The organism is Neorhizobium sp. PAMB6716 (genome assembly GCF_058242805.1).
Map to the genome: position 1 here is coordinate 791400 of NZ_CM177835.1, position 56143 is coordinate 847542.

Below are 56143 nucleotides of genomic sequence, written 5' to 3' on the forward strand. Positions count from 1 at the left end.
CGTTCAAATTAGAGGGTTTTGGGGAAATCGACGTAGTGTAGCGAAGTTATTTCCCATCCAGGGGCAAGCGAGGCAGGACTGGGGGAAGTCCTGCCTCTGACGCCTGGACATGCACCGCATCCGGGGGGCAGGATGGCGGTGCCAAAGGTGTGCGTTATGGGGGGAATACACACCTTTTCTGCGTAGATCTTCCTGTTGAGAGAGTGGGACGTCAGGAAGTCACGAGCACACTAAGAGCCTGTGCAGCGCCAAATTCAAATTACAAAAACGTAATTTTTGCAGTGCACGCGCTGCCTTAAATTTGACGCAAGCGGGCCTGCACTTGAGGGATTTTTTTAATGGTACTTGTGCGTACCCTGTGAATAGCGGGTGCAAGCTCAGGCAGCTGTGGCGTCAGCGCGCCGACATGCCTATATGAAGATTGGTTCTTGAGGGTCGCGATGCGCTTTTCCAATACATTTCTCGACGAGATACGTGATCGCGTGCCGATTTCGGCCGTGATCGGCCGTCGAGTGACATGGGATCGCAAGAAGACCAATGTGCCGCGCGGCGATTATTGGGCCTGCTGCCCGTTCCACGGCGAAAAAAGCCCGAGCTTCCACTGCGAGGATCGCAAGGGCCGTTACCATTGTTTCGGGTGCGGCGTATCGGGCGATCACTTTCGTTTCATGCAGGAAATCGAGGGCTTGAGCTTTCCCGAATCGGTCCAGCAGCTGGCCGACATGGCAGGCGTTGCCATGCCGCAGCCGGATGTGCAGGCGGAGCGGCGCGAGAAGGAACGTTCGACGCTTCTCGACGTGATGGAGCTGGCAACGGTTTTCTTTCAGGACCAGTTGCAGACGGCAGGCGGTGCCAAGGCGCGTGCTTACCTGCGGGATCGTGGCCTGACGGGCCGCACCATCGAGACCTTTCGCCTTGGTTACGCGCCGGAAAGCCGCAGTGCGCTGAAAGAATATCTGGCCGGCAAGGGCATCCCGAAGGACCAGATCGAGGCTTGCGGCCTTGTGGTGCATGGCGAGGGCATTGCCGTCTCCTATGACCGGTTCCGCGACCGCATCATGTTTCCGATCCTCTCATCGCGCGAAAAGGTGATTGCCTTCGGCGGACGCGCCATGGCGCCGGATGCGCCGGCGAAATATCTGAATTCCAACGAGACGGAACTCTTCCACAAGGGCAATGTGCTCTATAATTTCGTCCGTGCCCGAAAAGCCTCGCAGGCGCTTGCCAAGGGGCGCGATGACGAAAGCACGACGATCATTGCCGTTGAAGGGTATATGGACGTGATCGCGCTGCACCAGGCGGGCGTCGAAAATGCCGTGGCGCCGCTCGGCACGGCGCTCACTGAAAACCAGTTGGAACTGCTGTGGCGCATGACGCCGCAGCCGGTGCTCTGCTTCGATGGTGATGGTGCGGGCATGCGCGCGGCAAGCCGTGCTGCCGATCTGGCGCTGCCCCATATCAAGCCCGGCCGCACGGTGCGCTTTGCACTTCTGCCTGACGGCAAGGACCCCGATGATCTCGTGCGCCACGAAGGCCGTGCGCCGTTCGATGCCGTCATGCAGCAGGCCCGGCCGCTTGCCGAGATGATCTGGATGCGCGAGGCCGGCAACGGTCAGTTCGACACGCCGGAAAAACGCGCCGAGCTGGAGGCGCGGCTGAAGCAGATCGTGTCTGTCATTGCCGATGAAAACGTGCGCCGCCATTACCAGCAGGATATGCGCGACCGGTTGAACACCTTTTTTGCGCCGGTGAGAGCCGGGCGCGATAACCGCCAGGGTTATTCCGATCAGGGCGGCTTTTCCGGCCGTGGCAACCAGCAGGGCCGGGGGCAGGGCGGTGCCGGTGGCCGTGGCGGGCAGGGCCAGGGTTTTAGCGGCGCGGGCCGCAGCGTCGGCGTGTCCGACAGGCTGGCGCGTTCCGGCCTCGTGCGCGGTTATCAGGATCTGCCGGCGCTGCGCGAGGTGGTTCTTGCCATCACCATCGTCAATCACCCGCAGCTTCTGCTCGATGAATATGACGAGATCGCCGCGATCGATTTCGAAAACCGTGATCTGCAGCGCTTTTGGTCGGCCATGTTGCCGGCAGCCGCGACGGCGGGGGCGAACCTCTCGCGCGAATATCTGATGGAGCGTCTGTCGGCGCAAGGGTTTGAGCCGCTGGTGACAGCGCTTGACCTGCAGGTGCGCAATGCAAGACTCTGGATCGCCACCCAGCAGGCGGCACCTGAAGATGCGCGCGAAGGTTACCGTCAGGCGCTGTCGCTGCACAAGCGCACCAAGGCCCTGCGGTTCCAGAAGATGGAGCTTGAACGCGAGATTTCGGCTGCCACCGAAGCTGGCGACGAGGATAATATCGAGCCGCTGCTGCGCGCGCTATCGGAGGTACAACTTGAAATCGTGCGGATGGAAAATCAGGAGGCCATCATCGATGGCTTCGGCGTGATGTCCGGACGCGTGAAAGGTGCAGCCGTCGGCCACGGCAGCTGATCGCGCTTTGGTTGTATCGGCGAATGGGACCTGCTAATTAATGGAAGGGGCGGCTCTTGTCTTTGGCGTGCGCATCACTAGATATCTTGCAAACCGAGTGACAGGAGTGCGGGGAGCCCGCAACAATTCCTCTTTTTCCACTTTTAACTGCGCTTTGCCTGTGGAAAGGCTTGACGGGAAGTAAAATTGTGGGAATCACCGTTCCAGACGTAAAAGGACGAAACGAGGCGTGCGGGCCGCGAGAACAAGGATCGTTGGCATGAGTGCAAAACGATGCTTGAGGGGCGGAACACGATCCCGGTTAAGCGGGAATTAAATGTCCACCCGATACGTGATTGATTGCGATTCGCGTCGCTGCATTTAGCTGCGTTGCGGACGGCGATGTGTAAACGCCGCGAATGACGTCCAAGGAAAGACGAATACATGGCAACAAAAGTCAAAGAAAACGAAGAAGCTGAAAACGAACGCGACGGCGCCACCGACGGTCCGCTTCTCGATCTTTCCGACGACGCGGTCAAAAAGATGATCAAGCTCGCCAAGAAGCGTGGCTATGTCACGATGGACGAGCTGAATGCCGTGCTTCCCTCCGAAGAGGTGACGTCCGAGCAGATCGAAGATACCATGGCGATGCTCTCCGACATGGGCATTAATGTCGTGGAAGACGAGGAAGCCGAAGAACCGGCGGCCGCTGAAGACGACAACAATGACGAAGAGGCCGAAAGCGAAGGCGGAGAGCTTGCTCCCACCGGCAGCACGGCCGTCGCGACCGCGAAAAAGAAAGAACCGACCGACCGCACCGACGACCCCGTGCGCATGTACCTGCGCGAGATGGGTTCTGTCGAGCTTCTGTCGCGCGAAGGCGAAATCGCCATCGCCAAGCGCATCGAGGCTGGCCGCGAAACGATGATCGCCGGTCTCTGTGAGAGCCCGCTGACGTTTCAGGCGCTGATCATCTGGCGCGACGAGTTGAACGAAGGCACGACGCTGCTGCGCGAGATCATCGATCTCGAAACCACCTATTCCGGTCCCGAGGCCAAGGCTGCCCCGCAGTTCCAGAGCCCGGAAAAGATCGAGGCCGACCGCAAGGCTGCCGAGGAAAAGGAAAAGACCCGCCGCCCGCGGTCTTCAGAAGACGATATCACCAATGTCGGCGGAGACATGCCGCCCATGGAAGAGGAAGAGGAGGACGACGACGAGTCGAGCCTTTCGCTTGCCGCCATGGAAGCGGAACTGCGCCCGCAGGTGATGGAGACGCTCGACACGATCGCCGACACCTACAAGAAGCTGCGCAAGCTGCAGGATCAGCAGGTCGAGGCACGCCTGTCCTGCACCGGCACGCTGTCGACCGGCCAGGAACGTCGTTACAAGGAGCTGAAGGATCAGCTGATCACGGCGGTCAAGTCGCTGTCGCTCAACCAGAACCGCATCGACAGCCTTGTCGAGCAGCTTTACGACATCAACAAGCGCCTCGTGCAGAACGAGGGCCGCCTGCTGCGTCTCGCCGAATCCTACGGCGTCAAGCGCGACTCGTTCCTGGAACAGTATCAGGGTGCCGAGCTTGATCCGCACTGGATGAAGTCGATCTCCAACCTGTCCGCCCGCGGCTGGAAGGAATTTGCCCGCGCCGAAAACCAGACGATCCGCGACATCCGCCAGGAGATCCAGAATCTCGCCACGGAAACCGGCATTTCGGTCACCGAATTCCGCCGTATCGTACATATGGTGCAGAAGGGCGAGCGCGAAGCGCGCATCGCCAAGAAGGAAATGGTCGAGGCAAACCTGCGTCTCGTCATCTCCATCGCCAAGAAATACACGAACCGTGGCCTGCAGTTCCTCGATCTCATCCAGGAAGGCAATATCGGCCTGATGAAGGCGGTCGACAAGTTCGAGTATCGTCGCGGCTACAAGTTCTCGACCTACGCGACCTGGTGGATCCGTCAGGCAATCACCCGCTCGATTGCCGACCAGGCCCGCACGATCCGTATCCCGGTCCACATGATCGAGACGATCAACAAGATCGTGCGCACCTCGCGCCAGATGCTTCACGAGATCGGCCGCGAACCGACGCCGGAAGAACTGGCCGAAAAGCTCGCCATGCCGCTCGAAAAGGTCCGCAAGGTCCTGAAGATCGCCAAGGAACCGATCTCGCTCGAAACCCCCGTGGGTGACGAGGAAGATTCGCATCTGGGCGATTTCATCGAGGACAAGAACGCGCTTCTGCCGATCGACGCCGCCATCCAGGCGAACCTTCGCGAAACGACAACCCGGGTTTTGGCCTCGCTCACGCCGCGTGAAGAGCGCGTTCTGCGCATGCGCTTCGGCATCGGCATGAACACCGACCATACGCTCGAAGAAGTCGGCCAGCAATTCTCGGTGACCCGCGAACGTATCCGCCAGATCGAGGCGAAGGCCCTGCGCAAGCTGAAGCACCCGAGCCGCAGCCGCAAGCTGCGCTCGTTCCTGGATAGCTGAACGCGAAAGCAATCTGACCAAAAAACCGGCTGGAGCGATCCAGCCGGTTTTTTTATGCGCATTGTTTTGGGCTGTTTTTTACTGCGCCACCAGCAGGCGGACGATCCGCCGTGTCAAAGGCAGTGCGCAAAGCAGCGTGGGAAAGGCGATAATCCACGACAAGGCCCAGGCGCTCAGCCAATCGAAAAGGAAATCGTGCTGAAGGCCCAGATTGTTCAGTGTGGCGACAGCGGAGACCACCGATGTCATCAGGATCGACAGGATAAGTGGCATGAGGATGCCAGCGAAACGCGCGGGCAGGGGCGTAAGTGTCATTGTCCGTGTTCTTTCAAGAAGGGATTGCCCTTGAGCACAACATCCTAACTTCGTCGCATCAAGCGAGCAATCTATTGGATGCGTTGCTTGACGTCACACGCTTACGGCCTCTCTACGTCGACAGGCAAATGCTCTGTACTTTTTTTGACTGCTGTAGTCTATCCGAACGATGGTTTCAGCCGGCCTCTGCCCCAACATCCAGCAGTCAAAAAACTCACGCCGTCTCTCGCATCCGCCGCCGTTCGAAACTCAGCACCACGGCAATCGACAGCGCAAGCGGGATGAGGAGGTAGAGCAGCCGGAACACCAGCAGCGCGGCCAGCACGTCGGCATCGCGCATTTCCGAGAGGCCGTTCACGAAGAGCAGTTCCAGCACGCCGAGCCCTCCCGGTGCGCTGGACAGAAGCGCTGCGGAAAATGACAGGAGGAAAATGCCGAGCACGACGAAATAGCCGGGATTTCCAGCCTCCGGCAGGGCGAAATAGATGATGGCGGCAGCGCCCATGATTTCGAGCGGCCCGATGAGAAGCTGCAAGAAAACGGTTTTCAGCTGCGGATAATAAATCTTGACCGGCCCGATGGTGAGTGGGCGGAACTGCTTCCAGCTGCCATAGACATAGGCTGCCACCGCGACCAGCAGGACTATGCCCACCAGGCGCAACGTATCGGTGGCCGGCAGGTTGATGAAGCGTTCTCCGACCGAGGGCTCGAACGTCAGAACGAGGCCGGTGAGCAGGATGGTGCCGAGCGCAAAGGTGAACGAGCAGAACGCAATCAACTGGCCGATTTCGAGCCCCGACATGCCCTTGGAGGAATAGGCCCGGTAGCGAATGACCGATCCGGACAGCACCGATGCGCCAAGATTGTGCGACAGCGCATAGGTGGTGAACGAGGTGAGCGTGATGAAGAGGAAATTGACCCGATGCCTCAGGTAGCTAAGGGCCAGCGCATCATATCCCGCAAGTGCCAGATAGGCGAGGATGGCGCTGCCGGCACACATGAACCAGTGTGTATAGGGTATGGCGGAAAGACTTGCGCCAAGCTCATCGATGGAAAGCCCGCGTAACTCCTTGAACAGGAGCCAGATGGAAACGGCGACAGCGGCGATGCCGATGGTCGGCCATGCATATTTACCGATGATGGTTCCCCCCTTTCAAGACATTCATGGTCGACCGCACCTCTTGTCCACGCGGCAAATTCGGCCCGCCGGGCCTCTTTGTCCATGGCTTTGTCAGGGCACACTGCATCTGGGTAACGCAGATCCAGCCATCTCGTTCACGGTGTGGTCGATTTATGATCGCTTACCTTAGCATGCATGAGCCACGCCTGCCTTCCAAGGCATTTTTCGGCCCAAAAACAGAGATTTGAAGATTTGTGGCATTGGCCCGAAAGACCGTTTTTCGTCACGTTCGGGGAACCGGTGGCAGCACCACGGCCGTGACCCTGACGGCAAAAGTACAATTAAATCGGGTTTGCCGCACATCGGCCTCTCGATACGACGACCTTTCCGGCTTACATGGCACATGATGCAGGATGTTTCCGACATAGGCTCGCCGATCGCCGAGCCGGCGCGACGGGTGCGCAGCGGCTGGGGCCTGGCGGCGGCCTCGGCTCTGCTGCACCTGTCGCTGCTTGCCGTGTTTCTCATTCCGCTTCCGGCATTGGAACTGGAACAACCACCTGAAGAGACGGTCTCGGTAGAGATCGTTCCTCCGGCACCCGAGCCGGTGGAGAAAGAGGAAGCCAAGGCGCCGCCAGCTGCCGAGCCGCCACCTGCCGCCGACAAGCCGTCCGCCGCCGTCGAAGAACAGGCCCCGCCGCCGCCTGCAACGATGATTGCCGCACCGCCACCGCCGCCGGCCGATGCGCCTGAAAGGGCTGACCAATCCGGCGAGACGGCGCCGAAGGCGGATGAGGCCGCCCTGATGGAAGCTGCCCCCGTGGTGCCGGAGCAACCGACACAGGATAAGCCGGCCGCCCCTGACGTGGCCGAGACGCCCGGCGCTCCGCCGGCGGACCCTGCCGCGCAACAACCGGATGCGACGACCGCCCCACCACCGCCTGACAGCCCGGATGATGTGAACCAGAAGCCGCAAGAGCAGAAGCCGCAAGAGCCGCAGCCGGAAGGCGAAAAACCGGCTGAACCGGGCACGCCGCTTCCGGAGAACGTGACGCCGCCGGAGGCGGATCTGGCGCCAGGCCCCAGCCCGGGAGAACCTGCCGCTGCAGTGTCCTCCGCGCTTGCCGATGCGCTTCAGGTCGTGCCGGTGCCGACGCCGCGCCCGGTGCAGGCGGTGGCCGCATCCGAGCCATCGCAGAGGCCCGGCGGCGCCATGGAAAAGGCAGAAACGCTGCTTTCTGCAGCACGACTGGAAAACCCGGCGCTCAGATCGGCGCTGGGGCAACTGTCTCCTAACCGGCGCCTGACGCAGATCTGCAGCTTTGAAGTGGCAGAACAGGTGTCTCGCGCGCGCCCGGAGACGCCGGCGGATTTCGTCGTGCCCTATGGCCCCTCCGGCGGGTTCATTCGCAACGGCACGCTGGATGCCGATGGCGGCGCCTTTCGAAGCGGCGGGCGCTGGTTTGATGTCAGCTTTCGCTGCACCGTGGACATGAAGGCGATGCGCGTTACCTCCTTCAGCTACCGCCTGGGAAAAGAGGTGCCGCCGCAGGACTGGCCGCGCCGCCGGCTGCCCGGCGCCTGATGCCACGCAAAAACCTCAAGGAGAAGCACCATGCCACAGACCATCCTCCGGATCGAAACGCGCGGGCAGGGGCTTTTTGAATTCACCCGGCAGGTGGAGGCTTTTGTCCGCGATGCCGGAATGGAGGAGGGGCTTTTGACGCTGTTCGTGCGCCACACCTCCTGTTCGCTGCTGGTGCAGGAAAATGCCGACCCGGACGTACGCCAAGACCTGAACGGCTTCTTTGAGCGTCTTGTGCCGCCGAGCGACGATCCTTCCATGCGCTGGATGGTTCACACCACGGAAGGCCCGGATGACATGCCGGCGCATGTGAAATCTGCGCTGACGGCGGTGTCTCTCGGCATCCCGATCATGGGCGGCCGGCTGGCACTTGGCACCTGGCAGGGCATCTATCTGTTCGAGCATCGCGACCGGCCGCACCGGCGCGAGGTGGTGCTGCATCTCTCCCGTTAAGCGTTTCAGTTGCTGAATGCCGAATGAATGGCAGCTTCGGAAGCCGTTCAGGTCCACCGCACTAGATTTGCCTCCAACGCCTTCTGTGGCGCATCGCATGATTGGAGGACCACACCATGAAACAGCTTTTTGCCAAGGCCGGCCTTGCCGTCCTGATCGCCGTGTCCGGCTTTGCCGCACCGCTTGCAACGGCATCCGCTGCCGATAATGGCATGAGGGTTGATGTACAATGGCGCGGCGACGATCGCGGTGGTCCGCGCCACCACGGTCGCGGCCCCGATCGCCGTGCCGGCTGCGCCCCCTGGCACGCCGAGGACAAGGCCGCCCGCATGGGCCTTCGCCGTGCCCGCGTGGTCGACATGAACCGCCGCGTGGTGGTGGTGGCCGGTTTTGATCGCCGTGGCCGTGACCGCATCGTGTTTGCCAACCAACGCGGCTGCCCGGTCATCCGCCGCTAACCCCGGCCTTGCCCCATCCTGAAATCCGCTCCATTAGCCCAATGGACGGATGAGGCCGTCGCTCACGCCCCCTAGCATTTGAGCGGCGGCTTTCGTTGTCTTGCCTGAAGCCCTGTATCGCAAGTTGCCATGATGCGGCATCCGCTGGTCCGAAAGACCTCGTGGGCCGGTGACGTGTCTGAAGAGCACCAGGCGCCGCCAGCCATCCATGCGCAAGCCGGAGCGCAGGCCATGGGCATTCTTTTGGATGCTCTCGCCAATTTTGATGGCCACCCGGCATTTCCCAAAATCGCCGGTCCATGCGAAACTTGATGCCGTTCTGCGTCGGTCGTCAAAGGACGATCTCAGGCCGCAAAGCGCATTTTCTCAGCCCCTGAAAATTTATGCGCGCCGGGCGCGACAGCACCGGTGCCATCGGCTGACACTTCCAACGATTCTCCGCGGAAACTGGTTGCCCGGACGCCGTGGCGACGGCGCACAGAGGCTGCAGGCATCGCGTCCATGCCTGCAGGCTCTGTCAAACGTCAGCGCGCAATCTCGAAGCGCATCTCGACCATCACGGTATAGCTGTTTTCGCCGCCGGAGACGGGAACGGTATCGGCTTCCTTGGCCATGGCCATGCGCATCATCGGCACCGGTTCCGGCCGCATGCCGTTTTCGGCGATGGAGACGACGGGACCGAGTTTTGTGCCGGCAGCCTCAGCCAATGTCCTTGCCTTTTCCATGGCATCGGTGACAGCTTTGCGACGCGCCTCTTCCATGGCAGCCTTCGGATCGTCATTGGTAAAGCTGATCTGGCCCCCTTGGTTGACGCCGAGTTTCACCGAGCGATCGATCAGGCCGCCGAGCTTGCCAAGGTCACGCACGCGCACGGAAAGCCCGTTGCTGACCTGGTAACCGATGATCCGCGGCACCTCGTCCACATTGCCGCCGTCGCCATTCTGGCCGGAACGCTCCTGCTGGCTGTAACGGGGGAAAATCGAGAAGTCGCTGGTCTGGATATCGCGCTCGGCAACGCCATCCTGCTTCAGCGCAGCCATGACCTCGCGCATGGCGGCATTGTTGGCCGCAAGCGCTGCATCCGCTGTCTCGGCCGTGCGCGTCACGGTCAGAGACAACATCGCCATGTCGGGCGCAAGGGCAGCCCGGCCTTCGCCGGTAACGCTGATCATCGGCTGATGCGCAGGTGGCGGTGGTGGCGGTGTTTGCGCCTGCCCGACAGAGGCCACGGCAATCCCTGCCGTGACAATAAGAGTGGAAAGGCAAAGCCGTCTGGAACGCATCAACAAGCCCGGCATGAATATCCTCCGCAATGGGTTTTCGGTATTTCAAGCTGAGATTGCCACAACCTTTGCGACAATCCCTGCCTCAACCACCACAGGTGCCCGTAGAATGTGAAGCCAATACGGCAACGGCTTGTAGCTTTGCGCATTTTACGCTAGAGCCGAACTTCTAAGCGGCCCGCATGAACCATTGCACGCGGGCACACCTTCTGCCGAAGGTTTTGGGGCCTGTAGCTCAATGGTTAGAGCCGGCGGCTCATAACCGCTTGGTTGGGGGTTCGAGTCCCTCCGGGCCCACCAAATATTTTGAAAATCAATGTAGCCGGATGTAGCTTGACGCGGATTTCCGGAATTTTGACACCTAAATCCGGAATTTAGAAAAATCGGAAATCGGTCTAAAATCCCTGTCAAAGGGCTTTCAAAGGTAATTTGAATGCGCCTAGGCGGTTAAGGAAATGGAGCCTCCGAGGCGCGTTGGCTATTGATTGCAGCACTGCGGTCGCTACCCGCCTAACCTAGTGGCAGCTATCGCTCACTGTGAGTGTATTTTTTCCAGAAATTCTTCGGGCCGCAAAATTGCCCTTCTGATTGAACGATAATCGTCCTGTGGAACCTGAACGAAGTCCTCTCCCCCCTCTTCAAATTCACCAACAAAGAGACCTTCTGGGTTTCTAGCGGTATTGATGAGGTCGACATAGCATCCATAATCGATCTTATAGACGTCATACCGAACACCAGGCGCGTCGTGAGATGAAACATTCTTCTTTAATATGTGAAGGATCCGGGCGTCGAAAAGGCGTTCGATTTGGTCGATCCTGAGATTGCTTTGAACCAAGAATGCCCGTGCTCGCCTTTCGCCGATAACCTCCTCGATGATCATTGACAACAGTGAATCCAATTCAGAATCCTCGCGGATCACCGCGTGCTTGTCTTGCTGATACCAATCCCGAGCTCCTGCTCTCACATGCGTCATCGCAATCTGTTGGCCAAAGGCTTTAGTTGCAACTTTGGTAGCTAGGTTCAGGGCATCGCGAGGTACTCCCTCAACTGCTCGAACGAACTCGATGAAAACTGGTTGTTGGGTGAACGCGCTCTGGATCAGCTTGTCCGCAGTGTCGATGTTTGAATCGGCAAACTCTGAACTGCCGTAGTGTTTGAAAAGTAGTGTTTTAAAAAATTCGGTTGCTCGGCTTTCCTTGTTGTCGAAAACGAGAAAGTCATCGAGGTTGAGATCAGCCACAACATCAGCTCCGAGTTCTAACCCTACGTATTCTCCACGTTTCTCCTTTTTGAATATACAAAAGTTCGATCGATGGTCGATCGCAGCGATTTTCACGGTGATAGGGCGAATTGGAAAAACAGTTCTGCGCAGCAAGTCGGCGAGGTATGGCTGAAGATCAACGGGGATTTCGCTCCACTCGTCTATCAGCAACCAAATTCTCGATATTCCCAACACCGATACCAAGCCGTTCAGAGCAGCGCCTATTTTCCCAAAGTTCAAATGGATCATCTCTTTTCCGGTCCTAGACACGGATGTAGATCGCTTATCAGCCTGTGACCGTTCTGCTCCGGCTTCGAATGACGGCTCGCTGGAGAGATGCAGACGTGCTTCTAGTCGCTCAGTGTTTTGTATCTCGCTCTCTTCAGTCGCTGATATCTCCCCAGTGACCTTTACCCCACCCAAGCTTTCGGAGAAGTCATCCAATCGGATCGATATTTGGTGGGGGTCCGGTGCGGTTCCTAGGGCGCTTACTGCGATACCGTAAAGCTCGTTCTGGAGATGATTCAATACGTCGACGATTAGGGTGCCTGCGCGCTCTGCTAGCGTGCGAGAACTGTCGCCATATATGGAGCCATTCGATCCTACGTTTCGAAGATCGACGTAAATTGGGATGTCCCCCTTTTTCGAAATTTGCTGTTCAAGGTACTTCAGCAGATGTGTTTTGCCGGTCCCACGTCGACCGTAAACTACCTGATTGTTCGTGGTCGATATCAGGTCAAGAATTGGGCCTGTGTCTACGAAGGTTGTTTCCAGGATCTCGTTCGAAACCCTTTCAGCTCGCTTGTCAAAACCCATGAGCGCTCTTTGAATGTTCTGACTGGCGTTTACGTTTAACATTGCTTGCTCCTCCGAATGACGTAACTTCCATCGGAAGAATCGTCCACTGTCAACGTGGTGACGCTGATGCTTTAGGAGCAATGGGTAGGTAGCCGCGGAGGAATGCCTCCGTTTCCCGTTGTCGATCACGGCGCGATCGCGAATATCACCCTTGGCCTCCTTCGCGGCCGTTCAAAGGCTGCCGCTGTCGGATATAGACCGCATGTGGACGTTTTCACGCGCCTCGGCCGGAATGAACCCATAGCACGCCAAATGATCGGCCGCGTTGATCAGCAGTTCCAGCCCCATAGGCGCCAACGCCCGCCGCCAGAGATCTGCTGGCGTTTCCCCCTCCTGAATGAAACACCAATCCTGAAAGGCGATCGGCCCACCGTCCATCTCATCCGTCAGATGATAGACGGTGCCGCCGGTAACGCTTTCGCCGGCCGCGATCGCGTCGGCAACGGATGTCTTTCCCCGGTAGAGCGGCAATAGCGACGGATGAAACCCGATCGAATACCGCGCCTGTTGCCGGATCCAGTCCGGCACGAACACGAAGGCGTTGGCGCAAATGAGGAGATCGACCGGCAGCCCCGCCAGCGCATCGAGGCCCGCCGAACCGTAGATGATGGCGGGCACATCGGCCGCCATTGCGAGGGCATAGAGCCGGTCGCTGGGGCAGGGCACCGCGACGAAGGCCACCTCGTAGCGGTCGTTGAGCGCCTTGAACACCTCGGCCGCCAGCCACTTCTGGCCAATCAGACCGATCTTCATGCCCGCACCTCCACACCTTCGATGTAGCGAAAACCCTGCACCGCCCGAAAATGTCCGCCGTATTTGCCTTTCACCCCCTTGCTGCTCTGGCCGCCGTGAACGGACTGCGAGACCTGAGACCACAGCCGATCGCGCCGCAAGGCTGCGGCGAGGCCGGGATGGGATGTGTGGAACAGGGTCGGCATCGGTCGCCGATAGCGGTTCTCGCCTCTGCGCCACGCGCTGCAGACGGCATTGAGGAACCGCAAGCCGACGCCGGCGCCCTGCCATTGCCGAGCCCGAGCCGATGAGTGCTGCGGCCTCCCTCGTGGCGACATTGTAGATCCCGTCGCCATTGGCTGGCACGCCGACATTTGTGACGTAGGAATGCGTCATGTCCAGCATGGCGAGACTACCGGCCGTCAGCCCCTCATCGTCGCGCAGGATCGGCAGGCTGGTGTCTGTAAAGGAAACATCGGTCAAGCTGAGCTTCTGGCCCATATCAATAGTACCTCGTGTTTATGGTGGCGATGATTGCGTCGGACAGCGGGCCGGCGCCTATGGTGGAGAGATGCGTGGCGTCCCAGGTCCATTCGATCCAGGTGCCGTCATTGTTGATCAGCAGCGCCCCGGTCGTGCCGTTGGCGATGCGGATGTAATAGTCATTGGCCGCACCTCCGCTCGGCAGGCCGGCCGTCGACCACGTGCCCTGGTAGACAAGTGCCGAGGGGCTGACAGGCAGAGCAGCGCCGCCGAAGAAGGATCGCGGCACGATGCCGTAGGTCGCAGCGACCTGCGCCTCCGTCATTCCCGGAAAATGAGGGTCCGGGATGTTGCGGCCGGCATTGGCGCCGATCAGCGACTGTTCGACGCGCAGCCGTTCGATGTTTTCATCCTGGCTTCGGATGATGTTGATCGCGGCAATCTGTTCGGCAAGCTGGCCATAGGCGCGCGACTTCTGGCGGATCAGCTCCAGTTCCTGCTGGTCAACGTCCACGCCATTGCGTGCAGCCTCGGCGCGCAATTGGGCCGTCAGCTGGAATTCCATACGCAGCGCTTCGGCCTCAGAAACAGTGCGGCCAATCAAAGACGCTTCCAGCTGCTGTGAGCCGATGGTCTCCTCGAGCGACCGCTGCCTGTCGCGCCGCGCATCCGCCAGCTGCTTTTCGGCGCCGAGAAGGGCTTCCCGTCCGGCAAGCTCGATCCGAAGGCGGCTTTCTTCGGCGCTCTCATCAGGGATTGCGCGGGCAGCAGCGGTGGCGCGGGCAGCAGCGGCCAGTTCTTCAGGCGAGCGGGCAGACAGGCTTGCCTGGCGTGCGGCGGCTTCGGCCCGCATGCGATCGAGCGAAAGGCGCTGCTGGTCAAGATAGTCGTCCCGGTCGCGAGCGCCCTGCGATCCAATGATGAAGCCGCGTTGGCTGGCGCCGATCTGGCTGGTCACCTGGAGAAGGCCGCCGAGCGCCCTCTGGGCTTCGACACCTTCCTTGGCGGTGCTGCGCAATTCCTCTGCCATCTCACGGATGCGTTTGGGCACCGCCGGATGGTTCTCGATGGCTATGATACGCTCGACAAAGGCCTCGATGTCGGGCGTGCCGTCTGCCGCCGACTGCCTGAGGAGGGCCACGGCCGACTGCATCTGGCCCAGAATGTAGGTCCCGCCCTGGAAGTCGTCTACCGAGAGCGTTCCGGTGTCGGCAAGCAGCGCCTTTGAAGTGTCCTGCAGGATCTTCCGGTAGTTTTTGACGCTGTCGGCGGTATCTTGCGTCAGGATTTTTCGGCTTTCCGTGCCGTAGTCTCGGGCGCCCTTGGCGGCATCGCCATAGGCGTCGCGCAACCGGCGGATCAGTTCGCCATGCTTGTCGAGCGCGTCGTTTGCCTTCTTCGCCTCGCTGTCGGATTGCATGAAGTACTGGATGGCCGCCGCACTCGCCGCAACAAGTCCGATCGTCACCAAGGAAACCGGCGAGACAAGGGAACGGAAAGCAGTCACCAGCCCCAGGACCGGCTTGTCCATGGTCGACAGCACGCTGGAAAGCTGCGTGCCCTGTTGCAGGGCGATCTGGAGCGGCGACATGCCAAGCGCTGCCGTGACACCGATGTCCTGGAACTGTGCCGCAATATTGGCCGTCTGGAAGGCGCCGCTTGTGTTGGCATGAGCGGGCTGATCCGCAAGCGCCGCGTTGCGGCCCTTGATCACGTCGATTGAGGCGAGCGTTGCCTGCCGCTGGCGCTGGATCGCCGACGTCATTTCGTCGGTGGAGAGCACGCCTTGCGCATGCAGCGTCCGGATTTCCGTCAGCGTGGTCTTGTACTGGTTGATGACCGCAAAGAGCGGATTGTATTTCGCGCGCAACTCATCAAGCGAACGTCCCTGCATGGCAAGCGCGCCGGTCCATTCGCGCACATTCTGGTTGGCGGCCGGCGAGCCTAGCGAGTGTTGCGCATCGATCAGCTGCTGCAGCCGGATCGAACTGCGGCCAGCTTCTTCGCCGATCGTGGCAATCGCAGCCTTTGTCGTCTGGGCGCCAACCGGCACCTGGCTGGCATCGAGCGTCACAATGGCTGACAGTTTAAGCGGCGCGGCCATCAATCATCTCCACTGTTGAGGACCGCGAGCGCTGCATCCTCCATCACGCGCAGATCCTCAAAGAGGTGGTCTGCAAACCCGCTGCGGCGGAAAACGACGTCGCAGCCGGCGTAGTCGAACCCCACCCAGATCATGGCGCCGAAGCCGATGCCGACGCGCCATTGCGTAGCGCATGCGAGGAAGGCGAGGAGGCTGTCCCAGTTGCAGGCCGCGACCGGTTCGCCGGTCTCCTCATCAGCAAGAGCTGGGACGATCCTGACGCCCATCAGCTCCAGTTCGCGCCGGGTCTCGTCCATGATCGGGGTCGCCCGTTCGCGGTCTATGCGACCGGTTCGGATCATGGCCCAGGTGCGGGCAGCGGCCCGGAGTTTCCCAGGCGTGCCCCGTCTTCGAAAATGGCCGCGTCATAGGCGAGCTTCAGCGCGCGCCGGATACGGTCCTGATCGATCGCCATGTCGAGTGCGGCCGCGTTGAATGGAATGGGTTGGCCGTCGGCATCCACCACACCCCGCCAGTCGGTGATCAGCCGGTGGAACATCCGGGCGTCGTGGTCTTCCAGCGCCTTCTCTTGCGCACGGATCGTCTGGGAAACCGCCGTCTTGTCATCGGCCGTCGCCATGGCTTCGATCGTGTCGACAAGCTGGCGTGCCAAGGCGTCGCGCTCTTCGGCGTAACCCCGCATCTCAGCCTTGCCAACAATGAGGAAACGGGCTTCAAATCCGACTTCGGTGAAGGTCCCCGGCTGGTCGGGGTCAGGCTGTTGAACCTTGACGGGCCACCAGACGGCGAGGCGTGAAACGAGCGTGAACATGCTTTGAAGACCCTTCAAACCTACTTTACGGTGATCGTGAATTCGTCGTTGCCGGCGGTCGGCAGGAGCATCAGACCAAGCTGGTTGGCGATGATCTTCTGGTTTTCCTGATAGGACGGCCGACCGATCTGGACGCGGGAGGCGCCAAAGCCGACGATATTGCCGGCCGTGACGCCATGCTGTGCGGTGAGCGCCCCGGTGGTGTGCGTCTCGGCAATCGCAAACCAGTTGATCGTTTCCAGCGCCACGGCTTCCATCGTCGCCTGTCCCGTCATCAGGCGATCAACGATTTTCATGCTCTCGTCGTTGATCAGCAGCCGCTGCTGGACGTCGTTGGCGAGATCGATCGAAAAGCCCTCGCAGGCGCCGGCATGACCGTGCAGTCTGAAGGTGGTGTTTGCCTTGGACACAGGAACCGGCTTGATGAAGTCCGACAGATCGACGGCCGGCATGCCCTGGTCGCTGATCGTGCCGAGCAGGCCGGTCAAGGTGAAGCTGAAGCGTGGGATCTGCTGCGGTGTCATGGAAAGCGTGAAGGTGCCACGCGCGCCGAGCAGCACATGCCGGATGCCGTCCATGATATAGTAGATCGAGCAGGCTTCATGTCCGGAGGATACCGGATTGTAGACGACTTCGACGCCGGCCTCGACCGTTTCCGCCATGCCGCAGGCGCGCAGCAGAACGCCATAGGCCGGCACGGTCCCGGCTGCACCGGCGCCGGCGATTTCGACGTCGAAGGCCACGCGGCCATAATTGCCGGTCAGGATGACGCCCTGGTGGCCCATATAGGGCAGCAACAGATCACGGCTGACGTCCTGGCCAAGCATCGGCTCCGGCCGGAAATTGTTGACCTGCATGGCGTTGGCAGCGCCGGTCGGCATGGCGTCCGTGCCATAGAGCGTTTCCAGCTTGGCCAGAATGGCCTTGTTGCGGGCATATTTCGACATCAGATTTTCCTTGTCTTTACGGTCGCAGTGCGATCGGCCGCCTCATTCTGTTCAGCAGGTCCAGCCGGTTCATCCGTGGCCGGCGTGAGCCCGTCCTCATTGTCGCGGCGATAGGAGCCGCCGGTCTGAGGCAGCGGTTTCATGGGCGTTTCTCCAGGGTTCGCGTGGTCTTCCAGGTCTGGGCGTAGATGGTCGCCGCCTGGCCAAAGGGGCTGCTCTGGCCCGACACCAGCTCGAACGGCTCTTCGGCCGCATCCCATTGCCAACCGGCCAGCGCCTGCTCGATCTCGTCGCGGGTTCCTTCGAACTCGCCCGTCCGCTTTCCGCCCTTGGCGTCGTCGTAGCGGCGGATCAGGAAGGCGATGATGACATAGGCCTCGATCGACTGGCGAAAGGCGCCGGTTGCGAACTGATTGGTCTCCGCGATGTCACGGAATGGCAGGACGAACACGGTGCGGTTTTTCGGGGCGGTTCCCTTGGACAGGGTCTCCAGATCCTCGGCCGGCAGCACATCGGTCAGCGTCGTTTCCGCGCGCAGGCGGGTGATCACATGCGAGATCACAGGAAGCCTCCAAACCCGCCCCAGAGAGGCCGTTGCTTCACCAAGACGACGCGACCGGCGTCGTCGGACGGCGCCTCCGTTCCTTCGCTGACAGGCAGGTTGACGAGCGCCTTGGCGACGTCACGCAAGCCGTCCATGGCGCTTTTCCAGTCGCGCACGACGTGATCGGGCGCGCCGTCGCGGTGCAGGTGATAGCGCGCAATCGAGACGGCCCAGGTGGTCACCAGTTCAGGAACGGAGGTGAGGGGCAGCCGGTAGCGCGCGCCGATATAGCCATTGATCTCGCTTTCGGCCGTGGCGATCGCAGACGCGACCACGGTTGGATCAGGCGCGCCGTCTGCGTCGCGGTCGGCAAAGCTCGGGCGTTCCGGGCGCAAGTAATCGCTTTTGAGCGTTTCCCAGGCGTCAGGATGGCAGGTGGCCCACTTGCCTTCGGAGCCGTAGGAAGGGGCGAGGGCGGCAAGCCAGTCGGTCCGGTCATGTCCGGCCACCATCTTGCGCCATTCATAGAGAGCCGACTTGGTGATGCCGGCGCGAGCGCAGGCCATGGTGACGGCCGCGCGCGCCGTCATGCCGCCGCGTTCGAGATTTTCGGCACTTTGAAGCGCCTTCAAACGTTCTTCACAGACCATTTTAAGGTCGTTTGAAAGGGCCTCGAAGGCATGCCAGAGCTTGGCACGACGCTCTCTCTCAAGGTTACGGTCATCATTTGCCGGCGCCATATGGACCACGAGCAGGCGGGTCTGCGCGGTCTGCGGCAGGAGGGAATAGTGATACTCCCAGACAGGCTTGGTCTTGCCCGGCACGCGCCGGGCCAGACGCTCGTCACCACGCCAGCGGGCGCGAGCGATCTTGTCGATGCTGGACGCATCGCGCGGCAGGTCAGGCAGGTTGGCCTCGGCAAGGTCGGCCACCGTGAAGAACTCCTTCATGGCGGGCTTAGGTGCCGGGGTGGCGGGAGAACGCTTCGGTGCCATCACAGCCCCCGCCGTTTGATGTTGATCGGCGTGGAGCGCAGCGTCTTCAGGCGCTGCTGCAGTTCGCGCTGTTCCTGTTGCAGGCGGGCGATCTCGGCAAGCCGGGCCTCGTCACCTTCCAAAAGGGTCAGGCCATCTTCCGAGACGACGAAATCCCAGAGCCAGACCGCGCCGGTGGCGCGCACGAAGGCCTTGAAGCGTACGAGGCTAACATCATGCGAGGCCTTGCTTTCGGCCGTGTAGGCATCGAGCGTCATCTTCGAAAGGTTTGGCAGGCCGAGATAATGCGCCATGCGGGCCGCGATCACCTCGCGGGAATGCGGGCATTCGCGGATGGCGCGGGCCATTTCACGCTTGAGGCGCGAACGGAAACGATCAAGGTCGATCGAGGCGACGGGAGCGCGTACCGGAAACAGCGGCTCAAGGAAGAAATCGAGTTGGGCGGGATGTTTGCTCATCACGCGGCCTCGCTCTTCAGATCGGCCATCAGCTGCGAAAGCTCGCCGCTGCCTTCCATGCCGATATGTTCGAGGAACTGGCGCCGAGTGTCTTCGCTGGCATCTTCCCAGGCGGTGACGAGGCGCGACAGCAGCAACGCCTGTTCAACCTTCGCCTTTGGTAGGCGGGGGGCGGGGTCGACGATGGCGAGCGCCTTCTTGACGTCGGGCTCGGCCTTAAGCGCCACGGCCACCTGCCGCTGCTTCTGCGGCTCCAGCTTGGCCAGCGCCAGCAGCTGGGACTGGTTGTCGGCCGCTGGCAGGCTTTGTAGGGATGTGCGAAGATCCGGATGGAGGTTTTTGCAGATTGCATTCAGGTACTTCGCAGACCTGAGAGACAGCCCGAGTTGGTCTGCGACAGACTGCGAATATGCCTTCGTATCCTGCGATGGAATTAGTGCAAACTTTGCACCATTCGCTCTCCCTGGGTTGATCTTGCCGTACTTGTTCTCCCACAGGTCGCGATACGCCTGAACGAAATAGGCGCGATCGAGAACGGAAAGATCCCGCCGGTGCAGGTTTTCTGCCAGTTCCAGCAATTGTGCATCAGCGCCATTGGCCTTCACCACAATGGCGTCGAGCATCTCGATGCCGTGGATCTCGGCGCCGGTGCAGCGATGCCCGCCGATGACCAGCGTGTAAGGGTTTTGGGCGGCCGGTGTGGCGCGCACCACGATGGGCTGCAACTGGCCGTGTTCCTTCATGGAGGCGCCAATCACGGCGGCATAATCGCGGTCGATCGGGCGCTGACGCGGGCCGATCAGGATCTGCGAAAGCGAAAGCTGCTTGTAATCGGGCATCAGGCGACCCCTCTTTCTTCTTCCGTCTGCAGGAAGGCGAGGGCGTGGGCGCGGACCACGATGCTGCGGTAATGCGTGCTGAAACGCGGCGTTTCCAGTCGGCGATCAATGGTGCGAAGCGCCCGGTTGACGGCTTCCCGCGAACGGTCCTCCGCCTCGACGACCCGGCGCTTCGGCCATTTGAATTCGGTCACCATCAGATGGATGACCACCTGGCGCGCGAGCGCAGCATCGAACCACTGGTGCGGCGGCTCCACGATGTCGCGGATGGCAAGATGCGGAAAGCCTTCGCGCACGGCGGCATAACAGGCGTGCAGATGCGCCTCATAGAGCGCTTTGGAATTGTGAACGTTGATCATGCCAGCACCTGCGAGATGAAAGCAGCGAGCGCAGCGATGAGGCCAGCCGCCACAAGGGCGAAGATCATCAGCCAGTCCGCCACGCGGCAGATGACGGAACGGGAGGGAATGAAGGGGTTTTTCATGTCTAAGCCCTCGCGCCGATTTGGCGTTGCGCCATGGTGGAGGGGCGGACATAGTTGTCGCGGGGTTGAGGTGATTTCCGCAGACCGGAGGCGTGGTAGCGCGTCCGCCAGAGGAGTTCTGGCCTTGTGCCGAGAGCTGCAGCGATTGCCCGCTCCCCCTTCAGGTTTGGCTCCCGGAGCGTCGTTCCGGCAGTCCCGCGTGGAAGGTCATAGAGACGGTCGACTTGAAGAAGGGTAAGGCCCGCCTCAAAGAGCTTGCTCTTAATGGTGGTGATTTCCGAAATCTTCTTGTCGACGGTGGTTGTGGTCTGCTTGTCCGCCCGTTGGAGCCGGTGCATAGTGGATCCTCGTGGTGATGAGGGAGGCCCTGGCCGGCCTCCCTTTTCATGGGTGATTTGGTCCGTATTTATGGAGAGGTTATCGCAGAAATTTGCGATCGTCAAATGGTCGACGCAGAAATTTGCGATATGACGCATGGTCGTATCGTTTGACTACGAAAGCGTGGTTTCGCGTCTTCTTTCGCTGAAAGGTGAGGGTAGTGAGGGCGATTTTGCAGCACGCCTTGGCATTTCGCCGAACACTTGGACCGCCTACAAGAAGGGCCGCCAATCGTTTGGTTTGCACGAGATCACAAAAATATGTGACGAACTTGGCGTGGATCCTCAGTGGCTTCTTTTTGGAGATCACCAAGAAGCGCTGGTCTTGCCGGCTATCGCTGCCGGCGAACTGGTGCATATGCCCAGGTACGATGTCCGTGCGTCAGCGGGCAGGGGGCTGATAGCTATCAATCAGATGCCAGTGGGTGAGGTCGCCTTCGGCCGCGACTTCCTGCGAAACCTCGGCGCCAATCCCGAATATTGCTACATCCTGGAAGCCCGAGGCGACTCCATGTGGCCGACCATCCCAGACGGCGCACTCCTCATCGCCGACGCCTCTAAAACCCAGGTCGATGACGGCCGGATCTACCATTTCAACGTGATGGACAAAGTCCTGGTCAAACGCGCCAGGTGGTCCATGGACGGCAAGCTCTACCTCACCTCAGACAACCAAGCAGCAGGGTATCCGCCGGAGGTCTTCGCGGCGGATCGCGTGCATGAGTTGAATGTGGGGGGGCGGATTATGTTTACCGGGCACGCGCCGCTGCCGGTGCGGTGAAGCAACGTTGCAATAGAGGATATGGACGAAATGATGCCCGTAAACGAGATGCGTGTAGGCGAAGTGACCTTCGCGCGTGGCTTTCTTCGAAACCTCGGTGCTAATCCCGACTATCGATATATCTGGGAACCACGCGGCGACTCGATGTGGCCGACAATTCCCGATAGGGCACTATTGATCACCTATTCCTTTAAAACAGAGGTTGATGACGGCAAAATCTGCCATTTCGACCTCATGAACGGCGCTTTGGTGAAGCGCTCGCTTTGGTCAATGGACGGAAGACTATATTTTACGTCGAACAACGTCTCCGCAGGCTATCCTGCAGAGGAGTTTACTGAGGATCGCATCGGCGAGTTTCGTGTTGCGGGCCGTGTCGTGTTCACCGGCCATGCGCCGATGCAGTTAAGATAGGCAGCAGCGTGAAGAAAGTAATCACCGTTTTAAGGCATCCTACGGTTGCTTCCGTGTTTACTGCCTTGATGCTTTCGGCGGCGTTCATGTACGGCAACCTGATGGCCTTGGGCAGAAGCCTCACACCACTCATTGGACGAGATGAACTCTTAAATTCTTACTTATTGCGCTCAGTCTTCTTCGCAGTTGTCTTGAGATTTCTGTGGTTGATGGTCATGTATGATCGGCAGTCAGAGATGAGCTTTTCCAATTATTTGTTGATAATTGTAAATACTAAAAGCAAATTTGGTGGGGTGGCTGCGGAAATTTTAATTACCACTATTTCTGTTGCATTTCTTTTTTTTGCATTGTTATCGGGTGCGGGTATTTATGGGCTGATATGTGTGACAGTTACTATCGCGTTGCTATCATTTAGATCTTTTCTTAAGGGTCGGATTGGAGAGATGATAGTGATCCTCAACATGGTCGCGATTTCAGCAGCTTTGATAATGGGATACGGGTGGATTATGTTCGCGAAAGTCGGCCCCGCATTGACCCTCACTTCCAATGCTGCTGGAACAAGTTACAAGTGTTGGATCGTTATGAAGACCTCAGATGGTGTAATCGCATTCGTTGATGGCGATCCAAAAGCTTCATTCATCCCATGGTCAGAAATCCGCTCAATCAGACCAACTCAGTGATTTACTCGTGGTCTTGTGCTTACGCTGTCGCCATTATCTGACGTATAGCAGCACGCGCTTCGCCAGACTGAAGCTAGAACAGGTTAACTTGCGTTTCCCGAACAACGTCGGTTGTTTGGATGTCATGTAACTAAGCGACGCATGGCTATAAAATAGCAAAGCAAATCGTCAAAAAAACTAAAGAATTTATCCTGCCAAACTTTTTGTCGCATGGCTTTGCGAAATTCAGAAATGTGTCCACCATCTGCTTGGACTTGGCTTACGATTTTCTCCCCATATCCGGGTATTATGATTTCCTTTTCTAAGCCGGCCAGTTCAAAGCATGCTTTTATCCAATCGATGTCTTCTTGGCTCATCTTGCAGCCAATAAGCGATGTTCCCAACTTTAGGTCAGCAAAACAAGAAAATCTCTGTTTAGGAGGAATTTGCGCGCGCTCTTCTGCCATCTCTATAGTATGATAAATTTCATTCGCCTTGTTGCCGTGCCCTGACTTCAACATTTGTAGTACGCTAAGCGTCAGAAGGTTTTCGATTTCACGACAGGGCGTACTTTTAACAAAACCTAGGCGCCATGAGCGTTCCGACGCGACAGCTTTGGCAAGTTTAACAACTTTTCCGGAGCACGGTGTGGTTGGCGAGTTTTGGTCAGAGTCCACCAAGGCTACTGTTATTCGTTTTTCTTTTAATTGGTGGCACATCACGTGGACAACATCTTCGCCACCACCGTGCGCTAACTCTAATTTGAAACTACCTCGGCCGCTATTGAGCGAAGTTACGGCTAGTGTTTGACCAATGAGCCAACCGTCTGAATTGATATTCTCTACTATAAGAACAGTAGGATCAGTTACGCGCGATTGAATTACTGCGCCCAACGAAATTCCATAGGATCTTTCATTCTGGCGAGTAACACTCTCGGTTGAATTAATTAATTCTAGATACATGCTGCACTTTTCGTGCAAATTTCCTGTTTGAGTGTAATCGGCTGCGAGTCTTTGTATTAGAGATCTATCCTCTAACCCGAAGTCTAAAGCCATCAGATGTACGGCGACCTTGCGCTCAACTACCAGAAGGTGGTGACCTAGCCGGTGGCAGCGTAAAAGTTCGCGTGCAGCGGTTAGGACCCGGGCGTCGTCTAAGGCTGCCAGCAGTGCGTCGTCATAGGTCCATCTAATCAACATCAGATTACCGGAGCCTGAAAAAAACCGAATGGCCAATCGACTAACGCTCCGTCGCTGTCGAATCCGACGGTTCGGACTTTGGTAGCCTGCGTTGTTTCGTCTGGTTCAAAAAGAACCACCTGAACGTCTGCGGGAGACAGGCGTCCGGCCGCAATAAACTCACCCATGCGGTTTACCAGCGTCTCGCTGTGTGTCTCTACAACGTAGTGCATCCGTTGCCCGTTGCCGCCGGTTTGCTCTTGTATTGCGGCTTCCCCAACGAGCGCATCTGCTAGCAAAGCCTGATGCGCTGGATGCAGGTGCAGTTCTGGCTGTTCGATCGCGAGGATCGCTAGCGGAGTTTGTTTTTCGCGGGAGGTAGGCCGGTGCCTTGCCCACCAGATCTGGCCCAGAACTGGTAAAATTTGAGAAACTCCGTACCCCACATCAACGATGTTCGTTTCCAGCTTCCCGTCCGTGAGGTTGATACTGATGTGGCCGGTTTTCCGTGAGACACTTACGCCATATCCAAAAAGTCGTTGAACCCAAGAAGAAAAGTCTTCGATTTGGTTCCTAGAGAGAGAATTTAGGAACATCGGAAAGTTTTTCCCGTCAGGGTCAATCTCAGATACAGCTAGATCCTGGTAGCGATAATAACGCTCGCTTCTTGCGCGTGCGGGTCCGATATAGAGTGTGGAGCTAAAAATGCTGCGGAGATGGTGCGAAATTGCCCTTATGATGCTTGGTAAAACTGCAGCGTTTATGAGAATGTATAAGTGTGGAAAATAGTCTCGTTGATCAGCGATTAAGTTGAGTGCTCGAGAGACCATCACGCCTTGCGTTTTGGCGGCGCCGCGGAGCGTCTCAGGCGAGGCGACGCCGGCGGCAACTAACCGCACCGTCAGATCTGACAATGTCTTATCTTTGGTTCTTCCGTCTACTATCTTGCGGAGCGCTCTCGTAATTATAGGAATGATTGCAGAAACATTTTGTAACGGCCATGCGGATGTCGTCGCGCCTTCCCGCTGACGCAAATAATGTAAATCCGGGAACAAAGTCCCTGAAGGCAATTGTAACTTCAGCGGAGCTATCAGAGGGGTCAAGTCTTGATTGTCAATCTCAACTCTAGTGGCGTTTGAATCATCAACATAGATTGCAACAGACAAATCCGGATCAGTGATTTTAAGGTCGATGCGCGAAATTCTCGTGCGATCGCCCCGCTTGTCGATCCCTATTTTGACGTCGATACCTTTCAAATATATGCGGCCGCCAAGGCGTCTATAGTTTCCGTACTCATCGATAAAATAAGGTTGCTCTAAAGTATTGATTTGATCGATCTGGTAGTTAAAAAAAATCGTTTTCTCGGTAGAGGACCGATTAATGACGGTGTCAAATTCTCCGAAGTCCACAAGATCTCCGTACCAGAGTATTGGAGAGCTGGTACGGGTCATCAACGATTGACGTAACAATGGAAGGCTACGAAGAAATGTACTTTTCCCGCCGCTGTTGCGTCCAACTAGTAGTGTAATGGGTTTAAGCTCTATCGGCTCAACGCGCTCCAAGCGGCGAATGTTGCTCAATCCGTACTTTAGCATGCTGATTAGCCTTCTCAATGCATCCCTTAATTGCACATCTATCGTGCTAGGAGCAAAGAGAATCTGACATTGACACCGTCGTTTTTGTCATCCCCCAGTCTAGACTGCAGTTCCCTTGCGCGGGAAAGGGGCTGAGCAAGAAAACGGTACGCGGCGGTTAGAATAATTCGAAGTTGCGGAAATCTTTTTGACCCCCTGATGCCGATAGGTAATTGGTATATAAAGAAAAAATCGGCATAATGGCTGGATTTTAGACTTGCGGTTTTTTCTTTCGCCATTGCGCCAGTAATCGCGGCCGGTTGGTCAGGCGTGCGGACGGCGGAGGGTCAAGTAAATCAATCCTTTGAAGGAGCGGAGCGGTTTCTCAAAGGTGTCTTGAAGTTCGGGCCGCTTGATCACCGTTCGCGGCATAAGCTCCATTATGAAATCGGTTCGGCATGCTTCCATGCCGAACCGTACCTCTGCGTTGCAGCAGCGAAACCCCTTGGAAATTGGCCGCTTTCGCGTGATCCCGTGCGAGCCCGGAAATTCCCGCAAATTCCGGATCGGTCTGTCGAACAACACCGGACGCGTGGTTTTGGAATTTTGACACGAGGTTCTGGAATTTTATTATTCCTGCTGGTCTAACATGTTGCGGAGTAACACGAGATCCGGACTGTCACCGTGAAGAGAACGAGTATCCCTGAACAAACGCGTAGCCTCGTCCGGAGGGCATGCTATTTTGGATGCGTGATATGTGGGTGCCCCTTATATGACATCCATCACATCCGACCGGTGGCGTCGAGAGGAAGCAATGATCCAGATAATCTGGTTTTGTTATGCAAAGCCCATCACGCACAGTTCCACAATCGTCAACTAAGCAGAGAGCGAATACTTATACCAACCGTCATTGATCAGAACCCTTGCGTCCATTTGCGTCTTCCGATTGACATGATCTTCCATGGTCGGTCCTGCAGGGTTCTCCAAGCGTAGCAGCAATGGTCGACGATATCCTCGTAGGTCTTGAAGATGCGGTTCGAGAGCCAGTTGTCCCTCATGAACTGCCAGATGTTTTCGACAGGGTTCAATTCAGGCGACTTGGGCGGTAGTGGCAGGATGGTGATGTTTTCAGGAACGATGAGATTGTTGGACATGTGCCATGCGGCCTGATCCATGATGAGGATGGCATGGCCATCGTCCGCGACGTTGCGGGATATCTCGATCAAATGCTGGTTCATGGCATGGGTGTCGCACCACGGCATGACGAGAGCGGCGGCCTTGCCAAGCTTGGGGCAGATGGCACCGAAGATATAGGCCGAACGGGTTCGCTGGTCGTGCGGCGCGGACGGCCTCGATCCCCGCCTGGCCCAGCGGCGGGTAATCTTGTTCTTCTGGCCTATCCGAGCTTCGTCCTGGAACCAGATTTCGATCACTTTGCCCTTGGCGGGGCCGGCGGTGATTTCTGCCACAGCGGCGGGGAAGTTTTTTTAAATGCCTCGGCCGCCTCCGGATCCTGCGCATGATGTCTTGGGCGAGCCGAGAGCTTGCGATACCCCATGGCACGCACTTCGCGCCCCAGGGTCTCCTCGCTCACCGAGATGCGGAACTCTTCCCAAATCCATTGAGCCAGATCACACAGACGCCATCGGACGACGCCATCAAGATAAGATGTCGGTCCGCGCTCGATGGCTTGCGCCAAGGCCGTTCGCTGTTCGTCGTTCAGGAGAGAAGGTTTTCCCGGAGCCTTGCCGTTGATCAGTCCGTCGGGACCGCGAGCATTGAAGCGGACCACCCAGTCGCGCACGATCTGAACGGTCACGCTGCCGAGCCGAGCGGCATCGGCCCGTGAACCGCCGTCATAGATCGATGCGAGCGCCAGAAGCCGCCGCGCCTGATCGGCATCGCGCGTCTGCCGGGCCAGTCGCCGTAGCATGGACCCGTCGAAATCCGACCGTAAAGAAAGCGCTGAACCCATCGCAAACCTCCTGTTTGAGCTAGAGATTCAGATTCGTCGGCTTTTGGGAATCCCAAGAGTCAGTCTCAGCGACGATTGGTATTAGGCACAGAAGCGAACCCTATAACGCCTCTCGCTGGCTTAGCTCTCCGGTTGAGCGCCATATCGACAATAAAGAACTCAAGATAGGTAGCACTCTCATCTCCTGCGAATGGGCAGAGGGGACGGATAGGCACAACAAAGTTATATGGGTCGACGGATATGACTTGCTTGCAATCAGAATCATAGATGGGCTTCCCTTGATCCATATCCTGACCCTTACAGACGATCGCGGGCGCGTTCTTATCGGGGTCAATGATGGGCACCTCCGCGTGGCTACCACAGCGGTCGATGTGAGGATGATCCAAGATCGCGTCATTGTGCGGACGAATTACGGCGTCGTTCTGGATATGTCGCTCGGCATCGACGGGCTAGATATTCGCCAAGGTTTTTTCAAGGTAGCCGGCCCTTCGCACCCAATACCTGCTGGGTTCGAGGTCTCACCTGATGAGATCACGGTCAAACGAGGTGACCAATTGTTGGGCGTTATCCGAGGTGGTGTATTAAAAGACAACACCGGTGCCCTAGGACTTCGCGATAGCACCCAGTACAAAGGGAAAAGGCCAGAGCCCGGGTTTGGCCTGTTCTTTGACAGGTGATGTGAAGGCTACCTCGGCGTCATCTCGATATTAACGAATGTGTTACAGCTTGGTTAAAGATAGCGGATTACGACTGTAGCTTGACGCGGATTTCCGGAATTTAAAGAAGAAAATATCAGGGGCGTTTCGCTCAAGAACTGTGGTTGACGCCAATCTCGGATCACTTCAATTGATGCCGCGCTTGAAGTGGCCGCGCTTTGGGTTAGGCCAACCTTCCGCAGGTTTGAAATAACAACTAATTCCTTAGGCTAAGGAACACATTGAAATTAACGGCTGTCAAACGTAAATACCTGGGCTAACCGCCCATTACCGTTTTTGACATTGAATGTTTGATTGGCATGTCGAAACCACGCTGGATTATAAAACGTTTTTCCGTAGTTTTGATTGGTCACCAAAATCATATCCAGCAACCCGAGCGAAAGCATTAAGCCCCCAACTTCATCAGTTCTCTCAAGCTTTATGGTTGCAAAAGTGATTTGATTTGATTTTTTTAGCTGGCCTTCAAAATTATGGAAGTAGAGGCCGCATGGTTCAATCAATCGGGATCTGCCAAAAATAAAAGGAATAAAATCTAATACCTCGTCAACAGTCACTTTTTTTCCGCTTTGAGACTGGATTCCCCCCGCAGCAATTAAGCCGCAAAACATTTTCATCAACCAGCGCTCCAAGTCTGTTCCTGAGGAAAGGAAAAGAATTTGTTCGGCTGATGGAGTCACTAAGCGCCCCGATAAATCTTCAACATTCTTGAATATGGCTCCCGCAGCGTCATCCAGGGGTGACAGCCGACTGTTGTGATTGTCGCACAGTATCTTCGCGGAAAAATTTGCTTTGCCAATATCCAGATTAGATTTTCCTCCGAATAGGCCGCCTTTGTAGTTCCGGATTTTGATGTTTCCGTCCGTCAATTTGTCCAATATATTTTTAGAAACAAAATGTTCTTTTGTGATGGTCTTAGAGCAGCCACCTATTGAGGAACAATAACAACGTGGGTTCTGATACCCCGTATCGGGTATTGAAATCTCCCCTATTGATTTTCGCTCCCAGCGATTTCCCACCCTCCAGCAACATTTTTTTGCTCTTCTCGCGCTTCCGCATGGGCAAAGGCCTTCGGAAAGTTCCTTCGTCCACGACATCATTTTTGAGCAAGGGTTGAAACGCTGCATTTGATCCTCGAACTTTGGATAAGTACTGACTGACAAGATGCCTTCTCAAGTTTTATTTTATTTTTCTGTACTTTCTGCAGCCTTAAGGCGCATTCAAATTATGTAAAAGCCGGGTTCCCACAAATTTCCAAACCCTTTCAAATTTTGTTCTGATACTCGGCCGCAATACTTATAGATTGTCTGACGATCGGTCGATTTGAGATCATCGGTAGCCCCATGCCGTAAGCGTCGCCTGATCGAATGCCGCGCTTGTTGCGCCAGATCCAGTCGGCATTAACACGAAGGCATTGGTGTAATCAGGAGATTGGCCGACAGCCCGCCGGCGCATCACGGCCTGTCGATTCATAGATTATTGCGGGCACATCGGCTGCCATTGCTGAAGCATAGCAGATGCGCTTATCCGCGATGTCGTAGAGGCATTAGTGGGCAAGTGCGAAGATACCCTTGCCCCCGGCGGCTATGGCCATGACCGCTTCAAGGCTGGTGCCAATGGTTGCACCTATAGCTTTTCCACGGCCAATGGCGTGACGACGTTCAACATCACCGCCGGATCTCTTCAGCAGGTGATTGAGGCGGCTGCCTTCTCGGGCGAGGCTGGCACCTATATTTTGTGGTGGGTCGGGACGGCGCGAGGGCGCATCAACAACGGGAACTATGGTGCTGCGGGCAGCGTCTCTGCCACATGCGACGGTTCTGCAAATGTTACGGTGGAATGGAATGCTGGCACGTTGTCGCTGATGCAGTTCGAGAAGGGATATCTCGGCGACTTTGCAGCGCGCCATGTTGTGATGGAAACTGTCCTTTGCCAGCGCTATGCGCAAACATGGCAATTGTCCCTGGTGCTGCAGGCCGGATCGGCCGGCCAGGGGCTGCAACTCAACTTCGTGCTTATGGCGCAGATGCGCAACAATCCAACGGCTATCCAGACCGCTGTGGGACTGACCACGAATGTCAGCGATATCAGTGTTTTCCCCTCGTTTCGCAACGTAACCGCACAAGTCACGTCGGCGGCTCCAGGCGGCGTTGGCGTCTACAACAGATATTACCTTTTTGATGCGGAGCTTTGAGATGGAGGTGAAAGGATATGACGAACACGGGTTCATCCGTGTTGTCTTCGACGGGGAGCTTGCAGAAGTGCTTGTGCCCGATGATGCCGACAATCGCCATCGGCAAATGATTGCCGCATGGGAAGCGGCGGGCAATGTCATTCCCGCCCATGTTCAACCCGAGCCCGCCATCGCCGACTACAGGGCCGCAATTCAGGCCATGGTCGATCGCACCGCGCAAGACCGCCTCTATGACAGCGGCAACAGCCTCGCCTCCTATGCCAACTCCACAAACCCGCGCTGGGCAGCGGAAGCGCAAGCCTTCATTGCCTGGCGCGATAGCGTCTGGGCCTTTGCCTATGACGAGCTGGCAAGGGTCGAGGCGGGCGAACGCCCGCAACCGACTGTCGAGCAGATCGTGTCCGAACTTTCGCCGATCCGCTGGCCGGTGACCACGCTTTAAAGCCAACCCCACGCGCATTCCCGCGCAATCCCCAAACCTAATCCAGGAGGCATCCGTGCCCGTGACCGCAATCTCCGCACCGGGGAGGGCTTTCGTGCGCCTGCTCGAAGGCAATCCGCTCACCTGCTATCTCGATAGCCGCAAAATCCCGACCATCGGCACAGGCTTTACGATGGGCAGCGAAAGCTGCCGACGTGAGCTGGCCAAGATCGGTATCACCAAGCTCATCCCCGGCAAGACCAAAATCACCGCCGCACAGTCTGACGCCATCCTCGATGCCGTGATGACCTCGGAATTCGTGCCGGCTGTTGTCGCAAACAGCCCTGACGATCGCACGCAATATCAGCTCGATGCGGCGGCCTCTGCCTGCTTTAATCTCGGTATCGGCGCCATGACGTGGAACTGGGCAAAGCTTTGGCGGGCGGGCAAGCTGAAGGCGGCCGCTGACTATCTTGCAAGCCATTACAACACCGCGGGCGGGGTCAAGCTTCCCGGCCTGGTGCGACGGCGCAAAGAAGAGGCGTGGCTGTTTTCCACCGGCATCTATACCGGCGTCTCTGGCGCACTGCCGGAGGGCGCACCGCGCACGGCAACAGAGACTAAACCTGTCGGGCAAGATCCTGTCGTTCGTGAAGCGCAGGAGCTGTTGACGGCCGCCGGGCTCAATCCCGGCGCCATCGACGGCTGGATGGGCGAAAAGACCAAAGCTGCCGTAATCGCCTATCAGCGGGCGCATCCGCACCTCGTCGCCGATGGCATCATCGGGCCGGCAACGCTTTCGCAGCTGCGGCGCGATGCGACAGCCGCCCGCGAGGCACTGACGAAAGCGGGCAGCAGCGGGGCAGGGACGGCGGTTGCGGCCTGGGCTGCGGGTCTGCCTTGGCAATGGATCGCAGTTGGCGCTGTGGTGATTGCCCTTGCCACTGTCGCCTATCGCAACCGCGATGTGATCGCCCGGCGCTTCAACACCTGGCGCGGCAAGGCGGTCGAGGTGTGACATGCCGGCGACCGTCAAAATCGTAGCCGTCTTGGCGGCTCTCTCAATCCTTGGCGCCTTCGGGATCTGGTTCTGGAAACAGGCCGGCAATGATGCGCGCATCTCCATCGAAAGGCAGGACAATGCAGCAGGTGACAATGCCGATGATGCTCGCGCTCGTTTCGACACTTGCCCTGACGGCCTGTGGGACTACGGCGCCGGCAAGTGTCGCGGGTCTCAGGCGCGTGGTCGGAACTGATCTCATCGGCGCGCGCGGGGCAACGCCGGCCGATCAACGCAAGATCGACCGCACCGTCGTCGGCCTCTGTGCTAGCGCCGTCTGGTCAAAGGCCGAGTGCGCCAACCACCGGGGGGAGGCGCCATGACTGACGGCTATCTCGGTCCCGGCATCTGGATCCGCATCCGCCACAGGTTTGGCCCGCGCATGATGGAATGGATGATGGCTGGCCACATGATCATGTTCGGCTGGGTGCTGTTGCTGCCGGCCGAGACGTTCAACCAGCCGCAGTTCTGGGCGTTTCGGGATCTTGTGCCCTCAGAAGATTGCCTCGGCTGGTCGATGCTGCTCATCGGCTGCCTTCGCATCATTGGCCTCGTCATCAATGGTGCGCGCGAACGGGTGACACCGCAGATCCGCCAACTCTCGGCCGCCATCGGCTGCGTCATCTGGTCGGGCATCTCCTATGGCTTTGCCTCCTCCGATGTCGCCAGCACCTGGCTTGCCGTCTACCCGCTGTTTGCCCTTGGCGAGCTGATCAACATTCATCGTGCGGCGCGCGATCAAGGGGAAATTCGCAATGGAACAACTGGCTAATCTGCCGCCACTTGCTCTCATGACATTCGGCGCAACGATCGCGGTGATCTTTGCCGTTCGCCACCTCGGCCTGATGCAGGGGGCGCGCACGTCGCCGGCAACCTCACCGGCCGCCGCACAGGTGGCAGCCGTGATTGTCGATCCAACCGCGCTTAACCGGGCAACGGCCGTCCTCGAAGACCACACGGCAGAAATGCACCGCATAGTCGAGATCTGTGAGCGCCTGGCGCGCGCGCATGAAATCGTCGGCATCGAGCTGGGGCGGGTTCGTGAAGAGATGCGGCTGGAGCGGGAGCTGCGCAGGGCGCAACGGCGCGACGATATGTGATCGGCGCATACGCAGTTTCAAACCGTGGATGGGATTTATTCACCACCCAGCGGAGCCCCGCACGCATTGGAGTAGTTCACAGGCAGAAAGGGCTGAGGCCGAACGGCGAGATGGCGTTCAGCCCTTCAGCCGCCCTCATGACCGTCATCAATGCTGTCTGCCAGCTTGCTGTCATCAGGGCGTGGTTTAACGACAGGCGCCACAACCGGCTTGGCCTCATCCGGCAGGCCATCGGTCGCTTCGGTGTCCAGCACCGTATTCGGAGCATCCTCGCAAAAGGCCGAGGTTGCGGTTGCCGCCAGGAGGGCAAGCATGATGGTGCCGGTTCGCAAGGTCATGAAGCTGTTTCTTTCGGCTACCCAATAGATTGCACGCTATGGCAAGCGCCCGCCATAGGCAATGGCACGACGACCTGTAAAGACAGCAGCTCTCTTCCAGTGGTGAGCGGATATACCGCAGAAGATCGAAGATCCGAAATAAGCAGGCTCATTTTATAAATATTCTAAAGTGAGCATCTTCAAAGAAATGGTTATAAGAGGCTGGTCGGGGGGTAGTCGACCAGCCTCTAGGCCCGAACAGGAGTGCGCCTGTCTACAAGTATGCGGGCTGTATACTTGGCTCCCACAGGGTGCGAAGGCGCCGGACCCACAATTACACTTATATTTCTCTGCAGCGACGACAAGGTGCATTCAGGGGAAAATACGATCATTGATTACGTTTGGCCGGAAGGGAATTCCCTTCCGGCCAAGGTCTGCCGCCCGGGCACGGGTGGTCGCAGCCATCATGGCTGCAACAGCGGGTTCTGATTGGCGTCGTACCCCGCCCGACAATCTCTCACGATCATTGCCGCACCCGCTGCCTGCGCAGGCCGGGGCGGTTTGTCAGAAAATATGGTCGTACACAATGCAAGATAGCTTTCACTTTTCCGAGGTCCGTCCCGTATCTCCTCCCGCTGCCTATCTCGGTGGCAAGAAGCAGCTCGCGGCGCGCATCGCCTCGATGCTCGAACAAATCCCCCACGATCTCTATGCAGAACCCTTCACCGGCATGGGCGGCGTGTTCTTCCGTCGCCGGCTTGTGCCGCGTGCCGAAGTCATCAATGACGTGTCCGGTGATGTCACCACGCTGTTTCGGATCCTGCAGCGGCACTATCCCCAGCTCATGGATGTGCTCAAATTCCAGATCACCTCCAGGCGCGAATTCGAGCGCTTGGCGTCCCTTGATCCCAGCACGCTCACCGATCTGGAACGGGCGTCCCGGTTTCTCTATCTCCAGAAGCTCGCCTTCGGTGGAAAGATCACCGGTCGCACCTTTGGCGTGGATACCACGGGCGGCGCACGCTTCAACCTTACCCGTCTGGCGCCTATCCTCGAGGAAGTCCACGAACGGCTTTCCGGCGTCGTCATCGAATGCCTGGACTGGCGTAGGTTCATCGACCGCTATGACCGCGCCGGCACCATGTTCTATCTCGATCCGCCATACTACGGCTGCGAGAACGACTATGGGAAGAACGTCTTCAGCCGGGACGACTTTGCCGAGATGGCCGAGCGCCTGGCCTCGATCAAAGGCCGCTTCATGATTTCACTGAACGACACGCCAGAGGTGAGGGAGATATTCAGCCGGTATCCGATGGCGCAAGCGGCGCTGACCTATACGATCCGGGGTGGCGCTGGCAAAGAGGTGGGGGAGGTGATCATCATGGACGGCAGGCAGCCGTCGATTGCAAACCTGCCGCTGATTTGATGGGTTGCCAATTGACGAGCCGCCAATATTAGAACAAAAGAAGAACATTAAGCACCGGCGAGGGATCAATCTTCGGCCTGACGATTACAGCCGTATTGTCTTTGACAGGCCGGCGACCTTTGAGACCGTGCCGGAATGGTATGTGCTGGGGGCAGTCTGCAGCAGATGCGGCAGGAACGGTGGTGTTGACCGCCGTGCATTGGAGCGGCGGTTTGGGTCCAGGAAGCCGCTTGAGAAGATCCGGCTGAAGCTCAGGTGCCGCAACTGCGGGAATGTCGGCACGAATGAGTGGGTGATGACAAAGGCGGCGCGGTAGCGTGTCAAACCTTTTTGTTCATGCAAGTTGTATCTCCTGGTGGCTGGAAAGCTCCGCAGGTTTCAGGCTTTGGCATTTATCTATTTCACGGGGCAGGGGGCAGGCGCCTTGTTGTCGCTGGAATAGTGTTCCTTCGCTGGTAGATGACAAATGTCGCAATGAGGTAGACTAAGCATGCGAAGCCTCCGACCCAATTTGCTAGCAGGAATAAGCGCGACAGCCCTAAGCCAACAGGCGTCCATAGTCGATCAGCTTCAAACTGCGCGTCAGAGATCTGAGTTCTCTCAAGAAATGGGCAACTATCTGCATAGAGAGAAAACGCTTTTGATGTACATACTGCTCCGCGCACTCCGAACTCGCCGTTCGGCATCTCGAAAACCAAGAGAGAATGCGAGTACAGGTACAAAAAAGTAAAAATTATCAAAAACAACAAATATATATTCATTTTTCGATCAATAGTTCTACGGTTAGCTTTTAAAAGCTTTTGGTACACGAATATTAGTGCCAGCAATTGTGCTATTGCAGTAATTTGAATGATCGAAGGCGGCCAGGGCGGCGCCAAACCGATAAGCGCCGTCACTAAAACCAGTGCTGTTGTCGCTACTCCGCCAGCGATAAGCCCAACGAATGCTGACACAAAATTTCGGAAGTCATGAAGTTGCGACATCAGATACCGCTCCAATTTCAGAGTGTGAGTTCTGGATCGACCTCAATTGAAGTGTCAACGTCATATTTCTTATAAACAATGTCGCCGGAATTTCTGACAAGCCTGAACCGATAATTTCCGGCGAACATCTCACGCTTGCCAAGTACGTCTCTCACATGCGGACATTGATCTGGATCCCATGGATTGAGACTAAATCGGCGGCAAACCTGATAGTCGAACTCTCCTATAACCTGCGCTCTGCTGGTCGGCTCAGCGTACTTCAGCGCAACCATAATTTCACCTGCGCCACATTCACCATTCGCCCAAACCAAAGCCGGCCGTCGAAGTTTCCCAGCAAGCCAAGCGTCGCGAAGCAGTTTATTTGTTTTGCGCGTCAGCAAGCCTGCATTTGTCACATTGGTGGCCAAATCGACGCCAGCGCCAATGGACTGAAGGAATTGCTTGGTGAAATACTTCTCAGCAACCCGTCGCTCCCGTTGCGCCTGCTTTGACTCTTCTGGAAGCTCTTCCTCACTTAGTGAAACGCTATCCTCTAATGAGTTAAATGGTAGACTGCACATGGACACGTATGCCAGATCAATCTGCTGGTTGCTTAGCTCGCTGCTTTTGTACGGAGATATTGTGAACCAAGGCTCTGGGCCATCGACATATTCCGGCACCTTTTCTGAAAACAACCATTTTACAGCCTGCCGATAATCACACTTATCATCGAAGCAATCATAGTATTTTGCAGCTTTTTCTAAAGTAAATATGCCAAAAAAAGGAGCATCAAACCGCATTAAACCGCGGTCAGAATTCATATCCCAATTAAAATTCATCAGGGATATTAGTTTCAATCTCGGATCTTCTGCCCGTGCATATCCTGAGAATTGAACGATAATAAAGCAAGCAATAATGAACAGCCTCATGATCACCTCCTCTGCGCTTACACAATGTATTTTCTTTCATTTTGAATTTCAATGAATTTTTCAGTTTTACTTGAGCATTCAGTGATTCAGCTCAGCTGGCCTTGTTGTTCCAAATATACAATTTAAAATTATTGCAAAGAGGTGAAATTCGCTGAATCAGATTGTGAAAGATATTGTAGACTCAAGGGGTGAGGCGGGGCCATAAGGCCTGGATAGCAAGGTGCTATGCAGTATTTCTGATGCTTCTCGACGCACTCGTGGTTGCCGACCAAGGGCAACGTCGGCCACCGTGAGTGCTGCTGGCAAAAATGTGCCAGACAAAACCCAATTATGGTGCGTTTGGCCGTAAGCAGAGCGATCGAGGCTGTGGAGCAATCTCAGCAAGACCAAAGCGCCGGCGGTTAGCCAATCCCTTGGAACATTATAAGAACAAATTTGGCTAACCGGTTTCGTAATCATCTGATAATGCTTATGCTTCGTAGGCCCTCCGGGCCCACCACATCACCCCTTCACCCCCGATGAAATCATGATCGCCTCCGTCACGCGGCGCTGAAAAATGATGTAGGCGATGATGACGGGGAGGGCGGCGAGCATGGCGACGGCCATGAGGCGGGCGTAGGCGACGCCGAAGGCGTCGTTGACCTGGGTGATGCCGACGGGGATGGTCATCATGTTTTCCGAGGTGACCACGAGGAACGGCCAGAAGAAGGCGTTCCACACGCCGATGAAGGTGACGATGGCAAGGGCTGTGGTGATGCCCCAGTTGAGCGGCAGGAAAACCCTGAAGAGAATGGTGAATTCGCCGCCGCCGTCGAGCACCACGGCCTCGCGCATTTCCTTCGGCACGCTGTCGAAGAACTGTTTGTAGACGATGATCACAACAGGTGCGATCAGCTGCGGCAGGATGATGCCGGCCCAGGTGTTGATGAGGTTCAAATCCTTCATCAGGATGAATTGCGTCACGACCAGTGTCTGCGCCGGCACCATGAAGCTTGCGAGCACCACGCCATAAAGAAGGCCGCGGCCGGGAAATCGGATCTGCGACAGCGCATAGGCGCAGAGCACCGAGATGAACAGCACCAGCACCGTGACGATGACCGCCGTGCCGACCGAGTTGAAATACCAGGTCATCAGCCGCGTGTTGAAGATGGCATCCAGATAGGCCTGGAGGCGAAATTCGTCCGGCAGAAGCGAGGTATTGCCGGCGACGTTCTCGTCCGAGCGGATCGAGGTCACCAGTGTCCAGTAGAGCGGAAAGATCCACACAAGGGCGGCTGCAAGCGTCAGCACCGAAAGCACCGCGTTTTCGACGCGCCGCGGCAGGCTCTTGGCTGGGCGCCGCACCTGGGGTTGGCTCTGGATCTGGCTCATCTGTTCCTCCTGATGCGCAGCAGTTGGAATTGCAGGACGGAAATGATGACGATCAGCAGGAAGACCACGGTTGCGACCGCGGACGCATAACCGCCATTGTTGGACTGGAAGGCCTCGCGATAGACCTTGAGCAGCAGCACATAGGACGAGTTGAACGGGCCGCCGCCGCTTAAGAGATAGATCTGGTCGAAGATCTTCAGCTGCAGGATGAGTTGCAGCGTCAGCACCAGCGCCGTGACCGGCCATAGCAGCGGCCAGGTGATGCGGGAAAACTTTTGCCAGGTGGTGGCGCCATCCAGCGATGCTGCCTCGTAAAGCTCAGCCGGCACATTGCGCAGGCCTGCCAGAAACAGCAGCACGTTGAACCCGTTGGTCCACCATATCGTAACCACGGCCACCGATGGCATGACCCAGTAGGGGTTCTTGAACACGGCAACCGGTTTTCCCGAGATGAGCGCGATCAGCGGCTGCAGAATGCCGAACTGCAGGTCGAGCATCCAGGCCCAGATTTCGGTCACCACCGAGACCGGCAGCACATAGGGCATGAAAAACAGCGCCATCACCAATGTCTGGCGCGCACCCGACAGGCGGCTGATGCCAAGCGCGATCAAAAGGGCGATGGCGGTGGTGGGGATGACAGTCAAGGCGACGAAATAGGCGTTGTTCTTGAGCGAGATGGTAAAGAGCCGGTCGCTGAGCAGCTTGGTGTAATTGTCAAAGCCGATCCATTGGCCGCTGCCGATCAGCGGCGCATCGGTAAAGCTCAGCTGGATCATCTTCAGCATCGGATAGAGAAAGAAGATCGTGAAGGTCACGATGAACGGGGTCACCATCGCCAGCGCGACGAGGGATTTTTTTCGCCGGTTCTCGATCATCGCCATGGGCAAATCTCCTGGCCGCCGGTTCTGGCGTGTGCGGTTGCGTGGAAAAAATGGCCCTGCGGCTGCGAAGGGAAGCCGCAGGGCCGCCCGTCACTTCAGCTTGTCCTGAAGCTCGAGCTTGATCTGCTCCACGGCATCTGTTCCGCTCATATAACCCTGGATAGCCGGCGCGATGACGTTAAGTGCAGCGTCATAGGCGGGAGAGGCAACGCCGGTGATGCGGGTCTGCGGATCAAAGGCGGCAGCCTCGGCAAGCGTTGCATAGGTGGCGTTCGGCTGCATGGCCTTGTAGTCGGCGCCTTCGGTCACGGCCTTGTAAGCCGGGATATGGCCGGCATCGGCCCAGCCGATCGCGTGTTTTTCCATCCAGCCGATGGCTTTCATCACGGCCGCGCGCTTTTCGCCGGATACCGTCTTGTCACCTTCATTGGGAATGGCAAAGGCGTGGGAATCGGCCCAGGTGGCGCGCTTGCCCATGAACGGCGGCACTTCCACAGCACCCCATTTGAAGCCCAGCTTGCCGCTCTTTTCCAGATCCTTGAAGGTCGGCACTTCCCACACGCCATTCAGCTGGAAGGCAGATTTTCCGGCGGAAAACAGCGCGACGGACGCCTCATATTCCGCCTGTTCCGGCGAAAGGCCCTTTTCGCGCCAGGCGCTCATCGTGTCGATGGCTTTGGCGGCCTTTGCGGCATTGTCGCCATCGAGCACCTTGCCATTGGTCACAAACTCGCCGCCCTGTTGCGACAGCAGCGTATAAAACACGCGCCAGACGCCACCATCGCCACCGGACTGATAGGTGAGGGGGGTGGGCACGCCCTTTTCCTTCAACCAGACAAGCGCCTTGTTGAAATCCTCGAGCGTCTTGATGCCGGTCAGCGTGCCGTTGCCATCGATGTAGGGCGAGCCCTTCAGCAGGTCGGCATTGTAATAGAGGATCAGCGCGTGGATATCGAAGGGCACGGCATAAAGTTTGCCGTCCTGGGTTGCCGCCTTGATCGGCGCCTCGAAGAAGTCTTCCTTCTTCAGCCCGGCATTGGCAAGGTCGGCATCGGTAATCGGGCTCAGCACCTTTTCCTCGATGCCAAGCGTGGCGCGCGAGAGGTGGTAGGTCATCACATCAGGACCTTCGCCGACGGCGGACGCCGTGCGCACCTTGGTGTAGAAGGGCACGCCCCATTCGAGCGTCGTGCCGCGAATGCGGATATCGGGATGTTCCTTGTTGAAGGCATCGATCAGCGCCTTCATGCGCACGCCGTCGCCGCCGGAGAGAAAATCCCACCAGATGATATCTTGCTGCGCGGCGGCCGGCAGCGCGGCAAGGCCGAGCACGGTGCCCAGCAACAGGCTCTTGATCAGTCTCATCATCATCACTCCTCCCAGGTTTGTCTTCATCGCCCGCTGTTGTCGCGGGCGCCTCAGGCACTGCGAAAAACGCCTCCCCGCGTTTTAGCGCAGCCGCCGGCCTTCACCATTAAAGACCAGCACATGTTTTGGATCTGCCGACAGGTGTACCAGCGTACCGTCAAGGCGGTCGCGCGATCCCTGTCGCTGCACCACAAGTTCCTTGCCGCTGGCGGTGCGGGTATAGAGATAGGATACGTCACCCAGTTCTTCGGCCACATCCACCGTCACGGCGAGGCCTGGGGCGGACCCGATGCGCAAATGCTCCGGCCGGATACCGATCTCGACTGCGCTGCCGATGGCCGTTATGTCCGCCATCTCCGTCTCGAACGGGTGGTCGCTGCCTTCCACCGAAAGCGTCACGCGCGAACCGGTGCGGGCGGTAATCCGGGCGCCCAAAAAGTTCATCGCCGGCGAGCCGATGAAGCCCGCCACGAAACGGTTATCGGGATCGTCGTAAAGCACGAGCGGCGGGCCGGCCTGCTGCAGGTGGCCGTTCTTCAAAACGAAGATGTGGTCGGCGAGCGTCATCGCCTCCACCTGATCATGCGTCACGTAGATCATCGTGGCGCCCAGCTGCCGGTGGAGGCGCGTCAGTTCCAGCCGCATCTGCACCCGCAGTTCCGCATCGAGGTTGGACAGCGGCTCGTCGAACAGAAACACTTTTGGCTGGCGCACTATGGCGCGCCCGATGGCGACCCGCTGGCGTTGCCCACCCGACATCTGCGAGGGCTTTTTCTGCAGATGTTCTTCCAGCTGCAGGATGCGGGCGGCAGCGCCGACGCGGGCCTTTACCTCGTCCTTCGGGCGGCGGGCCAGCCGCAGGCTGAAGGCCATGTTTTCAAACACGGTGAGATGCGGATAAAGCGCATAGTTCTGGAACACCATGGCCACCTGCCGGTCGGCAGGCTCCACGGCCGTCACATCCCGCTCATCGATGGCGATCTGGCCGCCGCTTGTTTCCTCCAGCCCCGCGATCATGCGCAGCAGGGTGGATTTTCCGCATCCCGACGGGCCGACGAACACGGCAAAGCTGCCCGTCGGGATCTCCATGGAGACATCCTCGATCGCCCGGAACGATCCGAACGATTTGGCGACGCTGGTCAGACGGACACCCATCCCCGCCTCACTGAACGCTGAGGCGTATGACGTGGTAGGACAGCGGCGCGACGGACCCTTTAAGTGCCCCGTCCTCCATGCCAAGACCCTTGCCGGGGCCGGGCACGATCCGGTCCGGTTGGTCCGGGCCATTGCCGGTGCGCAGGTCATGACCTTCATAGGCGATGTGGAGCGAGAGGCTTGTGCCGGTAAAGCCGGTCAGGAGAACGTCGAGGTCCGCGGCTTCCGTCAGGTGGCGGTTCAGCACGAAGAGGGTGATCATGCCTTCCTCGACATTGTGCACACCGGCCACGTCGAGATATTTGACGTCGTCAGCGGTCGCGCAATCGTAGGTCGGGCAATCCACCGCAATGTTCAGCGCATCGCCGCGTCCGTAAAGGGAGGCGAACTGGTAGGGGTAATAGATCGTCTGGCGCCAGGCAGGACCGTTCTTTTCGGCGCGGATCGGCGCGATGACGTTGACGAGCTGGGCGATGCAGGCGATGCGCACGCGGTCGGAACGGCGGATGAACTCATTGAGGAGGCCGGCGACGAACAGCGCATCCTCAAAATTATAGGTTTCCTCCAGCAGCGCCGGCGCTTCCGGCCAGTCCCAGGATTTGATGCGGCGGCCGTCTTCCTCGCGAATGTGATACCAGACGTTCCATTCGTCAAAGCAGATATGGACGTCGTTGGTGGCGCGTTTCTTGGCCTTCACGTAGTCGATGACGCCGCCGATCGTCTGGATGTAACGGCCGGTTTCCTCGATCTTGCCAAAGTAGTTCAGCGTGTCGTGGCTGGTATTGCCGAAATATTTGTGCAGCGAGATGTGGTCGACATTCTCATAGCACTCTTCCAGCACCTCGCGTTCCCATTCGGGGTAGGTCGGCATGCGGTCGTTGGAGCTGCCGCAGACGATCGCCTCGATGGTGGGGTCGAACCCTTTGAAGGCTTTTGCCGTCTCGTTGGCAAGGCGGCCATATTCGACAGCCGTCTTGTGGCCGATCTGCCAGGGGCCGTCCATCTCGTTGCCGAGGCACCACATCTTCACGCCATGGGCGTTGGCGCCATGGCTCTGGCGCAGGTCGCTCCAGGCGGTGCCGCCGGGAAAGTTGACATATTCGAGGAAGTTGCGGGCATCATCCAGACCGCGCGAGCCGAGATTAACCGCGAGCATCATGTCGATGCCGGCCATCTGCGCCCACGTCGCAAACTCGTTGATGCCGACCTGGTTGGTTTCCTTGGAGCGCCAGGCAAGGTCGAGCCGCACCGGGCGCTGGTCCCGCGGGCCGATGCCATCTTCCCAGCGATAGGCGGAAACGAAATTGCCGCCGGGATACCGGATGGCCGGGATCTTGAGGTCCCGGACGAACTGCAGCACGTCCTTGCGAAAACCGTTTTCATCCGCATTGGGGTGGCCGGGCTCATAGATGCCGCCATAGATGGCGCGGCCCATATGTTCGATGAACGCAGAATACAGGCGATCGTCGATGCGCCCAATCCGGAAATCCCGGTGGACGGAAATACGCGTTTTCATGGGGTCTCCTCCCGAGACAGTTTGTATCTGAAATATGGATACGAACTTTATTTTGTGATATTATTGGCGGGAGAAAACGGCCTTGTCAACGCAAGAAATCATACTTTTGGAAAAGGTGCTGGCGCGGTTGTGCGCGTGTCAGCCAGCGGTTCGCAGGCGCAGCAGAATGTCCTGATCGTAATTGCCAAAGCCGCGCCCAAAAATGTTGAGCCCGCCCGGATGGCGTGCCTCTGCCTTCACCTCGATGCGCAGGCGGATCGAACGGTGATCGGAAAGGGCAAGGTCTTTCAGGGTGATGCCGGAAATCCGGTTGCCATCGACAAACGAGCCTTCCTCGGTGATCCGCCAGGTTTTCAGCATGCCATATTGCGAGCCGGAAAGCTTCCACCAGTCGGGTGTGTAGGTGCCGCGCTTGTCGCCGAAATCGCCGGGCGAGGTCCAGTCGCCAAGTTCCATGCCGTTGACGGAAAGCGTGATGTCGGAGGGCCAGTTGCTGTGCGTGCCCGGCACTTCGGAACTCACCTCCATGGCAAATTCCATCTCGGTGATCGTCCTGCCCTGGATCTTGGCATTGTTGGGGAACTGGTATTCGACATAGCCGGACGTAAACCAGAGAAGGGCGGCCTTCATGCGTTCCGGGTCCATGAACGTGTCGGGCACGTCGAGGAGGCCGATAATACCGTCGGGCGAACAGATGCCGCACGGCCCGGTGACGGAGCTTTGGGTGTAGAGACCCAGCGGCATGGCAACGGTGATGCGGTTGGACTCGGAGGCTTTTTCCGGCTTGTGGAAGGAGATGATCAACTCGTCGCAGGTGGCAAAGCAGATCTTCTGGCTGCCTTTGCGGGCCTTTTTCGTCTCGGTGCGCAAGAGACCGGCGGCTTCGAGCGCTGCAACGCTTGCCGAGACGGTTGATTGCGGCAGTGCCAGCTTTTCGGCAATTTCATTGACGTTTAGGCCGCCTGCCTCATGCAATGCCTTGAGGATCTGTACGCGCACGAGCGAGGCCGCCGCTTTCAGGACTTCAAAATCCTTCTCCGCGTCGATCAGCAGGAAATTGGGTGTCATCAGGCATCTTTCTGGCGGGATTCGGTATGTATCTGTGTTCGGGATATAAATGCAGGGCCCGCGGTTGTCGATTGGGGGCGGGAAAAATGTCGGCCATCGACGGTATCTCTGAGATGATGATGCCGATGGTGCCAATAAAGGGATCTACAAGAAATCAATCGTTATTTCCGGGGTGTCTTTATTAAATTCTACTTTAATCCGGAAATGGAAACTCCCTTGAAGCAATCGAATGAAGCGACTTCTTTCGAGGCGACATCGCTATCATCGACGGCTGGTCCTGCAGGTTCCGTTGGTGCATCAAATGGGGAACGGGATGCTGGATTTAATGGGCAGAAGCGGGCGGGCCAAATTGAAGGCGCTCGATGGCGTCTCCGCCAATATCATGATTGCAGATGCACAGTTGAACATCCGCTACATGAACGAGGCGGTGCGGGGTCTCCTCAAGGAAGCGGAAAGCGACCTCAAGAAGGAACTGCCGGCATTCAGCGTCAGCACCCTTGTCGGCAGTAATATCGATGTCTTCCACAAGAACCCGCGCCACCAGCGCGATATGCTGGCGCGCCTGCAGACGGTCCACAAGGCGACCATCTGGATTGGCCAGCGCGCCTTCGATCTCACCGTGACACCGCTCAAGGAAGGCGCCCGTGTTGTTGGCTTCGCCGTCGAGTGGTTCGATGCAAAGGCACGGCTGCTCAATCTCGACTACCAGAACCAGATGGATGCCATCAGCCGAGTGCAGGGCATCATCGAGTTCACCCCGCAGGGGCACGTTGTCAGCGCCAACGAGAACTTCCTCACTATTCTCGGCTATCGCATGGAGGAAGTGCAGGGGCGCCATCATAGCCTGTTCGTTGCTCAGGATTACGCGGCAAGCCCGGCTTACACGAAATTCTGGGAAGACCTGAATGCCGGCATGTTCCAGGTTCAGGAATTTACCCGCATCGGCAAGGGCGGCAAGGTGGTGGTCATCAACGCCTCCTATAATCCGATCAGGGACGTCAATGGCAAGGTCTCCAAGGTCGTCAAGTTTGCAACGGACGTGACGGAGCGCATCAACGCTGTCACCATGATCGGCAATGGCTTGACGAAGCTTGCGACCGGTGACCTGACCTGTCAGATCGAACGGCCTTTCGCGCCCGACTTCGAAGCCCTGCGCCACAATTTCAACGATGCTCTCAGCCAGTTGAGCACCACGCTTCTGGCGGTGTCGCAATCGACGCAGGAGATCGATACCGGCACGATGGAAATCAGCCGCAGTGCTCAGGACCTCTCCAAGCGCACGGAACAGCAGGCGGCCTCGCTTGAGGAGACGGCTGCAGCGCTTGATGAAATCACCACCAATGTCACCCATTCCTCGCAGCGGGCGGACGAGGCGATGGCGGCCGCGGCCACAGCCAATAGCGGTGCCGTCAAGTCGGCCCGTGTGGTTGCGGATGCGGTGAGCGCCATGGCGCGCATCGAAAGTTCATCCGCACAGATTTCCAACATTATCGGGGTGATCGACGAGATCGCCTTCCAGACCAACCTTCTGGCGCTGAATGCCGGCGTGGAAGCCGCGCGTGCCGGTGAAGCCGGCAAGGGTTTTGCCGTCGTTGCCCAGGAAGTGCGCGAACTGGCCCAGCGCTCGGCGGCCGCTGCCAAGGAGATCAAGGGGCTGATCCAGAACTCCTCCAACGAGGTGGAAAGCGGCGTGCGCCTCGTCAGCGAAACCGGTGAGGCGCTGAAGGCCATCGAAGGCAATATCGCCGCCGTCAATGAACGCATCGAAGCCATTGCCAACGCCGCCAAGGAGCAGTCGGTTGCGCTTGCGGAGGTGAACTCGGCCATCAACCAGATGGACCAGATGACGCAGCAGAACGCGGCGATGGTGGAGGAATCCAACGCATCGAGCGGGGCGCTCGCCCATGAGACGGCGGCGCTGCGTGACCTTCTTGCCCGCTTCGTGCTTGGTGGACGCGCAGTAGATCGTGCTGCGCCAAAGGCGGGGTCAAGGCCGGTTGCCTCGGCTGAACGCCAACGCTATCGCGCCCCGCAGGTCAGTGGCTCCAACGCCCTGAAAAAGGAAGAATGGTCGGAGTTCTGACCGCAGTTCCTGCAGTCTGATCCCGCGCATATAAGGCAGTCCAGAAATGAAACGGCTCGCGGTGGAAAAACCGCGAGCCTCTTGCATAACGTTTCGGATCATGTCACAAGCTGACACACCAAACGGCGTCTCAGCCTTTAGCGCTGACCAGCGTCAGGGTGACAGGTTCGCCCGAGGGGGGTGGGTTGCCGACAGGGATCTGATCTTCGATCAGGTCGCGGGCCAGTTCAAAAATCCCCTGCGGATCATCGCCGGCGTTCTCGTCGAGCGTGTCCATGGCGTTAAGGTAGATTGCCTTTTCGTCGTCGTGCGACAGGATGTTCTTCTGCACGAGACTGCTGATCAGCGATGTCAGCAATGCGGAAGTTGAAAGTGCGCTTGCTGAAGCGCAAAGAAATTCTGTTTCTGTTCGCATGATTGGGTCCCCGTCCAAAATCAATGGGGATAGTGTGTCAGTTCTCTCTTAAAAAGAAAAGTGCCGGCTTGGCCATTCGGTCAGGCTGGGGCTGGGAAATAGCGTAGCATTCGCTTTTTTCAAGCTTATTTTTTTGGCCTCTCAATTCGAGATTGTAGGGTTTTCGTTGCCCGAGCACCGCTTTGGTGACGTTGCAACAGCCTGACCGGATGTCCAGCGCCTCTTGCCTGCCGAGTTTTTGGCCGGTTGGTGCGGTGCGGAATGGACGATTTACCGCGACATCTGCCGTTCCTCCGGCGATAACACGGCGCCTCCTGGCATCCTGCCTGATCATCCCGTTTGCGTCCGATGGTCTGCCTCGGCACGCCCCTTCGGCACATCATGCGTCACTTCCGTAACTCGCTGGCAGCGACTGTATTGCCTGCCGTCTGACACGTCACGGAAGGGCAATCCAGTGCAGAGCACGCCTGCTTGGCGGGGACCACCACCGCTTGCCCAACTGTCTTTCGTATGTGTGCCAATTTGGTACATTCAGGGTGATGGTTGGGCGCTGGTCTTTCGAGACAGGCTGAGTTATGGCAGCGCCAGATCATTGGTGCCCATCACATGCTGCGTCTGTTTCTCTCCGTTTCCCTTCTTCTCCTCTCGGGCCTTGCCGCTGCTCCGGCCGTTGCGCTGGAGCCTTCGCCTGCACCGCATGCGCCAAAACTCCTTGAGCCGGCGCTTCGCCTGCCCGGATCGGATGAAAAGGGCAAAATACGCGTGGCACTGACGTTCGATGCCTGCATGGGCGAGGCCGACCAGCGGATCCTGTCGGTTCTGGTTTCCGAAAAGATACCGGCAACGATTTTCGTCACGGCGCGCTGGCTGCGCCACAATCCGCAGACGGTGGCTATCCTGCGTGCGCATCCGGAGCAGTTCGAACTGGAGAACCACGGCGAAAACCATGTGCCGGCGGTCGATGTGCCGATGTCGATCTATGGCATTGCGACTGCCGGCTCACCACAGGCGGTCGAACAGGAAGTGGCCGGTGGTGCCAGCGCCATGCAGGCGGCGGGGTTAGCAGCGCCACACTGGTTTCGTGGATCGACGGCCAAATACGATGCCTCGGCGATGGATCTCATCCATACGATGGGGTTTCGTATTGCCGGTTATTCGGTGAACGGTGATGGGGGATCATTGCTGGGTGCGGCCTTGGCCGAAAAACGGATTTCCACCGCACGCGACGGCGATGTGGTGCTGGCGCACATCAACCAGCCGACCCATGCGGCGGGTGAGGGGGTGGCGCGCGGTATACTTGCCCTGAAGCGCCGGGGCGTCACGCTGGTTCGGCTCTCGGATGTGGTGGGCCTGCCGGATGAAACCCTGACACACTAGGATGGACTGACGGTTCCCCTCGTGAAAACGGACGTGTTCGGCCTCAGGCGTAGGTCTCGCGTTGCGGCGAGGTTTCCTCTGTCCGCGCTTTCTCATCAAGGCGCTCGTAGAAGTCGGCGGCCTGCCTCTCGTGCAGGCGCAAACGCAGGCGCTCCACTTCGATTTTCGCCGTCGTATGCAGCAGCACCTTCAGCTCTTCGATCGACACGCCGTCCGCCTCGATCATCATCGCAATCAGTGGGTCAGCGGCCACCTCGCTGATCGTCAGATCTGTTTCCATCGGTCGTCCTCCTCGTTGTGGAGATACCCTGCCGATAGATTGCGACAAAAGAATATCACCGGCATGTCCGGCAGAGATTTTATGAGCCTGTCGAAAACGCTGTGCAAAACCAGAGGACGCTTTGCACAGGTCCCTGCTGATCGCGTGTGCAACCGTTGCCGCGGCGGGCTTTGCCGCTTTCACCTTCCTTGTGCGATCTGTGGATAACCTGTGGACAAGCGTTGAAGAGGAACAAAATCGTTTTCCATTTGTCCCGGTTTGTTCCGGCACCTCGTTCAGCCAGCTCCGCGACCTGTGGACAAGTTGCGGTTGTTGCCGAGCCCACTCCATCCTTGCCGCAGCTTGCATCGCGCATTTTTAATATATCGCATTCATCATGGAACGTGGAAGCGCCGTTGGCGTTGTGAGGCTGTTGAGGAGGGCGAAGGATGATGTTCAGGTTTTTTGATGGTCATCGCAGACCCGGCAATGCCGGTGAGGCGACGGGTGAAGCGACGGGCACGTTTGCCGATGGCCTTTTCCCCGCCCGTTTTTGCAAGGATCAGTCGGAAGACGTGTCCTTGCGGATGCGTGCGTCCTATACGCAGGATCTGATGGCGGCGCATCGCCTTGCTGCAGACCAGGCGCCCGTCTTTCACTGATCGAGACGTTGAGGGCAAGGCCCGCTAAAACTGTTTCTTTTGGCTGCCAATGATGCGCCGAAAGATGATTGTGCATCATTGTCTTGCACACTCAATGTCCTATATCTTCGCCGATCAATTGGTGCGGCGTGGGGAAATGGCATGTTTCGACGGACTGGGCTTTCTGCGTCCGATCTCGATCACTTATTTAATCTGTCTCCAAATCCGTATGTGATCCTCGATCCTGACCTCGTCATGGTGGGCATGAACGATGCCTATCTTGCGACGACGATGAAAACGCGCGAGGCGCTTCTCGGGCGCAAGATGTTCGATGTGTTTCCCAGCGATCCGCAATCGAACAGTGGTCGCATGTTGCGCCAGTCTTTTGACAAGGTGCTGGCGACAGGGCAGGTGGATCACCTGCCGCTGATCCCTTATCCGATTGCCAACCTCGACGGCACGATGGAGGAGCGCTTCTGGAGCGCCACCCATACGCCGATCCTCGGCGAAGCCGGCAATGTACGGCTGATCCTGCAGCATACGGTGGATGTGAGCGAATTGCATCGCCTGCGCCAGTCTGTGTCGGCGCCGTCGGATTGGCGCACCGAGACCGACGTGATGCGCCGCGCCGATGCGGTACAGGGCGAAAACCTGGCGCTGGGGCAGGAGCGTGAATATCTGCGCGGACTGTTTGAGCAGGCGCCGGGTTTCATGGCGGTGCTGCGTGGGCCGGACCATGTGTTTCAGATCGCCAACGCCTCCTACCAGACACTGGTCGGGCGCGGCAATCTCATCGGTCGGCCGGTCAGGGAGGCACTTCCGGACATCGAAGGCCAGGGGTTCTACGAGCTTCTCGATCAGGTGTATGGCAGCGGCGAGGCCTATAGCGCCCACGGCGCGCGCCTCAGCCTTCACCGCGCCGGCCACGGGACGGAAGAACTGTTTCTCGATTTCATCTACCAGCCTCTCAGAGATGCAGAGGGAACCGTCACCGGCATTTTCGTGCAGGGCCATGATGTCACGCAGCTGAAGCGGGCGCAGGATGCGGCGCAGGAAAGCGAAGACCGTTTTCGCACGCTGGCGCAATCGCTGCCGAACCATGTCTGGACGGCCACTGCCGGCGGCGAACTGGAATGGGCCAACCTTGCCATGCGCCGGTATCTTGCCAAATGCGAGGGTGAGGACGGGCTGCCCCAGATGAGGGAATGCCTCCACCCTGACGATATTGATCCGATCCGCAAAGCCTGGATGGCGGTGATCGGCTCCGGTGCCGATTTCAACGCGGAGATGCGGCTGCTCTGCAAGGATGATGGTTTCCGCTGGTTCATCAGCCGTGCTGTCCCCATCCGCAACGCGGGTGGCGACATCGTGCGCTGGGTCGGCACCAATACCGATATCGAGGAGCAGAAAAAAACCGTCAGCCGGTTGGAAGACCTCGCCACCACGCTGGAAGGCCGGGTGGAAGAGCGCACGGCCGAACTTGTGAAGACCCAGGAAGTGCTGCGCCAGAGCCAGAAGATGGAAGCCATCGGCAATCTGGCCGGCGGCATCGCGCATGACTTCAACAATCTCCTGCAGGTCATCACCGGCAATCTCCAGCTTCTGGCCAAGGATATCACCGGCAACGAGGCAGCCGAGCGGCGCCTCGGCAGCGCGTTGTCGGGCGCGTCGCGCGGGGCGCGGCTTGCCTCGCAGCTGCTCTCTTTCGGCAGGCGCCAGCCGCTGGCGCCGAAGGTCGTCAATCTCGGCCGGCTGGTGCGGGAAATGGACCATCTCATCCGCCGCAGCCTTGGCGAGGCCATCGAGATCGACACGATTGTCGGCGGTGGGTTGTGGAATACGCAGGTCGATCCGTCCAACGTCGAGAATGCGCTGCTCAATCTTGCCATCAATGCGCGCGACGCCATGGACGGGCGCGGCCGCCTCACCATCGAGCTGGGCAATGCCTATCTCGATGACCATTATGCCCAAAACGCCTTCGACGTGGTGGCGGGGCAATATGTCATGCTCGCCGTCAGCGATACCGGCTCGGGCATGCCGGCAGAGGTTCTGGCCCGGGCGTTTGATCCCTTTTTCACCACCAAGCCGGAAGGGAAGGGCACCGGGCTTGGTCTTTCCATGGTCTATGGGTTCGTCAAACAGTCCGGCGGCCATATCAATATCTACAGCGAGCTTGGCAGCGGCACGACGGTGCGCATCTATCTGCCGCGCTCCATGGAAGCCGAGGATATCCTGACGGAAGAAGTCGGCGGCAGCGTTGCCGGCGGCAGCGAAACCATTCTCGTCGTGGAGGATGACGAGGCGGTGCGCGATATCACCGTCAGCCTCCTCTCCGAGCTTGGCTACAAGGTTCTGAAGGCCCGCGATGCCGATAGCGGTCTTGCCATCATCGAAAGCGGCGTATCGATCGACCTCTTGTTTACCGACGTGGTGATGCCCGGGCGCTTGAAAAGCAGCGAGTTGGCGCGCAAGGCCAAGGAGCGGCGCCCCGATATCGAGGTGCTGTTCACCTCGGGTTATACGGAAAACTCCATCGTCCATGGCGGCCGGCTGGATCCGGGCGTCAATCTTCTGAGCAAGCCCTATGCGCGTGAAACGCTGGCGCGAAAGATCCGCATGCTGCTCGACAAGGCAAAGGAGCGAGCGCCGCAGATGGAAACGGCAACGACGACCGGCACCGGTGAAACAGGCGGCCCGCCGCCCTCCATTCGCGTTCTCCTGTGCGAGGACGAGGCGCTGATCCGCATTTCCACCGCCGATTACCTGCAGGATTTCGGCATGACGGTGGTGGAGGCCGGCAATGCCAAGGAAGCGCTGGATGCCGTCGATGGCGCTGCCATCGATATTCTCGTCACCGACGTTCACCTGCCTGACATGAACGGTCTCGACCTGCTTCACCGCATGCGCGAAACACATCCGACGCTGCCGGTGATCTTTGCGACCGGCGACATGCATGTGCCGGGCTCGGAAGGCCTGCACAAAGCAAGCCTGATCACCAAGCCTTATGATTACGACCAACTGGCCAAGCGCATTCGCGATCTCGTGGGCGAAATCCGCCGCTGAACCAAACGCACCTCTCGCCAGCCCTTTGGCGGGAGGTTCTTTTTTGATCCCGAAAGGCAGATCCATCGATGTTCAGGCAGGGTTTTGATCCGCAACCGACCCTAGATGGCAAGACGATTGCCATACGGCCGCTGACAGTCGAGGACTGGGACGGCCTGTTTGCTGCGGCCGGACACCCCGCCGTCTGGGCCGGCCATCCCGCCAGCGACCGTTACACGCGTGAAAAGTTTGAGCCCTATTTCGGGCTGTTGCTGGAAAGCGGCAGCACCGTTGCCGTGATCGACCGGGCAAAAAATGTCATCATCGGCTGCTCGCGTTATTATCCGGCCCCGGACCGGGAGGACAGCCTGTCGATTGGCTATACTTTCATCAACCATGACTATTGGGGTGGCCGCACGAATTTCGAGCTGAAGCGGCTGATGCTCGACCATGCATTCGAGCATTATGACGAGGTCTGGTTCCACATCGCGCCGACCAATATCCGGTCTCAGAAAGCGGTCGCCAAACTTGGTGCGGAAAACATGTATGAGACGGTGTTGAACCTCTCCGGCGTGCCTGCCGCAGCCTTCTGTTTTCGCCTCGCCAAAAACGCCTGGCTGCTGCATCGCAAGATGCACGATGCTGCTGAATAAGGGAGTGGCTGAGGGGAGATAGAGCCACCGGTCTTAAAACCGATGGCCCTATTGTCGTCAGAGCTTCGCGCCGTTTTCCTGGATCACCTTGGTCAGGCTGCCGTCCGCTGGAAAGAGCGGGATCAGGCAGGCCTGGAAGGCGTGGTAGATATCGCCCTTGCCGGGAAACAGCGTGTTGGCGGGCACGAGATCTTCCGTCAGTTCCTCAAACCAGCCGCCGTGATCGCGGTCGATGAAACTCTTCTCGATGACAGACCAGATGCGGCGGTAGCTGTCTTCGTGGAAGCTGCCACCGACATGGGCGTTGAGGAAGTGGGCGGCACCGGCTGCCTCGCACATCGGCCACCACAGCTTGCTCTTCTTTTCCGGCACATCCTGCCAGTCGAGCGTGTAGAAGAAGCCGCCTTTGTCCGCGTCCCAGCCGAGCGTCATTGAACGTTCGAACAGCGCGGTTGCCGCTTCCGGCATCCAGGCATGCGCCTTGCCGCCGAGCGTATAAAGCTGGAGGAGGAGGCGGGCCCATTCCAGCCAGTGGCCGGGCGTGGTGCCGGCCGGGCGGAACATCTCGTTTGGATGGTAATAGCTGCGGTCGACCACCCATTCCTCGGAAAAGTGTTCGGCGACGCGAAACCCTTCCTCGCGGGCACGCCGGTTGATCAGCAGGTCTGCGATCCGCTCGGCTTTTTTCAGGAAATGGCTTTCACCGGTTGCCTCGAAGGCGGCCATCAGGCTTTCGGTGAGGTGCATGTTGGAGTTCTGGCCGCGATAACCGGCAACCGGCTGCCAGTCTTCCGAAAACTCTTCCGCGATCGCGCCATGGCGCTCTTCCCAGAATTTCGTCTCGATCACCTCGGTGATATCGGCCAGCATCCGGTCGGCGAGCGGATGACCGATGACCTTGGCGGAGGAGGCGGCGAGCAGCACGAAGGCGTGGCCATACCCCTGTTTGGAGGCATCGGCCGCACCATGGTCGTCCGCCTGCCAGAAATAACCACCGTTCTTTACGTCGCGGTGTTTTTCCCAGAGGTAGCGCATGCCGTGATCGACCACGTCGGCAGCACCGGGCCGGCCGAGGAGATCGGCAATGGCAAAACAATGCACCATGCGCGCGCTGGCATGAATGCCACGGGCGGGATTATCGGTTGTAAGCGGTACTCCCGCCCGGTCGAGGTCATAAAAGCCGCCCTTCGGATTGATGGCCCGGGCTTGGAAAAAATCCATCAGGCCTTCCGCCTCGGCCAGCAGCCAGTGACGGTGATAGGGGCGATCTGCCCAATGGGGGCTCAGTTTTCCGGCTGCGATCATAAGGACTCCGAAACGACGACGTGTGAAACTGGACGGGATGGAACCGGAATTTTCTATACCGTCCGCCCGCTCGTCTGTCATGATGAAACGATGAAGGCTTGGCCGGATTCGGTGTCGACGCCATTGGGATTGACCGGCTGTTTCGGCCGCCAGTTCCGCTCTTTTGAAGAAGACAACGGTCTATCGTGTTCTTCTTGCTCCACATTGACATAAAGATATCTTTATGTGATTAAACGGAACGATAAAATTCAGGCTGGAGGAAAGCGCCCATGTTCGAACATCTCTTCGGTGCCGAAGGTGCGCAACGCAACGGCGGGGACATTTTCGAAGCGCTGGCCAAGGCCGCGCGCGAACGCATTCTCATTCTCGACGGCGCCATGGGCACGCAGATCCAGGGGCTGGGTTTTGACGAGGACCATTTTCGCGGCGATCGCTTTCTCGGCTGCGCCTGCCACCAGCAGGGCAATAACGACCTCCTGATCCTCACCCAGCCGCAGGCCATCGAGGATATCCATTACCGTTATGCCAAGGCCGGTGCCGATATCATCGAGACCAACACCTTCTCGTCCACCCGCATTGCGCAGGCGGATTATCAGATGGAAGGCGCCGTCTACGACCTCAACAAGGAAGGGGCGCAGGTGGTGCGCCGTGCCATCGAGCGGGCCATGCGCGAGGATGGCAAGCGCCGTTTCGTCGCCGGCGCCATCGGCCCGACCAACCGCACCGCCTCCATCTCGCCTGACGTCAACAATCCCGGTTACCGCGCCGTGTCCTTCGATGACCTGCGCCTTGCTTATGCCGAGCAGATCGACGGACTGATCGATGGTGGCGCCGACCTTATCCTGATCGAGACGATTTTCGATACGCTGAACGCCAAGGCGGCGATCTTTGCCTGCGAGGAGCGTTTTAAGGAAAAGGGCATCCGCCTGCCGGTGATGATCTCGGGCACGATTACCGACCTCTCCGGCCGCACGCTGTCTGGCCAGACGCCGACCGCCTTCTGGAATTCGGTGAGCCACGCAAAGCCCTTCACCATCGGCTTCAACTGCGCGCTCGGCGCCGATGCCATGCTGCCGCATCTGCAGGAAGTCTCGGCTATTGCCGATACGTTTGTCTGCGCCTATCCGAATGCCGGCCTGCCCAACGAATTCGGCCAGTACGACCAGTCACCGGATGACATGGCCCGTCAGGTCAAGGAATTTGCCCGCGAGGGCCTGATCAACGTCATCGGCGGTTGCTGCGGCTCGACGCCCGAGCATATCGAGGCGATTGCCGAAGCTGTTTCGTCGTTTGAGCCGCGCAAGGTGCCGGAGCGCCGCTCCTTCATGTCGCTGTCGGGGCTTGAGCCGTTCACGCTCACCAAGGACATTCCCTTCGTCAACGTCGGCGAGCGCACCAATGTCACCGGCTCGGCCAAATTCCGCAAGCTCATCACGGCGGCCGATTATACCGCCGCACTCGCTGTTGCCCGCGACCAGGTGGAAAACGGCGCGCAGATCATCGACATCAACATGGACGAAGGCCTGATCGATTCCGGCCGCGCGATGGTGGAGTTCTTGAACCTCATTGCCGCAGAACCCGATATCGCCCGCGTGCCCGTGATGATCGACTCATCCAAGTTCGAGATCATCGAGGCCGGCCTTAAATGCGTGCAGGGCAAGTCGGTGGTCAATTCCATCTCGCTGAAGGAAGGCGAGGAAAACTTTGTCCGCCAGGGCCAGCTGATCCGCCGTTATGGCGCTGCCGTCGTGGTGATGGCGTTTGACGAGCAGGGGCAGGCCGATACCTATGACCGCAAGGTGGAAATCTGCCGCCGCGCCTACAAGATCCTGACCGAAGAGGCGGGCTTTCCGCCCGAAGACATCATCTTCGATCCGAACATCTTTGCGGTCGCGACCGGCATCGAGGAACACAACAATTACGGCGTCGATTTCATCGAGGCGACGCGCACGATCCGCAAGGAAATGCCGCTCGTTCACATATCCGGCGGCGTGTCGAACCTCTCCTTCTCGTTCCGCGGCAATGAGCCGGTGCGCGAGGCCATGCATGCGGTGTTCCTCTATCACTGCATCCAGGCCGGTATGGACATGGGCATCGTCAACGCTGGCCAGCTGGCGATCTACGAAAACATTGATGCAGAGCTGCGAGAGGCCTGCGAAGACGTGGTGCTGAACCGCCGGCCTGATGGCACGGAGCGGCTGCTGACGGTTGCCGAACGTTATCGCGGGGCTGCCGGCAAGGAGGCCC

Annotated in this window: 59 protein-coding genes and 1 tRNA gene (1 of these 60 running past the window's edge); 24 read left to right on the forward strand and 36 right to left on the reverse strand. The window is 58.3% G+C overall.

Annotated features, from left to right (window positions below; genetic code table 11):
- Positions 1–440: 440 nt before the first annotated feature.
- Both dnaG and rpoD read left to right on the forward strand, forming a co-directional pair.
- Positions 441–2486, forward strand: a complete 2046-nt coding sequence (dnaG, locus tag AC4CWH_RS03770; protein ID WP_491320447.1) for a DNA primase — start codon at positions 441–443, stop codon at positions 2484–2486.
- 423 nt (positions 2487–2909) lie between these two features.
- Entirely contained in the window at positions 2910–4958 is a 2049-nt protein-coding gene (gene rpoD, locus AC4CWH_RS03775) for an RNA polymerase sigma factor RpoD (protein WP_491320448.1), read from the forward strand.
- 78 nt (positions 4959–5036) lie between these two features.
- Here the strand turns inward: rpoD and AC4CWH_RS03780 are convergent, their stop codons facing one another.
- The gene (locus tag AC4CWH_RS03780) at positions 5037–5273 is read right to left on the reverse strand and encodes a DUF2798 domain-containing protein (RefSeq protein WP_491320449.1); all 237 of its coding nucleotides are present in this window, start codon (positions 5271–5273) and stop codon (positions 5037–5039) included.
- 214 nt (positions 5274–5487) lie between these two features.
- On the reverse strand, positions 5488–6414 hold the full coding sequence (locus AC4CWH_RS03785; RefSeq protein ID WP_491321344.1) for a lysylphosphatidylglycerol synthase transmembrane domain-containing protein: 927 nt from the start codon (positions 6412–6414) through the stop codon (positions 5488–5490).
- Between the two features lie 382 nt (positions 6415–6796).
- Here AC4CWH_RS03785 and AC4CWH_RS03790 point away from each other — a divergent pair, with 382 nt between their 5' ends.
- From AC4CWH_RS03790 to AC4CWH_RS03800, 3 genes are all read left to right on the forward strand, one after another.
- Complete coding sequence (locus AC4CWH_RS03790) at positions 6797–7978, forward strand: DUF930 domain-containing protein (RefSeq protein ID WP_491320450.1); 1182 nt, start codon at positions 6797–6799, stop codon at positions 7976–7978.
- Positions 7979–8008: 30 nt separating this feature from the next.
- On the forward strand, positions 8009–8431 hold the full coding sequence (locus AC4CWH_RS03795) for a secondary thiamine-phosphate synthase enzyme YjbQ (protein ID WP_491320451.1): 423 nt from the start codon (positions 8009–8011) through the stop codon (positions 8429–8431).
- A 116-nt stretch (positions 8432–8547) separates the two neighbouring features.
- The gene (locus AC4CWH_RS03800) at positions 8548–8889 is read left to right on the forward strand and encodes a hypothetical protein (protein WP_491320452.1); all 342 of its coding nucleotides are present in this window, start codon (positions 8548–8550) and stop codon (positions 8887–8889) included.
- A 524-nt stretch (positions 8890–9413) separates the two neighbouring features.
- On the opposite strand, the gene AC4CWH_RS03805 is transcribed toward AC4CWH_RS03800, so the two are convergent.
- Positions 9414–10187: an SIMPL domain-containing protein gene (locus tag AC4CWH_RS03805; RefSeq protein ID WP_491320453.1), complete on the reverse strand. Its 774-nt coding sequence runs from the start codon at positions 10185–10187 to the stop codon at positions 9414–9416.
- Between the two features lie 209 nt (positions 10188–10396).
- Here AC4CWH_RS03805 and AC4CWH_RS03810 point away from each other — a divergent pair.
- Positions 10397–10472: transfer RNA gene (locus AC4CWH_RS03810), tRNA-Ile, on the forward strand.
- A 232-nt stretch (positions 10473–10704) separates the two neighbouring features.
- Here the strand turns inward: AC4CWH_RS03810 and AC4CWH_RS03815 are convergent.
- From AC4CWH_RS03815 to AC4CWH_RS03885, 15 genes are all read right to left on the reverse strand, one after another.
- On the reverse strand, positions 10705–12291 hold the full coding sequence (locus AC4CWH_RS03815; protein WP_491320454.1) for an ORC-CDC6 family AAA ATPase: 1587 nt from the start codon (positions 12289–12291) through the stop codon (positions 10705–10707).
- 171 nt (positions 12292–12462) lie between these two features.
- Positions 12463–13044: a formyltransferase family protein gene (locus tag AC4CWH_RS03820; protein WP_491320455.1), complete on the reverse strand. Its 582-nt coding sequence runs from the start codon at positions 13042–13044 to the stop codon at positions 12463–12465.
- Positions 13041–13229, reverse strand: coding sequence for a hypothetical protein (locus tag AC4CWH_RS03825; protein ID WP_491320456.1), 189 nt, complete (start codon positions 13227–13229; stop codon positions 13041–13043). Before AC4CWH_RS03825 ends, AC4CWH_RS03820 begins: the two co-directional genes overlap by 4 nt.
- A 296-nt stretch (positions 13230–13525) precedes the next feature.
- Positions 13526–15610 carry a phage tail length tape measure family protein gene (locus AC4CWH_RS03830; protein WP_491320457.1) on the reverse strand — a complete coding sequence of 695 codons (2085 nt, stop codon included), beginning with the start codon at positions 15608–15610 and terminating at the stop codon, positions 13526–13528.
- Positions 15610–15906 carry a DUF1799 domain-containing protein gene (locus tag AC4CWH_RS03835; RefSeq protein ID WP_491320458.1) on the reverse strand — a complete coding sequence of 99 codons (297 nt, stop codon included), beginning with the start codon at positions 15904–15906 and terminating at the stop codon, positions 15610–15612. Before AC4CWH_RS03835 ends, AC4CWH_RS03830 begins: the two co-directional genes overlap by 1 nt.
- A 41-nt stretch (positions 15907–15947) precedes the next feature.
- Positions 15948–16421, reverse strand: a complete 474-nt coding sequence (locus tag AC4CWH_RS03840; RefSeq protein WP_491320459.1) for a hypothetical protein — start codon at positions 16419–16421, stop codon at positions 15948–15950.
- Between the two features lie 20 nt (positions 16422–16441).
- Complete coding sequence (locus tag AC4CWH_RS03845; RefSeq protein ID WP_491320460.1) at positions 16442–17368, reverse strand: phage tail tube protein; 927 nt, start codon at positions 17366–17368, stop codon at positions 16442–16444.
- Positions 17368–17511 carry a hypothetical protein gene (locus AC4CWH_RS03850; RefSeq protein ID WP_491320461.1) on the reverse strand — a complete coding sequence of 48 codons (144 nt, stop codon included), beginning with the start codon at positions 17509–17511 and terminating at the stop codon, positions 17368–17370. Before AC4CWH_RS03850 ends, AC4CWH_RS03845 begins: the two co-directional genes overlap by 1 nt.
- Complete coding sequence (locus AC4CWH_RS03855; protein ID WP_491320462.1) at positions 17508–17930, reverse strand: phage tail terminator protein; 423 nt, start codon at positions 17928–17930, stop codon at positions 17508–17510. The genes AC4CWH_RS03850 and AC4CWH_RS03855 overlap by 4 nt, the downstream gene beginning before the upstream one ends.
- Positions 17927–18907 (reverse strand): phage protein Gp36 family protein, encoded by a 981-nt coding sequence (locus tag AC4CWH_RS03860; RefSeq protein ID WP_491320463.1) that lies wholly within the window; start codon positions 18905–18907, stop codon positions 17927–17929. The genes AC4CWH_RS03855 and AC4CWH_RS03860 overlap by 4 nt, the downstream gene beginning before the upstream one ends.
- Positions 18907–19365 carry a hypothetical protein gene (locus AC4CWH_RS03865; RefSeq protein ID WP_491320464.1) on the reverse strand — a complete coding sequence of 153 codons (459 nt, stop codon included), beginning with the start codon at positions 19363–19365 and terminating at the stop codon, positions 18907–18909. The genes AC4CWH_RS03860 and AC4CWH_RS03865 overlap by 1 nt, the downstream gene beginning before the upstream one ends.
- On the reverse strand, positions 19365–20204 hold the full coding sequence (locus AC4CWH_RS03870) for a ParB/RepB/Spo0J family partition protein (protein WP_491320465.1): 840 nt from the start codon (positions 20202–20204) through the stop codon (positions 19365–19367). Before AC4CWH_RS03870 ends, AC4CWH_RS03865 begins: the two co-directional genes overlap by 1 nt.
- Positions 20204–20563 (reverse strand): hypothetical protein, encoded by a 360-nt coding sequence (locus AC4CWH_RS03875; protein ID WP_491320466.1) that lies wholly within the window; start codon positions 20561–20563, stop codon positions 20204–20206. The genes AC4CWH_RS03870 and AC4CWH_RS03875 overlap by 1 nt, the downstream gene beginning before the upstream one ends.
- Positions 20560–20688, reverse strand: a complete 129-nt coding sequence (locus tag AC4CWH_RS03880; RefSeq protein ID WP_491320467.1) for a hypothetical protein — start codon at positions 20686–20688, stop codon at positions 20560–20562. Before AC4CWH_RS03880 ends, AC4CWH_RS03875 begins: the two co-directional genes overlap by 4 nt.
- 2 nt (positions 20689–20690) lie before the next feature.
- Positions 20691–21026, reverse strand: a complete 336-nt coding sequence (locus AC4CWH_RS03885; protein ID WP_491320468.1) for a helix-turn-helix domain-containing protein — start codon at positions 21024–21026, stop codon at positions 20691–20693.
- Positions 21027–21162: 136 nt separating this feature from the next.
- On the opposite strand from AC4CWH_RS03885, the gene AC4CWH_RS03890 reads away from it, so the two are divergent.
- From AC4CWH_RS03890 to AC4CWH_RS03900, 3 genes are read left to right on the forward strand one after another with little or no spacing between them, the layout of a single operon-like run.
- Positions 21163–21843: an XRE family transcriptional regulator gene (locus AC4CWH_RS03890; RefSeq protein WP_491320469.1), complete on the forward strand. Its 681-nt coding sequence runs from the start codon at positions 21163–21165 to the stop codon at positions 21841–21843.
- A gap of 30 nt (positions 21844–21873) precedes the next feature.
- Entirely contained in the window at positions 21874–22254 is a 381-nt protein-coding gene (locus AC4CWH_RS03895) for a S24 family peptidase (RefSeq protein WP_491320470.1), read from the forward strand.
- 8 nt (positions 22255–22262) lie between these two features.
- Entirely contained in the window at positions 22263–22934 is a 672-nt protein-coding gene (locus AC4CWH_RS03900; protein ID WP_491320471.1) for a hypothetical protein, read from the forward strand.
- A 122-nt stretch (positions 22935–23056) separates the two neighbouring features.
- On the opposite strand, the gene AC4CWH_RS03905 is transcribed toward AC4CWH_RS03900, so the two are convergent.
- The gene (locus AC4CWH_RS03905; protein WP_491320472.1) at positions 23057–24112 is read right to left on the reverse strand and encodes a hypothetical protein; all 1056 of its coding nucleotides are present in this window, start codon (positions 24110–24112) and stop codon (positions 23057–23059) included.
- The gene (locus tag AC4CWH_RS03910; protein WP_491320473.1) at positions 24112–25686 is read right to left on the reverse strand and encodes an AAA family ATPase; all 1575 of its coding nucleotides are present in this window, start codon (positions 25684–25686) and stop codon (positions 24112–24114) included. The genes AC4CWH_RS03905 and AC4CWH_RS03910 overlap by 1 nt, the downstream gene beginning before the upstream one ends.
- Before the next feature lie 729 nt (positions 25687–26415).
- Here AC4CWH_RS03910 and AC4CWH_RS03915 point away from each other — a divergent pair.
- Complete coding sequence (locus tag AC4CWH_RS03915; protein WP_491321345.1) at positions 26416–26658, forward strand: HNH endonuclease signature motif containing protein; 243 nt, start codon at positions 26416–26418, stop codon at positions 26656–26658.
- Here AC4CWH_RS03915 and AC4CWH_RS03920 read toward each other — a convergent pair.
- A protein-coding gene (locus AC4CWH_RS03920) for an IS630 family transposase (protein WP_491320474.1) occupies positions 26580–27640 on the reverse strand; the annotation gives its coding sequence in 2 pieces (ribosomal slippage) (positions 26580–27148 and positions 27148–27640; 1062 coding nt in all). The two genes, AC4CWH_RS03915 and AC4CWH_RS03920, sit on opposite strands and share 79 nt — an antisense overlap.
- A gap of 278 nt (positions 27641–27918) precedes the next feature.
- Between AC4CWH_RS03920 and AC4CWH_RS03925 the strand changes: the two genes are divergently transcribed.
- A complete protein-coding gene (locus AC4CWH_RS03925; protein ID WP_491320475.1) occupies positions 27919–28317 on the forward strand; it encodes a hypothetical protein in 399 nt (132 codons plus the stop codon).
- A gap of 266 nt (positions 28318–28583) precedes the next feature.
- On the opposite strand, the gene AC4CWH_RS03930 is transcribed toward AC4CWH_RS03925, so the two are convergent.
- The gene (locus AC4CWH_RS03930) at positions 28584–29480 is read right to left on the reverse strand and encodes a hypothetical protein (protein ID WP_491320476.1); all 897 of its coding nucleotides are present in this window, start codon (positions 29478–29480) and stop codon (positions 28584–28586) included.
- A gap of 524 nt (positions 29481–30004) precedes the next feature.
- On the opposite strand from AC4CWH_RS03930, the gene AC4CWH_RS03935 reads away from it, so the two are divergent.
- The 6 genes from AC4CWH_RS03935 to AC4CWH_RS03960 all read left to right on the forward strand — a co-directional run bounded on the left by AC4CWH_RS03935 (position 30005) and on the right by AC4CWH_RS03960 (position 33128).
- Positions 30005–30547, forward strand: coding sequence for a hypothetical protein (locus AC4CWH_RS03935; RefSeq protein WP_491320477.1), 543 nt, complete (start codon positions 30005–30007; stop codon positions 30545–30547).
- Between the two features lies 1 nt (position 30548).
- A complete protein-coding gene (locus AC4CWH_RS03940; RefSeq protein ID WP_491320478.1) occupies positions 30549–30989 on the forward strand; it encodes a hypothetical protein in 441 nt (146 codons plus the stop codon).
- A gap of 55 nt (positions 30990–31044) precedes the next feature.
- A complete protein-coding gene (locus tag AC4CWH_RS03945) occupies positions 31045–31986 on the forward strand; it encodes a glycoside hydrolase family protein (protein WP_491320479.1) in 942 nt (313 codons plus the stop codon).
- 122 nt (positions 31987–32108) lie between these two features.
- Positions 32109–32351, forward strand: a complete 243-nt coding sequence (locus AC4CWH_RS03950; RefSeq protein WP_491320480.1) for a hypothetical protein — start codon at positions 32109–32111, stop codon at positions 32349–32351.
- The gene (locus tag AC4CWH_RS03955) at positions 32348–32800 is read left to right on the forward strand and encodes a hypothetical protein (protein WP_491284337.1); all 453 of its coding nucleotides are present in this window, start codon (positions 32348–32350) and stop codon (positions 32798–32800) included. Before AC4CWH_RS03950 ends, AC4CWH_RS03955 begins: the two co-directional genes overlap by 4 nt.
- Complete coding sequence (locus tag AC4CWH_RS03960) at positions 32784–33128, forward strand: hypothetical protein (protein WP_491320481.1); 345 nt, start codon at positions 32784–32786, stop codon at positions 33126–33128. The genes AC4CWH_RS03955 and AC4CWH_RS03960 overlap by 17 nt, the downstream gene beginning before the upstream one ends.
- Positions 33129–33253: 125 nt before the next feature.
- On the opposite strand, the gene AC4CWH_RS03965 is transcribed toward AC4CWH_RS03960, so the two are convergent.
- Positions 33254–33466, reverse strand: a complete 213-nt coding sequence (locus AC4CWH_RS03965) for a hypothetical protein (RefSeq protein WP_491320482.1) — start codon at positions 33464–33466, stop codon at positions 33254–33256.
- 565 nt (positions 33467–34031) lie between these two features.
- Here AC4CWH_RS03965 and AC4CWH_RS03970 point away from each other — a divergent pair.
- Positions 34032–34871: a DNA adenine methylase gene (locus AC4CWH_RS03970; RefSeq protein ID WP_491321346.1), complete on the forward strand. Its 840-nt coding sequence runs from the start codon at positions 34032–34034 to the stop codon at positions 34869–34871.
- A gap of 84 nt (positions 34872–34955) precedes the next feature.
- On the opposite strand, the gene AC4CWH_RS03975 is transcribed toward AC4CWH_RS03970, so the two are convergent.
- The 9 genes from AC4CWH_RS03975 to AC4CWH_RS04015 all read right to left on the reverse strand — a co-directional run bounded on the left by AC4CWH_RS03975 (position 34956) and on the right by AC4CWH_RS04015 (position 44121).
- A complete protein-coding gene (locus tag AC4CWH_RS03975) occupies positions 34956–35213 on the reverse strand; it encodes a hypothetical protein (protein ID WP_491320483.1) in 258 nt (85 codons plus the stop codon).
- A gap of 59 nt (positions 35214–35272) precedes the next feature.
- Positions 35273–35854, reverse strand: coding sequence for a hypothetical protein (locus AC4CWH_RS03980; protein WP_491320484.1), 582 nt, complete (start codon positions 35852–35854; stop codon positions 35273–35275).
- 17 nt (positions 35855–35871) lie between these two features.
- The gene (locus AC4CWH_RS03985) at positions 35872–36762 is read right to left on the reverse strand and encodes a hypothetical protein (protein WP_491320485.1); all 891 of its coding nucleotides are present in this window, start codon (positions 36760–36762) and stop codon (positions 35872–35874) included.
- Positions 36763–37263: 501 nt separating this feature from the next.
- Entirely contained in the window at positions 37264–38133 is an 870-nt protein-coding gene (locus tag AC4CWH_RS03990; RefSeq protein WP_491320486.1) for a carbohydrate ABC transporter permease, read from the reverse strand.
- The gene (locus AC4CWH_RS03995) at positions 38130–39014 is read right to left on the reverse strand and encodes a carbohydrate ABC transporter permease (protein ID WP_491320487.1); all 885 of its coding nucleotides are present in this window, start codon (positions 39012–39014) and stop codon (positions 38130–38132) included. The genes AC4CWH_RS03990 and AC4CWH_RS03995 overlap by 4 nt, the downstream gene beginning before the upstream one ends.
- 90 nt (positions 39015–39104) lie before the next feature.
- A complete protein-coding gene (locus AC4CWH_RS04000) occupies positions 39105–40379 on the reverse strand; it encodes an extracellular solute-binding protein (protein ID WP_491321347.1) in 1275 nt (424 codons plus the stop codon).
- An 84-nt stretch (positions 40380–40463) separates the two neighbouring features.
- On the reverse strand, positions 40464–41537 hold the full coding sequence (locus AC4CWH_RS04005) for an ABC transporter ATP-binding protein (RefSeq protein WP_491320488.1): 1074 nt from the start codon (positions 41535–41537) through the stop codon (positions 40464–40466).
- Between the two features lie 7 nt (positions 41538–41544).
- A complete protein-coding gene (gene arfA / locus AC4CWH_RS04010; protein ID WP_491320489.1) occupies positions 41545–43053 on the reverse strand; it encodes an arabinosylfuranosidase ArfA in 1509 nt (502 codons plus the stop codon).
- A 138-nt stretch (positions 43054–43191) separates the two neighbouring features.
- Entirely contained in the window at positions 43192–44121 is a 930-nt protein-coding gene (locus AC4CWH_RS04015; protein ID WP_491320490.1) for an ArsR/SmtB family transcription factor, read from the reverse strand.
- Between the two features lie 313 nt (positions 44122–44434).
- Here AC4CWH_RS04015 and AC4CWH_RS04020 point away from each other — a divergent pair, with 313 nt between their 5' ends.
- A complete protein-coding gene (locus AC4CWH_RS04020; RefSeq protein WP_491320491.1) occupies positions 44435–46204 on the forward strand; it encodes a methyl-accepting chemotaxis protein in 1770 nt (589 codons plus the stop codon).
- A gap of 130 nt (positions 46205–46334) precedes the next feature.
- Here the strand turns inward: AC4CWH_RS04020 and AC4CWH_RS04025 are convergent, their stop codons facing one another.
- On the reverse strand, positions 46335–46535 hold the full coding sequence (locus tag AC4CWH_RS04025; RefSeq protein ID WP_491284348.1) for a hypothetical protein: 201 nt from the start codon (positions 46533–46535) through the stop codon (positions 46335–46337).
- Positions 46536–46656: 121 nt separating this feature from the next.
- The gene (locus AC4CWH_RS04030; protein ID WP_491320492.1) at positions 46657–46953 is read right to left on the reverse strand and encodes a hypothetical protein; all 297 of its coding nucleotides are present in this window, start codon (positions 46951–46953) and stop codon (positions 46657–46659) included.
- 272 nt (positions 46954–47225) lie between these two features.
- Between AC4CWH_RS04030 and AC4CWH_RS04035 the strand changes: the two genes are divergently transcribed.
- Positions 47226–47996: a polysaccharide deacetylase family protein gene (locus tag AC4CWH_RS04035; RefSeq protein ID WP_491320493.1), complete on the forward strand. Its 771-nt coding sequence runs from the start codon at positions 47226–47228 to the stop codon at positions 47994–47996.
- 43 nt (positions 47997–48039) lie between these two features.
- Here the strand turns inward: AC4CWH_RS04035 and AC4CWH_RS04040 are convergent, their stop codons facing one another.
- Positions 48040–48276, reverse strand: a complete 237-nt coding sequence (locus AC4CWH_RS04040) for a hypothetical protein (protein ID WP_491320494.1) — start codon at positions 48274–48276, stop codon at positions 48040–48042.
- A gap of 428 nt (positions 48277–48704) precedes the next feature.
- On the opposite strand from AC4CWH_RS04040, the gene AC4CWH_RS04045 reads away from it, so the two are divergent.
- The 3 genes from AC4CWH_RS04045 (at position 48705) to AC4CWH_RS04055 (ending at position 52591) form a co-directional block, all read left to right on the forward strand.
- Entirely contained in the window at positions 48705–48917 is a 213-nt protein-coding gene (locus AC4CWH_RS04045; RefSeq protein WP_491320495.1) for a hypothetical protein, read from the forward strand.
- Positions 48918–49058: 141 nt separating this feature from the next.
- Complete coding sequence (locus AC4CWH_RS04050) at positions 49059–51959, forward strand: hybrid sensor histidine kinase/response regulator (RefSeq protein ID WP_491320496.1); 2901 nt, start codon at positions 49059–49061, stop codon at positions 51957–51959.
- Between the two features lie 68 nt (positions 51960–52027).
- A complete protein-coding gene (locus AC4CWH_RS04055) occupies positions 52028–52591 on the forward strand; it encodes a GNAT family N-acetyltransferase (RefSeq protein WP_491320497.1) in 564 nt (187 codons plus the stop codon).
- 57 nt (positions 52592–52648) lie between these two features.
- Here AC4CWH_RS04055 and AC4CWH_RS04060 read toward each other — a convergent pair whose 3' ends face one another.
- Positions 52649–53896 (reverse strand): AGE family epimerase/isomerase, encoded by a 1248-nt coding sequence (locus AC4CWH_RS04060; protein ID WP_491320498.1) that lies wholly within the window; start codon positions 53894–53896, stop codon positions 52649–52651.
- A 269-nt stretch (positions 53897–54165) separates the two neighbouring features.
- Between AC4CWH_RS04060 and metH the strand changes: the two genes are divergently transcribed.
- Positions 54166–56143: the 5' portion of a methionine synthase gene (metH, locus tag AC4CWH_RS04065; protein WP_491320499.1), read on the forward strand. 1796 nt of this gene lie beyond the right edge of the window; 1978 of the gene's 3774 nt are visible here — the first part of the coding sequence; the start codon lies at positions 54166–54168; its stop codon lies beyond the right edge, outside the window.

Bases quoted from the DNA above. Each gene is read 5' to 3' on its own strand.
- AC4CWH_RS03985 (WP_491320485.1), bottom strand. From the start codon at position 36,762: ATGAGGCTGTTCATTATTGCTTGCTTTATTATCGTTCAATTCTCAGGA.
- AC4CWH_RS04005 (WP_491320488.1), bottom strand. From the start codon at position 41,537: ATGGGTGTCCGTCTGACCAGCGTCGCCAAATCGTTCGGATCGTTCCGG.
- AC4CWH_RS03950 (WP_491320480.1), top strand. From the start codon at position 32,109: ATGCAGCAGGTGACAATGCCGATGATGCTCGCGCTCGTTTCGACACTT.
- AC4CWH_RS03805 (WP_491320453.1), bottom strand. From the start codon at position 10,187: ATGCCGGGCTTGTTGATGCGTTCCAGACGGCTTTGCCTTTCCACTCTT.
- AC4CWH_RS03885 (WP_491320468.1), bottom strand. From the start codon at position 21,026: ATGCACCGGCTCCAACGGGCGGACAAGCAGACCACAACCACCGTCGAC.
- AC4CWH_RS04060 (WP_491320498.1), bottom strand. From the start codon at position 53,896: ATGATCGCAGCCGGAAAACTGAGCCCCCATTGGGCAGATCGCCCCTAT.
- AC4CWH_RS03980 (WP_491320484.1), bottom strand. From the start codon at position 35,854: ATGTCGCAACTTCATGACTTCCGAAATTTTGTGTCAGCATTCGTTGGG.
- AC4CWH_RS04020 (WP_491320491.1), top strand. From the start codon at position 44,435: ATGCTGGATTTAATGGGCAGAAGCGGGCGGGCCAAATTGAAGGCGCTC.
- AC4CWH_RS04015 (WP_491320490.1), bottom strand. From the start codon at position 44,121: ATGACACCCAATTTCCTGCTGATCGACGCGGAGAAGGATTTTGAAGTC.
- dnaG (WP_491320447.1), top strand. From the start codon at position 441: ATGCGCTTTTCCAATACATTTCTCGACGAGATACGTGATCGCGTGCCG.
- AC4CWH_RS04000 (WP_491321347.1), bottom strand. From the start codon at position 40,379: ATGAGACTGATCAAGAGCCTGTTGCTGGGCACCGTGCTCGGCCTTGCC.
- AC4CWH_RS03890 (WP_491320469.1), top strand. From the start codon at position 21,163: ATGGTCGTATCGTTTGACTACGAAAGCGTGGTTTCGCGTCTTCTTTCG.
- AC4CWH_RS03865 (WP_491320464.1), bottom strand. From the start codon at position 19,365: ATGAGCAAACATCCCGCCCAACTCGATTTCTTCCTTGAGCCGCTGTTT.
- AC4CWH_RS03940 (WP_491320478.1), top strand. From the start codon at position 30,549: ATGGAGGTGAAAGGATATGACGAACACGGGTTCATCCGTGTTGTCTTC.
- AC4CWH_RS03780 (WP_491320449.1), bottom strand. From the start codon at position 5,273: ATGACACTTACGCCCCTGCCCGCGCGTTTCGCTGGCATCCTCATGCCA.
- AC4CWH_RS03960 (WP_491320481.1), top strand. From the start codon at position 32,784: ATGGAACAACTGGCTAATCTGCCGCCACTTGCTCTCATGACATTCGGC.
- AC4CWH_RS03815 (WP_491320454.1), bottom strand. From the start codon at position 12,291: ATGTTAAACGTAAACGCCAGTCAGAACATTCAAAGAGCGCTCATGGGT.
- AC4CWH_RS04055 (WP_491320497.1), top strand. From the start codon at position 52,028: ATGTTCAGGCAGGGTTTTGATCCGCAACCGACCCTAGATGGCAAGACG.
- AC4CWH_RS03875 (WP_491320466.1), bottom strand. From the start codon at position 20,563: ATGATCAACGTTCACAATTCCAAAGCGCTCTATGAGGCGCATCTGCAC.
- AC4CWH_RS03795 (WP_491320451.1), top strand. From the start codon at position 8,009: ATGCCACAGACCATCCTCCGGATCGAAACGCGCGGGCAGGGGCTTTTT.
- AC4CWH_RS03905 (WP_491320472.1), bottom strand. From the start codon at position 24,112: ATGTTGATTAGATGGACCTATGACGACGCACTGCTGGCAGCCTTAGAC.
- AC4CWH_RS03840 (WP_491320459.1), bottom strand. From the start codon at position 16,421: ATGTTCACGCTCGTTTCACGCCTCGCCGTCTGGTGGCCCGTCAAGGTT.
- AC4CWH_RS04035 (WP_491320493.1), top strand. From the start codon at position 47,226: ATGCTGCGTCTGTTTCTCTCCGTTTCCCTTCTTCTCCTCTCGGGCCTT.
- AC4CWH_RS03820 (WP_491320455.1), bottom strand. From the start codon at position 13,044: ATGAAGATCGGTCTGATTGGCCAGAAGTGGCTGGCGGCCGAGGTGTTC.
- AC4CWH_RS03895 (WP_491320470.1), top strand. From the start codon at position 21,874: ATGATGCCCGTAAACGAGATGCGTGTAGGCGAAGTGACCTTCGCGCGT.
- AC4CWH_RS03970 (WP_491321346.1), top strand. From the start codon at position 34,032: ATGCAAGATAGCTTTCACTTTTCCGAGGTCCGTCCCGTATCTCCTCCC.
- AC4CWH_RS03870 (WP_491320465.1), bottom strand. From the start codon at position 20,204: ATGCCCGATTACAAGCAGCTTTCGCTTTCGCAGATCCTGATCGGCCCG.
- AC4CWH_RS04050 (WP_491320496.1), top strand. From the start codon at position 49,059: ATGTTTCGACGGACTGGGCTTTCTGCGTCCGATCTCGATCACTTATTT.
- AC4CWH_RS04030 (WP_491320492.1), bottom strand. From the start codon at position 46,953: ATGATCAGGCAGGATGCCAGGAGGCGCCGTGTTATCGCCGGAGGAACG.
- AC4CWH_RS03965 (WP_491320482.1), bottom strand. From the start codon at position 33,466: ATGACCTTGCGAACCGGCACCATCATGCTTGCCCTCCTGGCGGCAACC.
- AC4CWH_RS04045 (WP_491320495.1), top strand. From the start codon at position 48,705: ATGATGTTCAGGTTTTTTGATGGTCATCGCAGACCCGGCAATGCCGGT.
- AC4CWH_RS03800 (WP_491320452.1), top strand. From the start codon at position 8,548: ATGAAACAGCTTTTTGCCAAGGCCGGCCTTGCCGTCCTGATCGCCGTG.
- AC4CWH_RS03990 (WP_491320486.1), bottom strand. From the start codon at position 38,133: ATGAGCCAGATCCAGAGCCAACCCCAGGTGCGGCGCCCAGCCAAGAGC.
- AC4CWH_RS03930 (WP_491320476.1), bottom strand. From the start codon at position 29,480: ATGCAGCGTTTCAACCCTTGCTCAAAAATGATGTCGTGGACGAAGGAA.
- AC4CWH_RS03830 (WP_491320457.1), bottom strand. From the start codon at position 15,610: ATGGCCGCGCCGCTTAAACTGTCAGCCATTGTGACGCTCGATGCCAGC.
- AC4CWH_RS03835 (WP_491320458.1), bottom strand. From the start codon at position 15,906: ATGGACGAGACCCGGCGCGAACTGGAGCTGATGGGCGTCAGGATCGTC.
- AC4CWH_RS03850 (WP_491320461.1), bottom strand. From the start codon at position 17,511: ATGAAACCGCTGCCTCAGACCGGCGGCTCCTATCGCCGCGACAATGAG.
- AC4CWH_RS03845 (WP_491320460.1), bottom strand. From the start codon at position 17,368: ATGTCGAAATATGCCCGCAACAAGGCCATTCTGGCCAAGCTGGAAACG.
- AC4CWH_RS03995 (WP_491320487.1), bottom strand. From the start codon at position 39,014: ATGGCGATGATCGAGAACCGGCGAAAAAAATCCCTCGTCGCGCTGGCG.
- AC4CWH_RS03825 (WP_491320456.1), bottom strand. From the start codon at position 13,229: ATGCCGACCCTGTTCCACACATCCCATCCCGGCCTCGCCGCAGCCTTG.
- AC4CWH_RS03910 (WP_491320473.1), bottom strand. From the start codon at position 25,686: ATGCTAAAGTACGGATTGAGCAACATTCGCCGCTTGGAGCGCGTTGAG.
- AC4CWH_RS03880 (WP_491320467.1), bottom strand. From the start codon at position 20,688: ATGAAAAACCCCTTCATTCCCTCCCGTTCCGTCATCTGCCGCGTGGCG.
- rpoD (WP_491320448.1), top strand. From the start codon at position 2,910: ATGGCAACAAAAGTCAAAGAAAACGAAGAAGCTGAAAACGAACGCGAC.
- AC4CWH_RS03955 (WP_491284337.1), top strand. From the start codon at position 32,348: ATGACTGACGGCTATCTCGGTCCCGGCATCTGGATCCGCATCCGCCAC.
- AC4CWH_RS03860 (WP_491320463.1), bottom strand. From the start codon at position 18,907: ATGGCACCGAAGCGTTCTCCCGCCACCCCGGCACCTAAGCCCGCCATG.
- AC4CWH_RS04040 (WP_491320494.1), bottom strand. From the start codon at position 48,276: ATGGAAACAGATCTGACGATCAGCGAGGTGGCCGCTGACCCACTGATT.
- arfA (WP_491320489.1), bottom strand. From the start codon at position 43,053: ATGAAAACGCGTATTTCCGTCCACCGGGATTTCCGGATTGGGCGCATC.
- AC4CWH_RS03790 (WP_491320450.1), top strand. From the start codon at position 6,797: ATGATGCAGGATGTTTCCGACATAGGCTCGCCGATCGCCGAGCCGGCG.